This is a genomic window from Solirubrobacter ginsenosidimutans (assembly GCF_027587205.1).
Map to the genome: position 1 here is coordinate 1 of NZ_JAPDOD010000031.1, position 57671 is coordinate 57671.

Sequence of the window (57671 nt, forward strand, 5' to 3'; positions counted from 1 at the left end):
CGCGGCGTCCGGCGGCGGTGTCCTCGGCGGCGGTGCCGCCAACGGCGCGGGCTCTGCCGGCGGCGCTCTCAGCGGCGGCGCTGCCAGTGGCGCGGGATCGGCCGCGGGCGGCGCTCTCGGCGGCGGCGCACCCGGCGCCGGTGTTCTCGGCGGTGGCGCGGGCTCCTCTGGCGCCGGTGTTCTCGGCGGCGCCGCCAGTGGCACGGGCTCGGCCGGCGGCGCGGGTTCGGCCGGCGGCGCCTTTGGCGCAGGCGCAGGTTCTGCCGGTGGCGCGCTCGGCGGCGGTGCCGTGAGCGGCGCGGGCTCGGCGGTTGCCGGTGGTGGAGTGGCGGTCGGCGGTGGCGGGTCGGCGCTGCTGGTCAAGATCGCGGTCGGGATCGCGCTCGTCGGCGGCGGCGCGGCCGGTGGGGTTGCGGCGTCCGGCGGCGTCGCGGAGCCCGCCGGCGTCGAGGCCGCGGCGACGTTCGTCGCCGAGACCCCCACACCCACTCCGAGCGAGACGCCCACCCCAACGCCCACCGAGACGCCGACCGCGACTCCCACACCCACCGCGACCGCGACCGCCTCACCCACCCCGCACGGCGAGACGCATCACTCGCCGACGGCCACACCCACGGCGACCTCGACGCCCGCCGCTACACCCCCACCCGCCTCGACCCCCGCCCCCACCCACACGGCCCAGCCCACCGCCACCGCGGCGGCCACGAAACCGAAGTCCAAGCCCAAGCCGAAGCCGAAGCCGGAGAACGCGGTCCACGGCACGGTGAACGAGACGGTGCCGGCCGTCACCGGCGTCGTCGACGAGCCCGAGCCCACCGCGACAGCGGCCGCGCCCGCCACGACCGCCCCCGCGCAGAATCGCCAGCGCGGCAAGCGCCGGAATCGCGCGCCGGCGCAACCCGCCGCGCCCGCCCCGACCCCCTAGGCGGTGGCGGGGCGGCGAACCTGGCGTGTCGTGCGGAGCACGAGGAACGCCGCCAGGCAGACGACGGACAGCGCGAGGTAGGCGACCTCGTCGCCCGCGGCCTGGCCGAGCCGCGCCCCACCGATGTCGCCGAGGCTCTGGCCCGTCGCCCACGTGAGGTTCATCAGCCCGAAGGCGAGGCCCTGCTCGAGCCCGACCGCGTCGGCACCGTCGCTCAACATCGACATCGACGGCGCCCAGAGCAGGCCGATCACCGGAGAGCCGATGACGATCAGGATGCCCAGCGTCACCGCGTCGGTCGGCCAGGGCAGCAGAGCGAACGTCACCGCGCCGCCGATCAGCCCGCCCAGGAGCGGAGCAAGCGGCCCGCGCCGGTCGCTGAAGCGGCCCGCCAGCGGCGAGACGATCGCCTCGAACGCCGCGCTCATCAGCCAGATCCCGCCGATCGCGGCCGTCGTGGCGCCGAGCTCGTCCAGGCGCAGCGGCCCGAGCACGCTCAAGGTCCCGAACAGCAGCCCGGGAACCGTGATCAGCAGCAGGCCGGTCTTGACCTGGCCGTTGCGCAGCGCGCCGCGCAGCCCGCGCAGGGACCCGTCGCCCAGCGGAGCGGCGGCCGGCGTGCGCAGCGTCCACAGCATCAGCCCGACGCCGACCAGCGCGATCGAGCAGAACACGAGCTCGAAGCCGAAGAGATCCGCCGCGACGCCGATCACCGGACCGAGCAGCGCGCCCGCGATCGCCGCGCCCATCGCGGAGCCGATCATCTCGCCGCGCTTCTCGCGCGGCGCGGCGCCGGCCAGCCAGGCCATCGCCCCCGCCCACGACGCGGCGCCGCCGACGCCCTGGATGAAGCGGGCGAGGTCGAGCAGCACGATGTTGTCCACGAACGCGACGGCGATGCTCGAGAGCACCATCAGCGCCAGCCCGAGCAGGACGGTCGGGCGCACGCCGACGCGCGCCGCCAGGATCCCGCCCGGCAGACCACCCACGAACGTGCCGATCGGATACGCCGCCGCGAGGATGCCCGCGCCCGTCTTGGACAGACCGAACTCCTCCGTCAGATCGGGCAACAGTGGGGTGATCGCCGCGTAGAACGACGTGTCGACGAGGACGACCGCGGAGACGAGGAGCAGGAGCTTGCGCATTTGGACCCAGCCGATGCTAGGTGCAGCCCATTCGGGCCACGAGGCGGCTAACCCCACAGACCAGGGTTCGATTCCGCGCCCGTAAGCTTCGGGCGTGGCCGTCGAGTTCAACGCGCGTCAGACCAATCGCCTGCGCGTGATCCAGGCGCTCTACCGGCACCCGCGCAGCAGCAGAAGCGCCGTCGCCGAGCTCACCGGACTCTCACGTCCGACCGTCTCGGCCTTCATGGAGGAGCTCGAGCGCGCGGGCATCGTGGAGGAGTTCGAGGACCCGACGCCCCGCCAGAGCGGCCGCCCGCCGGTGCTGATGGCGCTGGTGCCGCGCGCCGCGTTCGCGGTCGGCGTCGACATGGGCCACGAGCACCTCCGCGTGGCGACCTGCGATCTCTCCGGCGAGATCCTCAGCGACGAGTACACGGCGATCGACGTCGATCACGCGCCCCAGGCGAGCATGGACCTGGCGGCCGAGCTCGTGCAGCGGACGCTCGACGAAGCAGGCGTCGCCAAGGAGCATCTGATCGGCGTCGCGATGGCGCTGGCGGCGCCGGTGGACGGAGAGACCGGGCACGTCTTCGCCGAGGGCATCCTGCCGTCGTGGGGCGGCGTCGAGCCCGCCGCGGAGATGTCGAGGCGGCTCGATCTGCCCGTGCACATCGAGAACGACGCGAACCTCGGCGCGCTCGGCGAGCATCGCTTCGGCGCCGGCAAGGGCGCCGACCAGATGGCGTACGTCCGGCTGTCGGCGGGCATCGGGCTCGGCCTCGTCCTCTGCGGCAAGGCCTTCGGGGGCAACAACGGGATCGCGGGCGAGCTCGGCCACGTGCGCGTGTCGCGGGACGGGCCGATCTGCCGCTGCGGCAACCGCGGGTGCCTGGAGATGGTCGCCAGCCCCAGCGCGGTCGCGCGCCTGCTCGGCCCCGACGTCTCCGTCGCGCGCCTGCTGGAGCGGGCGACGAGCGGCGAGCGGGGCGCGATCCGCGCCGTCGCCGACGCGGGCGAGCTGATCGGCGAGGCGCTGGCCACGCTCGTCACGCTGCTGAACCCGAAGCTGATCGTGGTCGGCGGCGATCTCGCCACCACCGGCGACGTCGTGCTCGACCCGATCCGCGCCGCGATCGCCCGCTATGGCATCCCGCCCGCCGCGGAAGCGGTGCGCGTCGTCCCGGGCAAGCTCAAGGGCCGCGCCGAGGTGCTCGGCGCGGCCGCCCTGGTGCTGGACCAGTCCCCGGAGGCCCTGGCCCAGCGCCTCGACTGATCATCTGCCCGTCGCCGCCGCCCTCCGGCGCGAGATGGCATCGACGCTCGCCGCGAGCAGGAGCACGAGCCCGTTGACGATGAACTGCACGCCCGACTTCTCGGTCACGAGCGGCAGCCCGTTGGCGATGATCGCCACGACCAGACCGCCGGTCACCGCGTCCGAGATCCGGCCGCGCCCACCGAACAGCGACGTGCCGCCGATCACCGCCGCGCCCACCGCGTACAGCAGCGTCTGCGCACCACCCGTGGTGGGCGAGACGGAGTTGTCACGCGAGGCCAGCAGGATGCCCGCCACGACCGCCAGCGTCGATCCGAGGATGAAGCAGTAGGTCTTGACCCCGGCGACGTTGATGCCCGCTCGCCGCGCCGCCTCCGCGTTACCGCCGACCGCGAACACGTGCCGCCCGAACCCGGTGCGGGTCAGCAGGAACGTCAGCGCCACGAACAGGACCGTGACGAGCGGGACCACCCACGGCACGCCCTGGATGACGATCGGCGCGTTGGCCCGCTGGCGCTCCTGGTTGAGCAGGAAGACGGCCACGATCATCACGACCGCGAGCCCGATGACCTTCGCAGCCCACACCGATAGCGCCGCCGTCGGCAGGCCGGCGCGCCGCCGGCGCTGGATGGCCATGAATGTCGCGGCGGCGAACCCGCCGATGACGAGCGCAGCGAACAACCAGCCAATGCCGACCGGCATGTTCTTGTTCATGACATCGAGCACGGCGTTCGAGCGGATCGGGATCGTCCCGCCCTCGCCGATGATCAACAACATCGCGCCCTGCAATCCCAGGAAGTAGGCCAAGGAGACGACGAACGACGGGATGCCCAGGCGCGCGACGAGCAACGCGATCGTCCAGCCGATCGCCACGCCCGCGGCCAGCGCGGCGAGGATCGCGAGCGGCCACGCCCAGCCGTGCTCGGTCAGGGTGACACCGAGGATCGCGGCGCCGGTGCCGGCGGTGAAGCCGGCGGAGAGGTCGATCTCCCCCAGCAGCAAGACGAAGACCACGCCCATCGCGAGCACGGTGATCGCCGCGCCCTGGTTGATCAGGTTGGCGAAGTTGGTCTCGGTCAGGAACGAATCCGGTTGCAGGATGCCGAAGACGATGACCAGGACGATCGCCCCGATGACCGCGGGCAATGCGCCCAGATCGCCGCCCTTGACGCGTTCCCAGTAGCCGCCCGCGGCCTCGCGCAGGCCACTTTGGCCCGCGGCCTCCTCGAGCTCGAACTCCGAGACCGGGGGTTCGGCGAGGTGCGCGCTCATGCGGCCGCCGCCGCTTCCGGATGCAGCCCGAGATCGTCCGAGCGACCGGTGGTGATCAGCTCGACCACCTGCCGGTTGGTGACGTCCTTGGTCTGCACCTGCGCCACCATCCGCCCCAGGAACAGGCAGGCGATGTCATCGGCGACCTGGAAGACGTCGTTCATGTTGTGGGTGATCAGGACGACGCCGATGCCATTGTCCGCGAGGCGCCGGACCAGGTTCAGGACCTGCTCGGTCTGCGCCACGCCCAGCGCGGCGGTCGGCTCGTCGAGGATCACCAGCTTGGAGTTCCACAGCACCGCGCGGGCGATCGCCACGGTCTGGCGCTGACCGCCCGAGAGGCTCGAGACGCTCTGGCGCAGCGAGTGCAACGTCCGCACGGAGAGCGTCTTGAGCGTCGCGCCCGCCTGCTTCTCCATCTCGGTCTCGTTGAGCGTCCAGCCCGACTTCAGCTCGCGCCCGAGGAACATGTTGTTGACGACGTCGAGGTTGTCCGACAGCGCGAGGTCCTGATAGACGATCTCGATGCCGAGGGCGTTGGCGTCCTTCGGGCCGTGCACGGTGACCGGCTTGCCCTCGAAGGACATCTCGCCGTCGTCGAACGCGTTGATCCCGGCGACCCCCTTGATCAGCGTGCTCTTGCCGGCGCCGTTGTCGCCCACCAGCGCGGTCACGCGACCGGGTGCGACGTCGAAGTCGACGTCATGGAGGACATGGACGGCGCCGAAGCTCTTGTTGACGCCCCGGAGCGAGAGGAGCGCGCTCATCAACTGATGCCGTTGGCGGTGCAGGCGGCCTTGAGCGCGGCCGTGGTGCAGATCTTGGCGGAGGTCGTGAAGCCATCGTTGATGACGTCCTTCACGCTGTCCTTGAAGATCGCCTGCGGCTGCAGCAGCACGCTCTTGACCTGCTTGTGGGTCACGGTGTCCTCCACCGAGCCCGTGGCCTGCGCGGCCGCGCCGGCCTTGTCGCCCTTCACGAGCGCGATCGCGAGACTCGACGCCGCGTCGGCCTCCTTCTTGACGGCCTTGTAGACCGTCATGCACTGGGTACCGAGCAGCACGCGCTGCAGGCCCTCGTCGGTGGCGTCCTGACCAGTGGTCGGGATCGTCTTGGAGTCGCCGTTGCGGGCCAGCACCGCTGCCACCGCGCCGCCGAGGCCGTCGTTGGCGGAGTCCACGCCGACGAACTTGCCGTTGGCCTTCGTGAACATCTGCTCGAAGATCGTGCCGGCCTTGGTGTTGTCCCAGTCCGGCACGGACTGGTCAGCCGCGATCGTGTAACCCGCGGCCTTGATCGCCTTCTCGTAGCCCTGCTTGAACAGCGTGGCGTTGTTGTCGGTCGGCGAGCCGTTGAGCAGCGCCACCGGGCCCGAGTTGTTGCCGTTGGCCTGCATGCACTTCACGAGGCCTTCGCCCTGCGCGGTCCCCACCGCCACGTTGTCGAAGGAGACGTAGTAGTCGGCGCCGCCGCCGAGCGTCAGGCGGTCGTAGTCGATGACCGGCACGCCCTGCGCGTGCGCCTTGGTGATCACCGCGGCCGCCGAAGGGCTGTCGAGGTTGACGATCAGGAGCGCGTTGACGCCCTCGTTGAGCATCTGGTCGGCGATCGTGGCGAACTTCGCCTTGTCGCCGTTGGCGTTCTGGATGTCCGCCTGGACCCCCGCCGCCTTGAACGCGTCGCCCAGGAACGGGCGGTCCGCGCCCTCCCAGCGGGCCGACGACTGGGTGTCGGGCAGGATGACGCCGACTTTCAGCTTGGCCGCGGGCGTGGCCGTGCCGGCCGCGCCCCCGCTGCTGGACGAGGAGTCGCTGCCACAGGCCGCGACTCCGAGCATGAGGGCGCCTGCCGCGCCGATGGCCATCACTCGCTTCAACATTTCTGGTGAGTCCTTCCGATGATCCGGGGTGCCGCGCGCCGCCGTCAGCGCACGCCGAGCAGCACGTCGACCAGCAACTGGTCGAGGCGCTCGTTGAAATAGCCGCGCTCAGCGAGCGCGTCGAGAGCCCAGGCCTCGTCCTTGAGTGCCTCGGCCTCGTCGCCGTCGACGGTGTTGAGCGCGAGCTCGGCCACCGACGCGGCCTCCATCGCTTCCTGGACCTCGGGCAGCGCGTCGAAGTGCGCCGCCCGGTCGGCCAGGGCGCTGTAGGTGGACATGCAACCGCGGACGAAGTCCCAGACGCCGTCTGCGTTCTCGTTGCGGTAGGAGTGCGCGTCGAAGGCGAGCGGGCCGGAGTAGCCGGCGCGCTCGAGCAGGCGCACGAGCAAGAAGGTTTCCTTGAGGTCCTCCGCGCCGAAGCGGAAGTCCTGGTCGTAGCGGCCGATCCGCTGCGCGTTGAGGTCGATGTGGAAGAGCTTGTCCGCCCACAGCGCCTGGCCGACGGCGTGGTGGAAGCTCAGCCCGGCCATGGTCTCGTGGGCGACTTCGGGGTTGACGCCGACCAGCTCCGGGCGCTTGAGGGTGGAGACGAAGTGCAGGGCGTGGCCGACGGTCGGCAGGAAGATGTCCCCGCGCGGCTCGTTGGGCTTGGGCTCGATCGCGAACTTGAGGTCGTAGCCGTTGTCGACGACGTAGTCGCCGAGCACGTCGATCGCCTCGCGGTAGCGCTCCAGCGCGTCGCGCGGATCCTTCGCGACACCCGCCTCGGTGCCCTCGCGCCCGCCCCAGAAGACGTAGACCTCGGCGCCCAGCTCGGCGGCCGTGTCGATGAAGTTCATCGCCTTGCCGATCGCCGCGCGACGGACCTTCCGGTCATTCGACGTGAAGGCGCCGTCCTTGAACGCGGCGTGGCCGAAGAGGTTGGTCGTCGCCATGCCGACGCCGAGGCCGGTCTCGTCGAGTGCGCCTTTGAAGCGCTTGACGATGCGATCTCGCTCGGCGAGCGGGATGCCCCACGGGAGCAGATCGTCGTCGTGCAGGCTCACGCCCCACGCGCCGAGCTCGGCGAGCTTGTGGACTGAGTCGACGGGGTCGACCACCTCGCGGGTGGGACCACCGAACGGGTCGCGGCCCGGATTGCCGACCGTCCAGAGGCCGAACGTGAAGCGATGTCGCGGCGCGCTGCCGTCTCGCTGGTCGAGGGCTGCAGCCGGTGCCGTTCGCGTCATCAACGTCTCCTCATGAACATGAAAGTCGTCGAGTGACGCTACCGCCGTTTCCCGAAACTTCAATGAGAATTTCGCAAATTTCTCACGATCGCCGGAACCTTATGGTTCTGCTGACGCGGCGTTAAGCAGGTTCTTAACTAACGGCGCTTGAGCGGAGCGTAATCGGCCATCAGCTTGCGCTCGCTGCCGTCGCCCGCGAAGCGCACGACGACGATGCCGCCCGGCTCCAGGCCCGTGACGACGCCCTCGCCGAGCTTGGAGTGCACCACGTCCTCGCCGATGCGGAAGACCGAGCCGTCGGTGTCCCCCGCGACTTCCGCCGATGCCTGCGCCGCCCCGGCCCACGACGCGACGCGCCCGGGCGCGGGGAAGCCCGCGGACAGGCGCTGGCGCTGGTCGGTGAGGTCGCGCGGGATCTCGTCGAGGAAGCGGCTGCGGATCGTCGGCCCGCCCATGCTGCCCCCGAACGCGCCGCGCCGGCGGGCGTAGGTCAGCGTGAGGTCGCGCATCGCGCGGGTCAGGCCGACGTAGGCGAGCCGGCGCTCCTCGTCGATGTTGCCCTCCTCGATCGAGCGCGAGTGCGGGAACGTCCCGTCCTCCATCCCGATGATGAAGACGATCGGGAACTCCAGGCCCTTGGCGTTGTGCAGCGTCATCAGCGTCACGAGGCCCTCGTCGTCGCGGATCGTGTCCGCGTCCGCCAGCAGCGCGATCTGCTGCAGGAACTCGCCGATGTTGCCCTCGGGGTTGTTGGCGTCGTACTCCTGCGTGACCCGGACGAGCTCCTCGAGGTTCTCCAGCCGGCCCTGGGCCTCGATCGTGCGCTCGGCCTCCAGCGCTTCCTTGTAGCCGGTCTCCTCGAGCAGCTCCTGCAGCAGCTGGGCGACGGGCGCGCCGCCCTCGACGCGCTCTTTGAGGCGGGTCATGGTCGACATGAAGCGCTCGAGCGACTTGCGGGCGGCCGTCGCCAGGCCCGGGATGTCGTCGATCGCCGCGTCCCACACCGTCATCCCCATCGACGCCGCATGCGCGAGCACGCGCGACATCGACGTCTGCCCAAGGCCCCGCCGCGGCGAGTTGGCGATCCGCGTGAACGCCGTCCCGTCCTGCGGATTGACCAGGAACGTGAGGTAGTTGACCGCGTCCTTGATCTCGGCGCGCTCGTAGAACTTCGTGCCGCCGATGATCTGGTAGCCGACCCCGGCCCGGACGAGCATGTCCTCGAGCACCCGCGACTGCGCGTTGGTGCGGTAGAAGATCGCGATCTCAGCCCTCGACACGCCCTCGTCGACGAGCCGGTTGACCTCGGCCGTGACGAACCGCGACTCGGCGTGCTCGTCGGCCATCTCGCGCACGCGAACCGGATCGCCCTCCCCCACGTCCGTCCACAGATGCTTGGTCATCTGCCCGCGGTTGTTGGAGATCACCGCGTTCGCGGCATCCAGGATCGTCTGCGTCGAGCGGTAATTCTGCTCGAGCTTGACCACGTGGGCGTCGGGATAGTCGTCCTCGAAGTTGAGGATGTTCTTGATGTCCGCTCCGCGGAAACCGTAGATCGACTGCGCGTCGTCGCCAACCACGGCCAGGTTGCGGTGGTCGCCCGTGAGGAGCTGGAGCCAGCGGTACTGGACGTGGTTGGTGTCCTGGTACTCGTCGACCATGATCCAGCGGAAGGCGGCCGAGTAGCGGTCGCGGACCTCCTGGAACATCTCGAGCAGGTTCACCGAGCGGACGAGCAGGTCGTCGAAGTCCATCGCGTTGGAGCGGTGCAGCTCGCGCTCGTAGAGGTCGTAGACGTCGGCGACCGTCTGCTCGAAGAAGGAGCCGACGAGCTGGCGGTAGTCCTCCGGCGAGCGAAGCTTGTTCTTCGCGTCGGAGATCTGGGACTGCATCGCGCGGGGCGTGAAGCGCTTGACGTCGACGTCCAGATCGTCAAGGCATTTCTTGATGAGGCGGCGCTGGTCGGCGGAGTCGTAGATCGTGAACTGGCGGGTGTAGCCGAGCCGGTGGGCGTCGGCGCGCAGCATCCGGGCGCAGGCGGCGTGGAACGTCATCACCCACATCGCGCGCGTGGCGCGGCCGACGAGCAGCTCGACGCGCTCGCGCATCTCCGACGCGGCCTTGTTGGTGAACGTGATCGCGAGGATCTCGCTCGGCTTGGCCTGGCCGGTGCGCAACAGGTACGCGATCCGGTGGGTGAGCACGCGGGTCTTGCCCGAGCCGGCGCCCGCGAGGATCAGCAGCGGGCCTTCACCGTGCACGACCGCATCGCGCTGGGGCGGATTGAGCCCTTCGAGGAGGGCGTCGATGGCGGCGTCGGCGGGCACTTCGAACCACGCTAGCGCGCGGTCAGGACGCGTCCGCGCTCGGTAAGGTCGCCGCCCGCATGGGATCGCTCACCGACGACATCCGCGCCGCGGCCGCGCGCGTCGCGCGAGAGGCGAGGAGCGTGCGGATCGCCGACGCGCGGATCGAGTCCTACGCGCGCGAGCTCCCGCCCGAGGCCCCGCCCACGCCGGACCTGCCGGACGCCGACGACGAGACCCGCGCCGCGTTCAGCCTCCAGCTCAACGCGATCAACTTCGGCAGCGGCTGGTTCCCCACGCTGAACAAGCCGCCCGGCCTCTCGGGGTTCAGGACGATCGAGCGCGGGCTGCGCACCCGCGGCCCATGGACCGCGAAGCAGCTCCGGGCCCTCACCCGCGAGGACGTCGCGCGTACCTTCGGCCAGGACCCCGAACACGAGCTGATGGGCCTCTTCGCCCTCCACCTCAACGCGCTGGGCACGAAGATCGACGGGTCCTTCCAGGCCTTCGCCGCAGCCCACGACGGCGTCGAGCACCTCGCGACGACCCTCGCGCAGTGGGAGACCTGGCGGGACGTGAGCCCGTACCCGAGCGGCGACGTCCCACTCTTCAAGCGCGCGCAGATCGCCGCCGCCGACCTCGCCCTCGCGGGCTTGATCGCCCCAACGGGCCTGGAGCGGCTCACGCTCTTCGCCGACAACCTCGTGCCCCACGTTCTGCGGCTCGACGGCGTCCTCGAGTTCGACGACGACCTCAGGGCACGGATCGACGCCGGGGCCCTCCTCGCGCACGGCTCACCGGAGGAGGTCGAGATCCGCGCCACCGCGCTGCACGCGGTCGAGCTTCTCGTCCACGCGCACCCACGCGCGACCACCGCGTCGGCGCTCGACTGGGTGCTCTGGACGCGCGGCGGCGAGCCGCGCTACAAGGCGCACCCGAGACACCGCTCCCGGACCACGGCCTACTAGAAACCCGCACACCGGACGCGCGGCCTGTTGAGAGAGGTCAACGGCGAAATCCTCTCGCCGAGCCCCAGATCCGACATTATCTATTCGTTGGTACATGGGTGCGCGGAGTAGGAACCCGCGCAGCGATCCCGAGGGGGGCTTAACGCTTTGAGGTATGGGTTGCTACCCGCGCTCGTCAGCGCGGGCGTTCTGTGCTGTGCACAGGGCGCGTATGCAGCGACACTCACCGTGGACGACGATAAGGCCGATTGCCCGGCCGCGTCGTACACCTCGGTGCAGGCCGCGGTCGACGCGGCGCACGCTGGCGACACCGTCGTCATCTGCCAGGGCGAGTACGTCGAGGGAGACGGCTCACCCGGATCGAACGCGGTGACGATCACCAAGAACATCACTTTGAAGGGCGCGGGGGCGGATCTCGTGAAGATCACGCCCAAGGCCGACCCGCTCGTGCGCGGGCGCATCCTGGAGGACGCGCCGGACCTTCGTAATGGCGTCGGCGACATCGTCGCCATCGTCGGCACGCCGACCCAGCCGCTCACGGTCAACATCTCCGGCGTCACGGTCGACGGCTATGACCCGCAGGGCCGCGAGGTCGCGGTCGAGGCCGGCATCCTGTTCCTCGACGCCAAGGGCTCGATCGTCCGCAGCCGCGTGACGAACATCGTGACCTCCGAGGGCGACAACGCCTACACCCGCGTGGGCGGCTGGCGTGGCCCGCAACCGGGCATCGGCATCGTCCAGACCTCCAACGCGCTGCTCTCGCCGGTCGACGGCGCGCGCAAGCTCGTGATCGACCGCACTCGCGTCGACAAGTACAACCAGATCGGCATCCTGATCGACGGCGCGCAGAACGACGCGGCGCCGTTCATCGCCTCCGGCGCGATCAACTGGGGCGTCATCACCGCCAGCCAGGTGATCGGCCGCACCGAGTGCGTCAACTTCGCCGGCACGGGCAGCTGCCCGACCGTCGGCCTGCTGACGACCGGGCCGCTGTTCGGCCAGGACGGCGTGCGCGTCACGAGTGGCAGCTACGCCACCATCGACAGCTCGCTGATCTCGCAGAACCTCGTCAACGGCACCGGCGCGCCGACGCGCAACTCCGACGCGAACAACGCCAACCTCACGCTGGGCGCCGGCGTGCGCTACATCGCGGCGAAGATCGCGCTGTACGCGAGCGCGACCGGCCAGGTCGTCTACTCGCGGATCGGCACGAGCAACGTCGTCGACAACGCGTACGGCGTGCTCAACGTCGCGGCCGACGGCACGACCGCCGTCACCGGCAACCCGAACGCGACGGATCTGCAGTCGCAGGGCAACCTGCTCAAGGCCGAGAACAACTGGTGGGGCCTGCGTTACAACTCCACCACCAACCCCGGCCCGGCGATCTCGCCGACGACCAACCCGCAGGTCCCGGAGAACCCGGTCAACGGCACCGCCACGGTCGAGACGGCCAGCGGCGCCACGACGTCGAACTCCGTCGACTTCTACCCGTACCGGAGCGGCCCGCAGTCGGATCCGACGAACGGCGAGTACCCGGTGCTGACCGCGCCGATCCCGGTCGACGACGCGGCCCCGACGGTCACGCTCGCCGCTCCGGCGAGCGCCAACCGCGGTACGACGATCACGCTCACCGCGACGCCGGCTGACGATTTCGGCATCAAGCGCGTGCGCTTCGCGGACGGGCTGACCACGATCGCCACGGTCACCGCGCCGCCGTACCGGGCCAGCTTCACGATCCCGGCGACCGCCGCCTGCAACAGCGTCCGCACGTTCAGCGCGGTTGCGATGGACTCGCTGGGTCAGACGCAGTCGGCCACCGCGCCGGTCACCGTGACCTGCGGTGCCGACCCGCAGCCGACTCCGACCGCCACGGTCACCGCGACCGCGACCGTCACGGTCGGTGGCACCGTCACCCCGGAGCCCAAGCCCGTCACCGACGGCGGCACGCCCAAGGCGGGCCTCCCGGCCGCGAGCTTCATCTCGTGGCCGCGCTCGATCGCGGGCAAGTCCCGCGTCGTGTTCGACGCCTCCGCTCCGGCCGGCCTGAAGTCGGCCGCCGTCATCCTCGGCACGCGCACGCTGTGCGTCGTCAGCGCCGCCCCGTTCGTCTGCGACTTCTCGCCGACCGGCGCCGATGTCGGTGGCCAGACGCTGCGGCTCGTCGTCACCGACCTGCTCGGGGAGACGACCGAGCAGTCGCGCAATGTCGTCGTCTCGCGCTTCGTCGCCACGCTCAAGCTCAACGTGTCCAAGAAGGCTACGAAGGCCGGCGTCAAGCGCACCCTGACGGGCACGGTCACGTTCCCGGCCGCCGCCGGCACGTCCCAGGCCTGCGCGGGCAAGGTCATGCTCACGATCAAGCGCGCCGGTCGCTCGATCCTCAACCAGGAGGTCCCGCTGTCGAAGCGCTGCACCTTCTCACGCTCGGTCACCGCCAAGCGTGGAAGCCAGTCCTTCTCGGCCAAGGTCACGTTCAGCGGTAACACCGTCCTGAACACGACCGACCAGAGCCGGAGGTTCTCGTGATGTCGTTCCGGAAGCTCGCCGTCGCGCTCGCCGCGGCCGCGCTCACGGTCGGCGCCGCTCCGTCGCTCGCGCAGGCTGACGTCGACCCGGTGGGCTGCACGCAGACCCTCGGGTACGACAACACGATCCCGAGCTGGGACACGTGGTTCATGACCCACCCGGACCCGGACGCCGTGCTCCCGCTCGGCGCCGGCCGGACCGGCCAGGGCGGCGGCCACCCGTCGTTCGACTTCGTCAGCGGCGCGCCGACCCCGTACGGGCGCAACCTGACGAAGGTCATCTACGAGTACTGGGACGGCGTGGTCGCGGCGACCGCGAACAACCCGCGCGTCCGCCTGATCAAGAAGTACCTCGGCAAGTCCGCCACCGGTGACCGCGACATCGCGTTCTACGTCGCGGGCTCGACCGCGAACATCGAGAAGCTCGACGGACCGAACGGCGACGCCGCCTTCTGGCGCGGCGTGCGCTCGGGCGAGATCTCGACGGACGTCGGCCTGGAGGGCGTCGGCAGCAGGCCCGCGTTCGCGTGGGTCACGGCGACCCCGCACGGCGGCGAGTCCGCCGCCGCGGAGTCGATCACGCGCTCGATGTACGAGATGCTCGCGCGCACCGACTGCGAGAACGCTCGCCGGCTGAAGAACGTCGAGACCTTCTACCAGCCGGTCCGCAACCCCGACGGTCGCGACGCCACGAACCGGACCACGGCCTACGGGTTTGACCCGAACCGTGACTTCGGGACGCAGAACCAGCAGGAGAACAAGATCATGGTTCCGGCCATGAACCAGTACCCGGGTGTGTTCTTCATCGACGCGCACCAGCAGTCCAGCGGGTACTTCTTCCCGCCCAACGAGGATCCGGTCCACCACGAGATCTCGACGTTCTCGCTGGACTTCATCCAGAACCAGATCGGTCCGGCGCTGCAGCGGGTCTTCAACGACCAGTCGGCGCAGTACCAGAACTACAACTCCTACGACCTGTTCACGCCGGAGTACGGCGACACGGTCCCGTCGCTGATCATGGGCGCGGCCGGCATGACGTACGAGAAGGGCAACAGCGAGGTCTACGGCAAGCAGGTCTACGACCACTACCTCGCGATCGACACGACGCTGAACCTGACGTCGGACGACAAGAACAACATCCTCTCCAACTGGGTCCGCCAGTGGGGCGAGGCGATCGCGCAGGGCCAGGCCTGCCAGCTGCAGCCGAACAAGCTGGTCAGCCCGCTGCACGACACGATCAAGCAGCAGCCCAAGGGCACGGTGTGCGGCTACTTCTTCCGGCCGGACCAGCACACGGGCGACCTGCAGGCGATGCTCGACCTGCTGATGAAGACGGGCGTCCGGGTGTACACGCTCAACACGCCGGTCGCCGTCAACGGCTACCACCAGTACGGCAACAGCACGGCAGGCGGCACGCCCAACTCGGTCGACGGGCAGACCCTGCCCGCGGGCACGCTGTGGATCCCGATGAACCAGGGCATGAAGCACTGGATCCAGGCGCTCCTGGGCGAGAACCCGTTCATCCCGTACGACTACTACTACGACGTCGTCACCTGGAGCTACCCGCTCCAGCGCGGCCTCGCCGGCTCCGGCTTCCTGACGACCCCGATGTCCCCGGGCGTCCAGATGACCGAGCTCACCTCGGCTCCGCAGCTCGGTGGCGCGCCGTCCGGCGTCTCCGCCGTGTACGCGTTCAACACCGACTCGGCGCGCGGCCTCGGCCTCGCGATCGACCTGCTCGACAAGGGCGTCAACGTGTACCGCTCGACCGCGGGCTTCACCGCCTCGGGCAAGACGTTCTACACGGGCTCCGCGCTCGTCGACGGCGCCTCGCTGGCCGGCCGCGGCGTGGACCTCAACGCGCTGGCCGTCAAGCGCCAGACCCCGGTGATCGGCCTCAACAGCTACCCGGCCCCGCGCCGGCAGCTGGCCAAGCCGAAGATCGGCCTCTTCACCGGTGGGACGACGATCCCGTCGAACCCGCTGTTCAAGTCGGGCCCGAACATCACCGGCACGCACGGCTACTGCCCGGAGGCGGGCTTCGGCGGCTCGTTCTGCGAGGCGCTGCACTCGCTGGCGGTCAAGCTCGAGATCCCGCTGAGCGCGCTGATCCCGGTCACCTCGACCGACCTGGCCAACAACCGCCTGGTGACGGAGGGCTTCACCGCCTTCATCAACCCGAACATGTCGATCGCCACCACGTCGGGCACCCCGGCGACGATCACGCCGACGGGCACCAACCTGCTGGCGTTCATGAACGGCGGTGGCAACTACATCGGCATCAACGCCACCGGTGTGACCGCGGCCCGCTCGATCGGGGCCACGACGCTGAACACGACCTCGATCTCGGGTCTGCTGACGCCGGGCTCGACGTTCGACGGCAGCTACGACACGACCAACCCGGTCGCCTGGGGCTTCGACCTCGGCGGCTGGATCTACCGCGACTCGACCAACAACCCGGTGTTCGACACCGGGACGCTGGACGGCTCCTCGGTCGTGACGTACGGCAACACGCCGGATGAGAAGTACGGCTACGAGTCCCGTGCCGACCAGCTGACCGCCCGTCCCGCGGTGGTCGACAAGCCGACCGGCTCGGGCCACGCGGTCCTGATCGGCTTCAACCCGTTCTACCGCTCCTGGAAGGAGCAGGACGAGCGGTTGGTGCTCAACAGCGCCCTCTACCCGAAGGGCGCCGTGATCGGTGCCCCGGCGCCGTCGGCGGCCACGGCCGAGCCGGCTCCGACGCTGGCCGAGATCGCCCCGGCGGCCGAGCCGATCGTCAAGGCCGAGCTGCCCAAGGCGGGCGAGACCAAGGCGCTCGCGCCGGTCAAGGCCGGCTCCAAGGTCGACCGCGACGTGCGCATCCAGGTCAAGCGCGCCGACGGCGCCAAGCTCAAGGCGGCCGTGAAGGCGGCCAAGCTGACCAAGGCGCTGACGAAGCAGATCAAGTACACGACGACCAAGACCACGGTGACGCTCGTGGTCAAGGGCGCCCGTACGTCCGACGAGCACGCCCGCAAGACGTGGGTGTCGCGCATCACGCAGCAGCTGGATCGCCGCAAGGTCGATCCGCTGTACGCGCTCGTCTAGCAGTCGCAGTTCGCGCCCCCCGGAACCGGCTCACGGTTCCGGGGGGCGTTGCCGTTCGTCGTCTCTTGGGTAGATCGGGTCTCAGGTCCCCCGGGAGGAGAGACGCAGATGTACAAGCAGGTGCTGGACCCCGTCGGCGATTCGCTGTTCCTGAGCGCGCTGGTCGCCATGATCCCGCTGGCCACGCTGTTCCTGTTGCTGGGCGGGCTGAAGCTGAAATCGCACTGGGCGGGGCTGCTCGCGCTGCTGGCGGCGATCCTCGTCGCCGTGATCGCCTACTCGATGCCGGTCGGTCAAGCACTGGACGCGGCCGTCGAAGGCGCGGCCTTCGGCCTGTTCCCGATCATGTGGATCGTCTGGAACGCGATCTGGATCTTCAACATGACCGAGGACAGCGGGCACTTCGCGGTGCTGCGGCGGTCGTTCGCGGCGATCTCCGACGATCAGCGCATCCAGGCGGTGATCATCGCCTTCTCCTTCGGCGCGCTGCTCGAGGCGCTGGCCGGGTTCGGCACGCCGGTCGCGATCACGTCGATAATGCTGCTCGGGCTGGGCTTCAAGCCGATGAAGGCCGCCTCCGTGGCCCTGGTGGCCAACACCGCGCCGGTGGCGTTCGGCGCGATCGCGATCCCGATCGTGACGCTCGCGGGTCTGACCGAGATCCCGAAGGAGGACCTGGGCGCGATGGTCGGCCGGCAGACCCCGCTGCTGGCGCTGTTCGTGCCGCTGATCCTGGTCGGCATGGTCGACGGCTGGCGCGGCATCCGCGCCGTCTGGCCGGCTGCGCTGACCGGCGGCGTGAGCTTCGCGATCGGCCAGTTCGTGTGCTCGAACTACCTCTCGGTCGAGCTGACCGACATCGTCGCGTCGCTGTTGTCGGTCGCGGCGATGGTCGCCTTCCTGCGCGTGTGGCAGCCGGGCACGCCGCTGGTGGCGGAGAGCGTGCTCCGGCGCGGCGGCCCGCTGATCGCTGGCGCGGCCACCGCGGACGCGACCCACGAGGCGGCGATCCGGAGGCGCGAGGGCGACGGGAAGGACTCGCGCGCCGACGTCATCGGCGCCTACGCGCCGTACGTGATCATCATCATCGTCTTCGGCCTGGCCCAGTGGGGCCCGATCAAGGACCTCGTCGCCAAGGGCACGGCGGAGTTCAGCTGGCCGGGCCTGAACATCCTCAACGCCAAGGGCGAAGCGCCGTCGGCGGTCACCTACAAGCTCAACTGGGCGCCCGCGGCCGGCTCGCTGCTGCTGCTCTGCGGCCTGCTGACGATGGCGTACCTGCGGATCGCGCCGCGCGCGGCCGCGCACGCGTACGGGCGCATGGTCAACCAGCTCAAGTGGGCGACGGTCACCGTCGCCGCGGTGCTCGCCCTGGCCTACGTGATGAACCTGAGCGCGCAGACGCTCACGATCGGCACCTGGATCGCGGGCGCAGGCGGGATCTTCGCCCTGCTGTCGCCGATCATCGGCTGGCTCGGCACCGCCGTGACCGGCTCGGACACGTCGTCGAACTCGCTGTTCGGCGTGCTGCAGGTCTCCGCGGCGAAGGAGGCGGGGCTCGACCAGACGCTGATGGCGGCGGCGAACTCCAGCGGCGGCGTGCTGGGCAAGATGGTCTCGCCCCAGAACCTGGCGATCGGGGCGGCCGCCGTCGGCCTCGGGGGTCAGGAGGGCGAGGTGTTCAGGAAGGTGATCGGCTGGAGCCTGCTGCTGCTTGCGATCATGTGCGTCCTGGTGTACCTGCAATCGACGGCGGTGTTGTCTTGGATGGTCGTCTAGTCGCGGAGCTGACGCGGATCGTCGGCGAAGAGTGGATCTATACGGCTGAGCATCAGCTGCGCACGTACGAGTCCGACGGGCTGCTGCAGTACCACGCGTCGCCGGCCGCGGCGGTGCTGCCGAACTCGACCGAGCAGGTGCGGGCGGTCGTGGCGGCCTGCTCGGCCGCGGGGGTCCCGTGGGTGGCGCGCGGCGCCGGGTCCGGGTTGTCCGGAGGCGCGCTGCCGGTCGAGGACGGCGTGCTGGTGGTGCTCTCGCGGATGAAGCGGATCCTCGAGATCGACCTCGACAACGGGCGGGTGTGCGTCGAGCCGGGTGTGACCAACGCGAACGTGAGCGCCGCGGTCGGGCCGGCGTTCTTCTACCCGCCCGACCCGTCGTCGCAGATCGTCTGCTCGATCGGCGGCAACGTCGCCGAGAACTCCGGCGGCGCGCACTGCTTCAAATATGGCTTCACGACCAACTACGTCACCGGGCTGGAGATCGTGCTCGGCGACGGCGAGCTGATCACGGTCGGCGGCTACGAGCTGGACTCCCCCGGTTACGACCTGCTGGGCGCGTTCGTGGGCTCTGAGGGCACGCTGGGGGTGGCGACCAAGATCTGGCTGCGGGTGGTCCCCTCGCCCGAGACGGTGAAGACGCTGGTCGCGTTCTTCGACTCCACGCAGGCGGCCGGCGAGGCGGTGTCGGAGATCGTCCAGGGCGGCGTCGTGCCGGGCGCGATCGAGATGATGGACGCGCGCGCCATCGAGGCGTCCGAGCAGATGGGTCATGCGGGCTGGAGCACCCGCGCCGCCGCCCTGCTGGTGGAGCTCGACGGATCGCAGCACGAGTGCGAGGCGCGCTTCGACGAGGTGGTCGCCATCTGCGAGCGCTGCGGTTCCGACGACGTCCGCATCGCTCGCGATGAGCCGGAACGGCAGGTCTTCTGGAAGATGCGCAAGGCCGCGTTCCCCGCCATGGGCCGGATCTCGCCCAACTACTTCGTCCAGGACGGCGTGATCCCGCGCACCAAGCTCCCGGAGGTGCTCGAGCGCATCGAGACGCTGGCGAAGGAGTACGACATGATCGTGGCCAACGTGTTCCACGCCGGGGACGGGAACCTGCACCCGCTTGTCTGTTACGACGGCCGCAAGCCGGGCGACGCCGAGAAGGCCGAGGAGCTGTCCGGGCTGATCATCGACGCGTGCCTGGACGCCGGCGGGTCGATCACCGGCGAGCACGGCGTCGGGATCGACAAGAAGAAGCACATGCCGAAGATGTTCGCCGAGGAGGATCTGGACGCGTTCCAGCGCCTGCGCTGCTCGTTCGATCCCGCCGGGCTGGCCAATCCGGGCAAGCTGATGCCGACGCCGCGGCTGTGCGGCGAGGTGCCCGGGCACTACCGGGAGCACCCGCTCGAAGCGGCAGGGCTGGCGGAGCGGTTTTGAGGCCGGAGAGCGTCGCGGAGGCGGCGAAGCTGCTCAAGGGGCTGGACCGGCCGATCCGGCCGGTCGGCGGCGGGACCAAGCCGTGGATGGCGTCCGGCGACGAGGAGCCGCTGGAGACCGGCGGGCTGGATCGCATCCTCGAGCACAACGTCGGGGACTTCACGGCGGTGCTCGAGGCGGGTGTGCCGTTCGCGGAGGCGCAGGCGACGTTCGCCGCGCACGGGCAGCGGCTCGCCTGGGACCCACCAATGGGATCCCCGCCCCACGCGACGATCGGCGGGATCATGGCGACCGGGGACTCCGGGCCGCTGCGCCACCGCTACGGCGGCGTGCGCGATCTCGTGGTCGGCGCTTCGGTGGTGCTGAGCGACGGGACGGTCGCCAAGTCCGGTGGCAAGGTGATCAAGAACGTCGCGGGCTATGACCTGGCGAAGCTGTTCGCCGGCTCCTATGGGACGCTCGGGCTGATCGCGACCGTGAGCGTGCGCCTGCACCCGCTGCCGTCGAAGACCGCGACCATCCGGGTCGCGTCCGACGACCCCGACGAGTTGCTGGTCAGGACGCTGGAGCTCGCGCGGAGACCGCTCGAGGCCGACTGCTTCGACGTCGTCTGGCGCGACGGCGCGGGCGAGCTTTTGGTGCAGTTCTCCGGCGCCGCCGCGGAGGAGGCGGCGCGGCGGGCGGGTGAGCTGGTCGACCAGGACTGGGAGGCGGTGCGCTCGCTCCAGCGCTCGCCCGACGGCGCGGTCTTGAAGGTCTCCGGGCGGCCCACCGATCTGCCGGCCGTGATCCGCGCGGCGGGCGACGCCACGGTCGTCTCGCGCGCCGCGCTCGGACTCTCGTGGATCGCGTTCGCCCCGGGCGAGGACCTGGCGGCGCGGGTGGCGGCGGCGCGCGCCGCGCTCTCCCCCCGCGCGTGCACGGTCCAGGACGGCGCGCCGCGGATCGGCGACGTCTGGCCCGACGCCGGCGGGGCGCTCGTCGTCATGGAACGCCTGAAGGCCCGCTTCGACCCGGCCCGGATCTTCCGCCCGGGCGCTTTCGTAGGAGGAATATGAGCGCCGCCTGGGACACCACCCATCCGCCCGACCCCGACCTGATCAAGGACTGCGTGCACTGCGGCTTCTGCCTGCCCACGTGCCCGTCCTACGCGGTCTTCGAGGACGAGATGGACTCGCCGCGCGGGCGGATCGTGCTGATGAAGGTGGGGCACGAGGAGGGCTCGACGATCTCGCCCGAGATGGTCACCCACTTCGACCGCTGCCTCGGCTGCATGGCGTGCGTGACGGCCTGCCCGTCGGGCGTGCAGTACGACAAGCTGATCGAGCGCACCCGGCCGCAGCTCGAGCGCTCGGAGGCGCGCACGTGGCAGGAGCGGGCCTACAAGAAGGCGATCTTCGCCGTCTTCACGCACCCGGCACGGCTGCGCGCGCTCGCCCCGGGCGCGAAGCTCGGCCCCAAGCTCGCGCCGCTGGTGCCCACGGCGCGGTTGAAGTCGATGCTCTCGCTCGCGCCCTCTAAGGCGACGTACCGGCCGCTGCCGAAGGTCAAGCGCTCCCCCGCCCCGGTGCAGCGCGGCCGCGTGGCGTTCATGCAGGGGTGCATCCAGCGGGTGTTCTTCGGCGACGTCAACGCGGCCACCGTGCGGGTGCTGACCGCCGAGGGGTTCGAGGTGCACTCGCCGCGGTCCCCGCGCTGCTGCGGCGCGCTGCAGATGCACTCCGGGGTCGAGGAGGAGGCGCTGCCGCTGGCCGAGGCGACGATCGCCGCCTACGAGGGCTTCGACCACATCGTCACCAACGTCGCCGGCTGCGGCTCGGTGATGAAGGACTACGGGCACCTGCTCGACACCGACCGCGCACGCGAGTTCTCCGCCAAGGTCGTCGACGTCCACGAGTTCCTGGCGGCGCACGAGCCACAGGCCGTGCGCAAGCCGATCGAGCTGCGCGCCGCCTACCACGACGCGTGCCACCTCGCCCACGCCCAGAAGGTCCGCCTGCAGCCGCGCGAGCTGCTGCGCGGCATCCCGGGCATCGAGCTGCTCGAGCCGGCCGAGTGGGAGCTCTGCTGCGGCTCGGCGGGCATCTACAACCTGCTGCAGCCCGAGGCGGCGGCCAAGCTCGGCGCGCGCAAGGCGGACAACCTGCGCGCGACCGGCGCGGAGGCGATCGCCGCGGCCAATCCCGGCTGCGCGCTGCAGATCGCCAAGCACCTCGATCTGCCCATCTATCACCCGATGACCCTGCTCGACATGTCTCTCAGAGGAGTGAAGCCGTGAAGGTCCAAGCCGCCGCGCCCCCGGACGAGTCGCTCGCAACGATCCTGTCCGACGAGGCCTTGGCCTTCGTGGGCGAGCTGCAGGAGCGCTTCGGAGCGCGCCGCGCCGAGCTGCTGCAGGCCCGGGCCGAGCGCGGCACCCCGACCGGGTTCCTCGCCGAGACCGAGGAGATCCGCCGCGGCGACTGGCAGGTGCCGCCGCCGCGCCCGGACTATGAGAACCGCCGCGCGGAGATCACCGGCCCGACCGACCGCAAGCTCGTCATCAATGCGCTCAACAGCGGCGCGAAGGGCTTCATGGCCGACTTCGAGGACGCCAACTCCCCCACCTGGCGCAACCAGGTCGAGGGTCACCGCAACCTGATGGACGCGATCGACGGCACGATCACCTACGACGGCGCCGACGGCCGCCACTACGAGCTGGTCGACGCTCCGGCGACGCTGCTGGTGCGCCCGCGCGGCTGGCACCTGCCCGAGAAGCACCTGACGATCGGCGGCGAGCCGGTCGCGGGCGCGTTCATGGACTTCGGCCTGTACGCCTTCCACAGCGGCCCGCTGCTCGCCGCGCGCGACAAGGGCCTCTACCTCTACCTGCCGAAGCTGGAGCACTGGCAGGAAGCCGCGCTCTGGAACGACGTCTTCCGCTTCACCCGCGAAGCGCTGGGTCTGCCCCCGGGCCTGATCCGCGCGACCGTGCTGATCGAGACCCTGCCCGCCGCGTTCCAGATGGCCGAGATCATCCACGCGCTCGGCGAGCATTCCTACGGGCTCAACGCCGGCCGCTGGGACTACATCTTCTCGATGATCAAGGTCTTCCGCGACGATCCGAGCTTCGTCCTGCCCGACCGCAACGACGTCAAGATGACCGTCCCGTTCATGCGGGCGTACTCGGAGCTTCTGGTCAAGACCTGCCACGAGCACGGGGCGTTCGCGATGGGCGGCATGGCGGCGCTGATCCCCTCGCGCAAGGATGAGGAGGCCAACCAGCGCGCGCTGGACGCCGTCAAGGCCGACAAGGAGCGCGAGGCCAAGGCGGGCTTCGACGGCACCTGGGTCGCGCACCCCGACGTGGTCGACGTCGCGCTGGCGGCGTTCGAGGAGGTCCTCGGCGACCGCCCGAACCAGATCGACAAGCAGCGCTACGACGTCAACGTGTCCCCCGAGCAACTGCTCGATGCCGCCTCCACCCCCGGCGAGATCACCGAGGAGGGCCTGCGCGCGGACGTCAACGTCGGCTTCCAGTACATCTCGTTCTGGCTCGGCGGCCGCGGCGCCGCCGGCATCAACAACCTGATGGAGGACGCCGCGACCGCGGAGATCTCCCGCTCGCAGATCTGGCAGTGGGTGCGCCACGGCAAGTTCGACCGCGAGCACGTCCGCCAGGTCCTGCAGGAGGAGATGGACAAGATCCACGCCGAGGTCGGCGACGAGACCTGGGAGAAGGGCCGCCCGGAGGAGACCCGCGCGATCTTCGAGCGGGTCGCGCTCTCGGACGAGTTCCCGGAGTTCCTGACCCTGCCCGCGTACGAGTACATCGACTAGGTCGACACGACCGTGGCGTGACTACCCTCGCGCCCATGCTTCGCGCCACGGTCGTCTTCATCGCGCTGGTCGCCGCCCTGATCGGCGGCGCGCCGGCCGCGTTCGCGCAGGCGCCCGAGCCGTCGGTGTCGACGACCTACGGCAGCGCCACGCCGGCGTATCTCTCCGGCACCGAGTCTCCGCGATCGGGCGCCGGGCCGACCGTGATCAAGGACGGGTTCGGCCTCAACCCGCCGACGCTGATGGCGGACCCCGGGTCGGTCGTGACGATCACGCTCGCTGACGACGCCGACGCGGTGGTCGCCTTCCTGGGCGCGGAGACGCTCCCCGTGGCCCCGGCGGGCGAGCATGCGTACGCCGTCACGGTGCCGGCCGGCGCCGTGCTCCCGCAGAGCTTCGCGTTCCGGGTCGAATCCTCGGGCGAGCGGACCCTGCTCACCGACTCGTGGGTGCTCCAGCTCGGCCCCGAACCCGCCCAGGCCGCAGCGCCCGAGCCCACGCCGGCGGCAGTGACACCCGCACCCGTGCAGGGACCCGCGGTCCCGACCTCGCTCCGCCTGCGCGGCGCGCGCCTGGCGGTCGTCATGCGTTGCCCCGTCGCCTCGACCGGCGGCTGCGAGGGCGGCTCGCTGACGTTGAAGTGGGGATCGCGGCGCGTCGCGCGGATCGCCGTCGGCCGGCTGCCGGCGGGTGCGAGCACCACGGCCCGGACCCACCTCGCCGCTCGGCTCCTCCGCCAGCTCCGGCGACACCGCGTGCGCACGCTGCGCGGGACGTTCACGCCGGTGAGCGGCGCCCCGGTCGTCGTCGGGCGGCTGGCGCTTCGCTAGCGGCGGCCCGCGAGCCGCTCGCGGGCCGAGGCGATCGCCGCGAGGCCCTCGTCCAGCGCCTCGTCGACGGCGGCGGTGGCGCCCTTGGCGTTGTAGTCGTTCGCGCGGCCATAGGCCTCGACCGCGCGGTCGTAGTCGGCCTTGGCGGCGGGGCTGGGATCGCCGAGGGTGACGTCGAGCTCGAGTGCTCGGATGCTGTCGCCGAGGCGCACGAACTCGTCGTTCTGCTCGATGTGGCCCACCTCGGAGACGCCATCGGCCCCGCCTTCGCGGCGCGCGCGTCGACGGCCGAGGACCAGGAACGCCCCGCCCACGACCACGACGATCAGCACGACGATGGCGATCAACGCGCCCGCGCTGCTGCCGCCCGCGCCGGCGTCGTCCTGCGCCTTGCCGGCGGTGTCGATGAACGTCTCGAGCGTCGCCTCGAGGTCGTCGGGGTGCGCCTTGCGGGCCGCGTCCCCCGCCGCGGCGGCGTCGAATCCGTCGCTGAGCGTGCGGAACTCGTTGCCGACGGCGAGCGCGTAGGTGCCCTTGCGGCCGACCGCCTCGCGCAGCGCGATCAGCGTCCGTCCGGCGCTGTCGACCTGCGCGCTCTGCGGGAGCACCGCGATGAACAGCGGTGCCGCGCCGGCGGAGTCGATCCGCGCCTGCAGCGCCTGGGCATCGACCTGCGAGGCCAGCTCCGCGTCCGGCGCGACGTAGACCGGATCGCCCTTGAGGGCGTTCGCGGCGGCGTCGACGCTCTGCGCCCCGGCAGGCGCCGCGAGCGCCAAGAAGAGCAGCATCGCCAGCACCGCGATCATTCTCATGAGCCGGACAGTACCTCGCGCAGCCGCTCGAGGTCCGCAGTCAGCTTCTTCTCCAGGCGCCCCTGGACGACTGGAATCAGCATCCGCCCGGTCAGCCCGCCCGCCTTGGCCTCGAGCGTCTGCGTCAGCGTCGTGCCGCCGCCGTTCGGGGTCAGGCTGTACTCGCTGACGACCTTCACGCCGTTGGTCTCGAAGCGGGTCTCCGCCGCGCGCGGCGGGTCGTAGGCCACGATCTCCATGTTGAGCTTGATGCCGCCGGCGACTTCGAGCGTCTGGCGCACGGTCGCGCCCTGGGCGAGCGGCCCTTCGACCGAGTAGCTCTGCAGATCGCTCGTCCACTGCGGGACCTTGTCCTCTTCGAGCAACCAGGGGAAGACGGCTTCAGGTGGCTGAGTGAGCTCAACGGAATGAGAGAAGGAGGGCACGAGGCCCAGGCTACCCGCCCGCGGGGCTCGGACCGCGCGCGGGGCGCAGCGGAACTACCTCAGCAGGCGCGCCGGGCTCCTCACCGCGCAGCATCGCGACCTCGCGCTCGAGCATCGCCACCCGCGTCGCCATCTGCTTGAGCGCGTCGGCGATCGGGTCCGGCAGGTGCACCCAGTCGGCGTCCGGTCCTTCGGGCTTGCGGCCTTCGATCCGCACCGGGTGCCCGGGGTTGCCGACCACGGTGGAGTTCGGCGGCACCTCGTGGATGACGACCGTGTTCGCGCCGATCTTCGCCCCGTGGCCGATCGTGATCGGCCCGAGCAGCTTCGCGCCGGAGCCGATCGTCACGTTGTCCTGCACCGTCGGGTGGCGCTTGCCGGTCTCGAACCCGGTGCCGCCGAGCGTGACGCCCTGATACATCGTCACGTTGTGGCCGACCTCGGCGGTCTCGCCGATCACGACGCCCATCCCGTGATCGATGAACAGCCCGTCGCCGATCTTCGCCCGCGGGTGGATCTCGATCCCGGTCAGCGCGCGCGAGAAGTACGACAGCGCGCGCGGGAGGTACGACACGCCCGCGGCGTCCAGCGCATGGGCGACGCGGTAGGTCAACAGCGCGTGAAGGCCGGGCCAGCCGGTGACGATCCCCAGCGTGGAGACGCCCTCGGCGGCGGGGTCGCGCTCACGCACCGCGGCCACGTCGAGCCGCAGCTTGCGCATCGTGCTCGCGCCCACCATCGACGCTACTCGTCCCCGCAGTCGGCGCAGTTGGGGTCGCGCCGCACGGCGACGCGGGTGGTCTCCATCGTCGCGAGGTCGACGTTGAGGAACGCGTCGACGAGCGGCGGCTGCGCTCCCGTGAGGAACTTCAGCGCCTCCAGCGCCTGCAGCGAGCCGATCACGCCCGCGACCGGCCCGGCGATCCCCGCCTGGGCGCAGGTGAGCGAGCCGATCGGCGCCGTCGGGAACGCGCAGCGGTAACAGGCGGTGCGCTTGGGCACGATCGTCATCACCAGGCCGGCCCACCCCACCGCGCCGCCCTCGACGAGGTCGATGCCGGCGTCACAGCAGGCCTTGTTGACGGTGTAGCGGGTGGCGAAGCTGTCGCTGCAGTCGATCACGAGGTCCTGGCCCGCGACCAGCCCGTCGACGTTGTCCTCGTCCACCCACACGCGGTAGGCCTCGACCACGATGTCGGGGTTCAGGAAGCGCAGCTTGGCCGCGGCCGACTCGGCCTTCGGCTCCCCGATGTCCGGCGTGAAGTGCAGCGGCTGGCGGTGCAGGTTGGAGATCTCGACGTTGTCGTCGTCGACGATCCCGAGCCGGCCCACGCCCGCCCCGGCCAGGTACATCGCCACGGGCGAGGCGAGTGCGCCCGCGCCGATCACCAGCACGCTGGCGTCGCGCAGCGCGATCTGGCTCATCTCCGTCCACTCGGGCAGGATCAGCTGGCGGCTGTAGCGCTCCAGCTCGCCCTCGTTGAGCAGCGGCGGCTTGGCCTTGGGCTTGGCCGGCTCGTCCGGTAGCGCGGCCCGCGCCGCGGCGGCGGCGAGCTCGCGGAACAGCCCACGGCGGGAGGAACCCTCGCTCATGCGCGCACGATCCTGACCAGGTCGCCGTCGACGGCAACGGTGTGGCCGGCCTCGCGCGCGGAGCGCGGGACGTTCTCGAGCGCTTCGCCGGCGGGCACGCGGACCTCCAGGGTCTGACCGGGCTCGAGACGCTCGAGCGCGAGCTTCGTCCGCACCCACGTCATCGGGCAGCGGAGGGCGCTGACGTCGAGTGAGTGGACCATCTGGGGTACGGTAGCGGCCGGCATGAGGCGCCCTTGTTACTTGATCTTGCACGGCTGGCAGGGCTCCGGGCCCGGCCATTGGCAGACATGGCTGGCCGGGAGGCTCCGGGCCGCCGACGCGGCGGTCCACTTCCCCGATCTGCCCGACGCCGACCACCCCCACCTGAGCGCGTGGCTGGAAGCGCTCGAACGCGAGCTGGACGCGATCGGCGAACCGCCGGTCGTGCTCTGCCACTCGCTCGCCTGCCTGCTGTGGCTGCACCACGCGGGCAGCGGCGGAAGCCCCGCCGAGCGCGTCCTGCTGGTCGCGCCGCCCTCGCGCGCGGGCGTGCCGGACGAGCTGGACTCGTTCTTCGGCGCGCCGGACATCGAGGCGGGCCGGCTGGTGCATTCCGACGACGATCCGTACTGCCCGGAGGGCGCTGGGACGCTCTACCGCGGCCCCGCCGATCTGCTCCCGGGCCAGGGCCACATCAACCCGGACGCGGGCTACGGCGCGTGGCCCGCGGCCGAGGCATGGGCCCGCGACGGCACGATCCCGCTCACGGCGCGATAGCGAGCACCAGCTCCCGGATCGCGCCCGGGTAGCGGTACGTGAGGCGTGCGTGCGTGCCCTCGAAGAGCTCGAGGGTGTGCGCGACGCCGAGCTTGTCGAGCTCCTGGGCGAAGGCCTGCGCGCCGAGGTCGAGGAAGTACTCGTCGCCGCGGCCGGCGTCGAGGTAGATGCGGCGCATCGAGCGCAGCGCGTCGGCGTGGGCGGGCGCCATCCGCACCGGGTCCCAGGCCAGCCACTGCGCCCACACGTCCTCGATAAGGCGCCCGTGGGCGTCGAACGGCAGCAGCGCGCGGCCCGGGTTGATCGGATCCGGCGAATAGCAGGCGGCGTAGCCGTAGGCCTCGAGCAGGTCCATCCACTCCGACCTCGGCGGGTCGGAAGCGCGGGCGGCGGCGAAGAACACGTCCCAGGAGCCGTCGAAGTGATCTCTTAGGGTCCGGGCCACCCGCGGCCACTCCGGCAGGTAGCAGGCCTCGAACAGCGCATCGCCGGCGTGTGAGGCGAGCGCGCCGAAGACGTCGGGGCGCAGCATCGGCACGACCATCGCGCCGTAGCCGCCGCTGGACTTGCCCGACAGGCCGCGGTGGTCGCGGTCGGCGCTCGTCGGATAGCGCTCGTCGATGAACGTGACGACCTCGTCGGTGAGGTAGTCCATGTAGCGGCCGGTGCTCGTCGAGTTGATGAACTGCGAGCCGCCGTAGGAGGTCCAGGCGTCGACGAAGACGACGATCGCGTCGGGGCAGCCGCCGCCGGCGAACATCGCGTCCAGGCGCTCGATCATCGTCGGCTCGAACGCCTGGCGGGTGAACCACATGTCGAGCTGGCCGGTGAAGCCCTGGATGACGTAGACGCTGGGGAGCGGCTTAGGGTGGTCGCGCTCGACCCCGGGTGGGCGGTAGACGTAGAGCGGACGGCGGCTCGGGTCGCCGAGCGGGTTGCCCGCGAGCGCCTCCGACTCGACCACCAGGCGATCGAGGCTGCCGTGCAGCGGCCGCTCCCACGGCGCGCCGGCGGGTCCTTCGACCTCGCGGATCATGCGCTGGTGAGCGGCGTTGGCTCGGGCGCGAAGAACGGCGTGGAGACGTAGCGCTCGCCGGAGTCGGGCAGGATGACCGCGATCCGTTTGCCCTTGGCCTCGGGCCGCGCGGCGATCTCCAGCGCCGCCCACAGCGCGGCGCCACAGCTGATGCCGCACAGCACGCCCTCTTTGCGGGCCGCCAGGCGCGCGGTCTCGATCGCGTCCTCGTCGTCGACGGCGATGATCTCGTCGAGCAGTTCGCGCTCGAGCACGGGCGGGACGAACCCCGCGCCGATGCCCTGGATCTTGTGCGGGCCCGGGCGACCGCCGGAGAGCACCGGGGACGTCGCGGGCTCCACGGCGACGATCCGGATGTCCTTGTTTCGCTCCTTCAGGAACGATCCGGCGCCGGTGATCGTGCCGCCGGTGCCGACGCCCGCGACGAGGTAGTCGACGTCGCCGTCGAGCGCCTCCCACAGCTCCGGGCCCGTGGTGCGGCGGTGGACGTCCGGGTTGGCCGGATTGGAGAACTGGTCGGGCAGGAAGACGTCGCTGTCGCGCGCCATCGCGCGGGCCGCGGCGACCGCCTCGTTCATGCCGCCCATCGACTCGGTGATGTGCACCTGCGCGCCGTACAGGCGCAGCAGGCCCTCGCGCTCGCGGCTCATGCCCTGCGGGAGCGTCAGGATCAGCTCGTAGCCCTTGGCCGCGCAGACGAAGGCCAGCGCGATGCCGGTGTTGCCGCTCGTGGCCTCGACGACGGTCGTGCGGCCCGGCTCGATCCGCCCTTCCTTCTCCGCCGCCTCGATCATCGCGACGCCGATCCGGTCCTTGACCGATCCGCCCGGGTTGAACATCTCGAGCTTGCCGAAGACCGCGCCACCGTCCTCCGGCGCGAGGCGGGCGAACTGGACCATCGGCGTGCGGCCGACGTGGTCGGCAATGTTGATCGGGATGGAGCCCATTGGACGCCCTAGTTTGGCAGCGCCTTCTGGTAGTCGTCGACCCGCCAGGCGGCTTGCATGCCGACGCGCTCGTAGAGCCGGACCGCGTACGGGTTGTCGGAGGCGACGTTGAGCGTGACCCGGCGGCCCCGGGCGGCCGCGAAGACGGAGCGCAGCAGGCGGGCGCCGAGGCCCTGGCCCTGGTGGTCGGGGTGGACGGCGAGCAGCGGGATGTAGAGCGTGTCCTCGTCCCAGCGGCGGACGAGGGCGTAGCCGATGCCGTCAGCGGTTCGCGAGAGCGTGTGGTCGACGCCGTGGCCATTGAACTCGCGGCGAGTCCACTCGTCCAGCGGCTTGATCTCGTAGCCGGTGTCGTGGGCGAAGGCGCGGATGGTGACGTCGTAGAGCGTGGGTGCGTCGGTCGGGTCGACGGGGCGCAGGCCGGTCTCGTCCGCGGGCGCTTCATCGGTGGTGGCGGGGCGTTCCATGCGCCAGAAGCTGCGCGTCTTCGCGTAGCCGTGGGCTTGGAGCAGCGCGCGGGCGGACTGGCCCCGGTCCCCCACGCCCTGGCGGACCTTCGTCGCGCCGCGCTGGCTCGCGCGCTTCTCAGACCAGGTGAGCAGCGCGGTCCCGAACCCCTCCCCCTCGCGGTTCGGGTCGACCTGGGCGAGCACGTCGCTCCCGCGGAAATGCGCGCAGCCGACGATCGCTCCCTCGTCGTCCTCGACCAGTCGGGTGTCCGCGTCGAGATCGAGCTCGCGCCACTCGTCCTCGAGGTCGCCGAGGCTGTAGTCGGCGACCCCGACGTCCGCGATGTCGCCGGCGATCACGAGGTCGGCCGCTCGTTGCGCGTCGGCGGGCGTGGCCGGCCGCAGACGCATCTCAGGCGGTGACGTCGCGGCGTTCGATGACGAGGATTCCCGCGACCACGAAGATCCCCGCGTAGGCGGCGAACAGCAATCCTGCGGGCAGCTGCCCGAGCAGGTCGCTGGAGTCGTCGGCGCCGAACAGCCCACTGCTCACGCCGCCGAAGCCGTACTTGCGGATGATGTCGTCGAGCCCGGGAATGATCTGGAGCAGGTTCTCGAGCACGAACAGGTAGACGAGCGAGCCGACGATCGCGCCCACCTGGTTGCGCAGGACCGAGCCGACACCGAGGCCGAGCGCGGCCCACAACGCGGTGTCGATCGTGCCGCCGATGATCAGCGTGCCCGCGTCCCCGCTCGTGTCGAGGTCGCGCAGCCCGCCGATGCCCTTCACGATCAGGAAGACGAGAACCGTCGTCACCAGGCCCAGCGCGAACCCGATCGCCACCGACGCGCCGAGCTTGGCCAGGACGAGCCGCGGGCGGTGCGGAGCGACGAGCAGGCTCGGCGTGATCGTGCCGTGCCGGAACTCGCTCGTGATCGCCAGGATGCCGAGCACGAGCGCGAACGGCTGCACGAATGCCGCGAAGTTCATGATGTCCGTCAGCGGGTGATCGGACGGAGTGAAGTTCACCAGCGCGGTGACCAGGATCACGATCACCAGCACGAGCCCGAGCGAGCCGCCCACGATGCCGTAGAACGTCCGCGTGCTGCGGAGCTTGAAGAGCTCTGAACCGAGCAGGCGGGTCATGACGGGCCTCCGGTCGATTCAGTGAGTTCGAGATAGATCTCCTCGAGGCTCGATCCAGTCGGCGCGAGCTCGGAGATCACGAGCTGGTGCTCCGCGATCACCCGCCCGATCTGCTCGCCGCTGCGGTCCTTGACGAGGATCTCCGCGGCGTCGCCGGTGACGTTCGCGCCGGCCGCGTGGAGGATGTCGCCGAGCCTGCGGACGTCCGGGCCGGCGACCTTCATCCCACCACCGCTGCGGGCCATGATCTCCGTCAGCGGCGCCTGGGCGACGCTGCGGCCCTTGTTGATGACGACCACGTCGTCGGCCGTCTGGGCGACCTCGGCCAGCACGTGACTGGACACGAGGACCGCACGGCCTTCGTTCGCGAGCGTCCGGAGGAAGTCGCGGAGCCAGCGGATGCCCTGCGGGTCGAGTCCGTTCGCCGGCTCGTCGAGTACCAGGACCTTGGGGTCGCCGAGCAGCGCCGCGGCGAGGCCGAGCCGCTGGCGCATGCCGAGCGAGTAGCCGCCCGCGCGCCGGTTGGCCGCGTCGCTGAGGGCGACGAGCTGCAGCAGCTCGTCCACGCGGGCGTCACTGATCCCCGCCGCCTTCGCGAGCGCCCGCAGGTGGTTGCGGCCGCTGCGGCCCGGGTGGAACATCCCGCCGTCCAGCACCGAGCCGACGGTGTGGACCGGATCGCCGAGCTCCACGTACCGCGTCCCCTGGACGACCGCGCGTCCGGACGTCGGGTTCACCAGCCCGAGCAACATTCGCAGAGTCGTGGTCTTGCCCGCACCATTGGGCCCGAGAAAGCCGACCACGCGGCCCTCGTCGGCAGTGAAGGACAAGTCGTCGACAGCCAGCACCGGCCCGAATCGCTTCGTCAGACCGGCGACCTCAATCGCGTGCGCCATTGCGTTGATGTGTAGCGGATTGATGCACCAATCCGCCCCCGCCTATACGGTCCCCCCGTACCCGAGTGGAGGGAAGCACATGCAGGTCAAGGGGTTGAAGACGGGCGTGAGCATCGCCCTGGTCGGCATTCTCGCGGGAGGCGGAGGGGCCTACGCCGCGGGACAGATCACCAGCGCGCAGATCAAGGACGGCACGATCACCACGAAGGACATCAAGAAAGGGACGATCACCGCCGCCAACCTTTCGACCGCGACGCAGAAGGGCCTGGTCGGCCCGGCCGGTCCCGCCGGACCCGCGGGTCCCGCCGGCTCGGCCGCTGCGCCGGCCTCGAGCGTCTTCGGCTCCGCCGGCGCGGCGGGTGCGAAGGGCGACACGGGCGCTCAGGGTCCGCAGGGGCTCCAGGGTCTGAAGGGCGACACGGGCGCCGCGGGTGCCAAGGGTGACGCGGGCGCGGCCGGACCCGCCGGCGCGAAGGGCGACACCGGCGCGGCCGGACCCGCCGGCGCCAAGGGCGACACCGGCGCCGCCGGACCCGCCGGCGCGAAGGGCGACACCGGCGCCGCCGGACCCGCGGGCGCCAAGGGCGACACCGGCGCAGCCGGACCCGCCGGCGCGAAGGGCGACACGGGCGTGGCCGGTCCCAAGGGCGACACGGGCGTGGCCGGTCCCAAGGGCGACACCGGCGCCGCCGGTCCCAAGGGCGATCCCGGCCCTCCCGGCACCGGAGGCGCGACCAAGGTGACTCGCATCGTCAGCGACGCCGTGCCCAACGGCACGTCGGATGAGGAGTGGCTCGCCGAAGCCGTCGCCGTCTGCCCCGACGGCCAGACCATCGTCTCGGGCGGGTTCTTCCAGAACATCCCCTCCCTGGGCGAGGTCTACTACAACGCCCCCGACCAGGACGACACCGCCTGGATCATCGACGCTGTCAACTGGGGCGACCCGGACAACCCGGACCTCGACGCGGGCGACCTGACCTCGATCGCCTACTGCATCCCGTCCACCACCGCCAGCAAGGTCCCCTACGCCCAGCGCCGCGCCGCCGCCGTCAAGCAGGCCGCCGCGATCCGCGCGCAGATCAACAAGCGCCGCTAAGCGCTCGCCATCGACCGCGTCGCCGGGGAGACCCGGCGACGCCGTAGCCATCCGCGTCGATCCCTTCCGGAAGCTCGTCAGCCTGGCCTAAATAGATCGCCGCGTCAGCTACACCTCAGCTCGGCTCCGAGGTTCCGACGACCGTTGCCCTCCCCGCTCTGAGGTTCGATCCGGTGCCCAGGAGATGCACGATGAGCGCTAGCGGGGAGGGATCACACGATGGTCGACGGCGGGGAGATCGTCGAAGGCGTGCGCGTCGGTCGTGATCAGCACGCGGCCCGTCGCGCGCGCCGTCGCTGCGATCTGGAGGTCGTGCGCTCCACGCGGGCGGCCCGCGCGACGTGCGTGAGCCAACAGAGCGGCGTGATGGCGAGCGATATCGATGTCGAAGGCGATAACGTCGAACGTGGCAAGGATCGCGTCGACGGTGGCCGAGCGCGCTGGTCGGCGCTGGGCGTCGGCCAGTTTGACGCCGGCCATCAACTCCGACGCGGTGATCGCGGCGATCGCGATGTCGGCATCGTCAGACAGCAGCGTCGTGTCGATACGCCGGCCACGCTCGATCGCGACGAGCACGCCGGTGTCGACGATCAGTCGTTCCACGGATCGGTGTCGGTGGCCTCGCCGGCGAATCGCCGCAGGTCGTGCAGATCATCGGCCCAGCGATCGTCAGGCGGAAGATCGGTGAGGATGCGGCGCAGGTCGGCGCCGGTTCCGCGGCGAGCCGGAGCGATCGTGGCAACGACGCGACCGCGACGCACGACGGTGAAGGTCTCACCGCGGTGCTCGACCGCGTCGAGCAGGTCCGCGAAGCGCTTGGACGCCTCGGTTGCGCTGATCTCACTCACGAATCTGATTATCCGATTCACGAGCCCGAACTTCAAGTGCACACGCGATCGGGACGCGGGCTTCACGCTGATCGTCGCCCTGCGCGAGCGGCCGGCCGGGCAGAATCCCCGCGCACCCGCCGGCGCTATCCAGCCCGTCCCGCCGACGCGGCGTCTTGGTGGGGGATCGGACCGAGCAGAGACACCCTCACCAGTCTTTTGTGGGTCTGCTTGGTCCGATCCCCCGCCTACCCACGCGGCCCGTCAACAGGGCTAAACAGAGACCTAGATGTAATACATCGTCGCGCCCGCGGCCTGGTTCTCGCGATCGACGACGTCGAGGATCGTCGTCTTGGCCAGGACGGCGCGGGCCGCGGCGGCGGCTTCGGCGAAGATGCCCTCGGCTTCGGCGCCCAGGCGGCCGTCCAACAGCTCGACGACTTCCAGCACCGTCACCTCGCCCGGTTCGCGGGCGAAGGCGTAGCCGCCCTTGACGCCGCGCTGGGAGCGGAGGATGCCGGCGCGGCGGAGGACGGCGAAAAGTTGCTCGAGGAACTGGACCGGGACGTCGCGGCGGCGGGCGAGCTCGCCGATCGGAACCGGGCCCGCGCCGCCGCAGCGGGCGAGCTCAGCGAGCGCGCGGATCGCGTACGGCGATTTCGTCGTGATCGAGAGCACGTGTCAATGCTGACATGCGCGACGGCGCAACCGGGGGTGTTCGACGTTTCTCCCCATATGTGGGGAGAAACGTAAGCCTCCCTCAGTCCTAGAGCCAGCCGCGTTCGGTGGCGTGCAGGACGGCCTGCGCGCGGTCGACGGCGCCGAGCTTGCCGTAGATGTTGTGCAGGTGGGTGCGGACCGTCGAGGTCGAGAGGGAGAGCTCGAGCGCGATCTGCTTGTAGACCATGCCCTGGGCGAGGCGCTTGAGCACGTCCAGCTCGCGCACCGACAGCGGGCACGGCTCGACCGCGCGCGGGCGGTCGTTGGACGGGTAGGGCAGGTCATAGAGCACGGAGCGCAGCTCGGAAGGCCCGAAGCCGACGGTGCGGGCGGCGCGCAGGAGCTCGGTCGAGGAGACCGGGGAGCCCTGCGAGTAGTGCGCGAGCATGTCGGCGAGGCGGACGAAGGCCGCGTCACCCTGGGCGTCGTCGGAGTGATGGCGCTCGATCGCGCTCGCTACGGCGTTCGGGAGGTTCCAGCGGCGGGCAAGAACACCGCCGACCAGCGCGTGGTCGACGCCGAGCTCGCGGCGCTCGTAGTGCAGGCGCTCCTCGGGCGTGCGGGCGGGTCCGTGGACCTGCTTCGGGTAGCCCGGGTAGGCGTGCATGAGCACGAGCTTGCCGACGTCGTGCAACAAGGCGGTGACGAGCAGACGGTCGCGGTGCGCGTAGCCGGCGGCGGCGGCGAGGCGGTCCGCGGCGCGCTGGACGGCGACGGCGTGCAGGCGGAAGCGCTCGGGAGCGGCGTCCCAGGTCTTGCCGCGCTCGAAGAACTCGAAGGTCTCGGCGTTGGCCGCGAGGCGCTGGACGGCCTCGGGCGAGAGCACCTCGACGGAGCCGACGACCGACTCGACCTGGCCGCGGCGCGGAGAGTCGAGGCCGTTGGCCAGACGCATCACGGAGATGACGAGCGCGACGTCGGACTCGATGGCGCGCACGACGTCGCCCGTGGAGGGGCGATCCTCGGCGATGAGCGCCAGCAGGCGGTTGCGCGACTCGGCGAGTGCCGGGAAGACCTCCAGGGCCTCGAACGCGGCGGTGAGCCGCTTGCCATGACCTTCGTTGCGCGGCCGCCCGACGACGGCATACGGCGCGTCGCCGCGTGGGCGGGGCCGAACTGCGGCGGATGTCGTTGCGGTGCTCATGAGTGAGTCATCGGCCGCAGAGAGCGGTTCTGGAGTTTGGCCAGGGGTCACTGAAAGGTCACCTTGACCAGGTATCGGCACCGGTGGACCGATGGTTGAGACCCCCGCCATGTACCCCTCCTATCCCGCCAACTACGCCTCAAGCGCGTGTCCCACCCTTGCCAGCGTCTCATCGCGCCCCAGCAGCGCGACCGTCTCGAAGATACCGGGTGAAACGGTCGTCCCGGTCAAAGCGACCCGCAAAGGTTGGAAGATCGCCTTCGCTTTGCGCTGCGTGCGCTCGGAGACGCCGCGCAGAACCTCCTCGACGTTCTCAGGAGTCCACGGTTCCGGCAGCTCGGCGAGCGCCGCCTGCGCGTCGGCGAGCGCCTCGCGCGATTCGCGCGGCTCGAGGAACTTCTCGCGCGCCTTCGGGTCGTCGAACGGACCATCGAAGAACGAGCCGGCCAGCGGCCAGAACTCCTCGAGCGTCGAGATCTTCTCCTGCGTGATCGCGACCGCCGGACCGAGCCCGGTGCGGCCCGTGAACTCCTCCAGGCGCGCCGTCAGATCAACGTTTGAGAGCTCGCGCACGTAGCGGCCGTTGATCCAGCGCAGCTTCTGCTCGTCGAAGACCGCCGGGTTCTTGGACACCCGCTCGAGCGAGAACAGCTCCTGAAGCTCCGGAATCGTGAAGAAGGTGGTCTTCTCGTCGTAGCCCCAGCCCAGAAGCGCGAGGTAGTTGATCACTGCCTCTCGTAGATACCCCGAATTCCGGAGATCTTGAACCGAAGCGGCGCCGTGGCGCTTTGAAAGCTTCTTCCCGTCCGGACCATGCAGGAGCGGAAGGTGCGCGTAGGTCGGAGGTTCCGCACCCATCGCTGCGTAGATCCGCATGTGCTTCGGCGTGTTGGAGTAATGGTCCGCGCCGCGGACGACGTGCGTGATGCCCGCGTCGTGATCGTCGACCACGACCGCGAGGTGGTAGATCGGCGTCCCGTCGGCCCGCGCGATCACGAGATCGTCCTGCAGGACGTTCTCGAAGGCGCTCTCGCCGCGGATGATGTCGCGCACGACCGTCGCGCCCTCGTCGGGCATCCGCAGGCGCACGGCGCCCTCGCCCTCGTCCTCGCCCCGGAAGCCGCGGTTGCCGTTGGCCTCCTTGAAGGCCTTGACCTGCTCAGGCCCCGCGGTCGAGCGATACGCCTGCCCCGACTCGAGCAATTGCGCGACGACCTCCGCGTGCCGGCCGGCGTTCGCGGATTGGTAGGTCACGTCCCCGTCCCAGTCGATCCCGAGCCAGGCGAGGCTGTCGAAGATCAGCTCGACGTTCTCGGGCGTCGAGCGCTCGCGGTCGGTGTCCTCGATTCTCAGGACGAGCTGGCCGCCCGAGCCCCGGGCGAGAAGCCAGTTGTACAGTGCCGTCCTCGCGTTGCCGATGTGCAACGCGCCGGTTGGCGATGGAGGAAAACGCACGCGCATGATTCACATCATCCTATGTTGATCGGCGCCCACGTCTCGCCCTCCGGCGGCCCAGCGATGGCCGTCGGACGCGGAGAGGAGCGGGGTTGCCGCTCAATCCAGATCTTCAATCAGAACCCACGACAGTGGAAGGCGCGCGTCTATTCCGACGAGGAAGTCGCCGCCTACCACGAGGCGATGAAGGGCTCGAACGTCGAGCAGCTGGTGATCCACGCGGTCTACCTGCTCAACTGCGCGTCTGAGGACCCGGAGATTCGTGACAAGTCACTGGCATCGCTCATCGTCGCACTCAACGCTGGAGCGCAGCTAAAGGCCAAGGGCGTCGTCCTGCACCCGGGTTCCGCGCTCAAGAACGGCGGCTCGGTCGAGGAGGCGCTCAAGCGCGCCGGCCAGGTCATCAAGGAGGCGCTGGCCGAGTCGGAGGAGTGCCCCCTGCTGCTCGAGGACACCGCCGGTGCCGGCGGGACGCTCGGGCGCTCGTTCGAAGAGCTCGCGACGATGATCGAGGTGGCCGGCGGCGGGAAGCGACTCGGCGCCTGCCTGGACTCGTGCCATCTCTTCGCCTCCGGCTACGACGTCCGCACCCGCGAGTCGCTGACCGCGGTGGTCGACGAGTTCGACAAGGTCGTCGGCCTCGACCGCCTCGGCGCGCTGCACGTCAACGACTCGATGACCGGGCTCGGTTCGAACCGGGACCGCCACGTCAACCTCGGCGACGGCGAGATCGGCCGCGAGGGAATGATCGCGTTCCTCAGCGAGCCGCGATTCGAGGGCCTGCCGGTGATCTTCGAAGGACCGGGCCGCTCCGGCAAGGAGATCGACCCGGTCGACATGGCGTGGGCGTTCGACCTGCGCTCCCGCGGGCTGGCGGAGCGCCTGGCCGCCGCCTAGGCACAGCGTTTGTAGATGAGCTTCTGGGAGGCGCTGCGGCCGTCCGGGAGCGTGACCGTGACCGTCACGTGGGTGGAGCGCTGCTTGAGGGCCAGGCGCGCCTTCCTGCCCGCAGTGGCGGTGGCGTGGCGCTTGCCCGCGGTCACGCGGACGGACGTCACGCCGCGCTTGGCCGTCACCGTCAGTGCGCCGCGGAGGCAGCGGCCCGTCGCGGGGCGCGAGACGAAGTCGCGGACGCGAACCGCGGGAAGGTTGACGAACGGCGACTGGGCTACCGGAGCGGGCGTCGTGGGCGCGGGCGCCGCGAGCGCCGTTACGACGGTCGTGCCGGGCTGGTACTCGATGAAGACCTTGTCGCCGAGCGACGCGAACAGCGCCTCGGTCTCAGCCCTGATCTCCGGTGTGGCCTCCGGGACGAGTCCGCGCGTGACGATCACGCGCCACGCGCCCGACCCGAAGCAGCCGACGGAGGAGGTCATGTCGAGGCCGCTGGCGACGATCGTCGCACCGACCTGCTGCCAGGCCGCGTTGAGCTCCGCCTCGCTGAACTCGTCCTGCAGGAGGTTGAGCTTGGGCTCCACGAACGCGATCTGATCGGGTGTGAAGTCGGCGGCAAGCTCCCGCACGATCGCGGCACGCGCCGTGGTCGCGTCCAGTGGACCGGGCGCGAACGCGACGCTCAAGCCTTGGCGGGCCGTGTCGAACCAGAAGCCCGTGTACTGGGCGCCGAGGGCCCGTTTGGCCGCGCCCGTCACGCCCCCGGCGGGGTTGTGCGCCTCTTGGCCCGTCCACCAGGTTCCCGCGTACAGCGACAACCCGGCCTGATACTCGTACGGCCCGTCGGCCAGCGGGCAGATCGGCTGCGCCTGCGCGGCGGCCGTCGACGGCGCGATGAGACCGGCGACCAGGCCGGCAAAGATGAGAGCTCGGCGCACGCGTCGAACGTAACCAATTCCCGCCCCGACCGGACGGGAATTCGTCAGTGTTTGGCGCGACTGTTCGTCAGCGGACCATCCGTCACGCGGCGGCCGTGACCGCCACCGGGGGCAGGAGGCCGTTGAGCTCGGCTTTGAAGCCCGCGTCGCCCGCCTTGACCTTGTACGCGTCCCCGAACTTCAGGCGCCGCTCGCCGGTGCGGGTCTGCATGATCAGCACGAACTCCATGTCGCCCGGGTAGCGCTCGAAGAGCTCGCGCAGGTCGTCGATGACCGTGGCGGGCAGCTGAGCGGCGTCCACGCGGCGCTTGAAGGCGCTCGGGCGGGTCGCGGCGACCTTCGCGGCGTGCGCCTTGGCCTTCTCGATCTCGGAGTCGGACGGATCGAACTTGTCGACGTCCTGGACGATCACGCAGACCTTGCCCGCCTCCTTGTGATCGACCTTGCCGCGGATCAGCACGATCGCGTCGTCGGCGATCACGCCCTCGGCGGCGTTGAGCGCCTTCTCGAAGACCACGATCTCGACGGAGCCCTCGAGATCGGACAGCGTCGCGAACATCATGTTCGTGCCCGACCGCGTCTTGATCTTCTTGGACTCGGTGATCATGCCGCCGACCTTGATCCACTCGTCGTTGCGGCGGTTCATCACCTCGGCGGTCGAGCAGTCGGACTTCATCGCCAGCGCCTCGCGCACCCGCTTGAGCGGATGCTCGGAGATGAAGATGCCGATCGACTCCTTCTCCATCGCGAGCAGCTCGTTGCGGTCGAACTCCTCGATCGGGATCGGGGGATGCGTGGGGCCGTTGAACGGCGAGGGCGCGTCGTTGGACGGCGCGTCGAAGAGGTCGAAGATCGAGCCCTGGCCCATCTGCGCGTCCTGCTGGGCGCGCTGGCCGGAGGACTGCGCGGCGTCCAGCACCTCGAGCATGCCCTTGCGGGTCGCGCCGGTGGAGCCGAACGCGCCGCACTTGATCAGCGCTTCGATCGAGCGCTTGTTGACGGTGCGGCCGTCCACCCGCTCGCAGAACTCCCACAGCGACGTGAAGTCGCCGTCTTCCGCGCGCGCCTGCTTGATCGCCTCCACGGCCGCGTAGCCGACGCCCTTCACGGCGTCCAGGCCGAAGCGGATGTTGCCCTCGACGACCATGAACTCGTGGTCGGAGAGGTTCACGTCCGGCGGCAGGATCTCGATCCCCATCGCCTCGGCCTGGTTGACGAAGAACGGGACCTTGTCCTTCGTGTCCATGACCGAGGAGATCAGCGCGGCCATGTACTCGGCCGGGTAGTTGGCCTTCAGCCAGCCCGTCCGGTAGGAGATCAGCGCGTAACAGGCCGCATGGGACTTGTTGAACGAGTAGTCGGCGGACTTCTCGTTGGTCGCCCACAACGACTCGATCACGTCGGGCGCGACGCCGTTGGCGCGGCAGCCCTCGACGAACTTGGGCTGCAGCGTCGCCATCGCGGCGCGGTTCTTCTTGCCGATCGCCTTGCGGAGGTCGTCGGCCTGCGGACCGGTGAAGTTCGCCAGGGACTTGGCGATCTGCATCGCCTGCTCCTGGTAGAGGATCACGCCCTTGGTCGACTCGGTGATCGGACGCAGCCGATCGTCGATGAAGGTGATGTTCTCCGGGTTGCGCTTGCCTCGCGCGTACGCGGGAATCTGATCCATGGCGCCCGGGCGGTACAGCGCCACGAGCGCGACAAGGTCCTCGAACTCGGTCGGGTTGACCTTGCGCAGCGCCTCGCGCATGCCTTCAGATTCAAACTGGAACACGCCGACCGAGTCGCCCCGGGCCATCATGTCGTAGGTCTTCTGGTCGTCGAGCGGCAGCGTCGCCATGTCCGGCCGCACGCCGGTGGAGCGCTCGATGATGTCCAGCGCGTCCTCGATCACGTCGAGGTTGCGCAGGCCCAGGAAATCCATCTTGAGCAGGCCGATCTCTTCGATCGGCTTCATCGAGAACTGCGTGACCGTGCGGTAGACCTTCGCCCCGTCCTCGCCGGTGCCGGCGTCGGCCAGCTGCAGCGGGACGATGTCGGTCAGATTGCGGTCGGAGATCACGACCGCCGCGGCGTGGATCGACGCGTTGCGGACGATGCCTTCAAGGCCCTGCGCGACGTCCACGATCTGCTTGGCGATCGGATCGCGCGCGACCTCGTTCGCGAGGTCCTCCCCGGGCTTCAGGCAATCCTCGAAGCTCGGCGAGCGGCCCATGATCGGGTCCGGGATCAGCTTGGCCAGCTTGTCGCCGGCGCCGTAGTCGTGCCCGAGGACGCGCGCGGCGTCGCGGGTGGCGGCGCGCGGGAACATCTTGCCGAAGGTGATGATCTGCGCCACGCGCTCCGTGCCGTACTTCTCGGTCACGTAGCGGATCACACGCTCCCGGCCGCGCACGGAGAAGTCGATGTCGATATCCGGCATCGACACGCGCTCGGCGTTGAGGAAGCGCTCGAAGAGCAGGTCGTAGCGCAGCGGGTCCACGTCGGTGATCCGCAGCGAGTAGGCGATGATCGAGCCGGCCGCCGAGCCACGGCCCGGACCGACGGCGATGCCGTTGCTCTTGGACCAGTGGACGAAGTCCCAGACGATCAGGAAGTAGGCGTTGAAGCCCATGGAGTCGATGACGCCGAGCTCCATCTCCATGCGCTCGATGGCCTCGGCGGGCAGCGGGTCGCCGTAGCGCTCCGCCATCCCCGCGAGCACCAGGCTGCGCAGGTACTCCTTCTCCGACAGGCCGTCCGGGCACTCAAAGCTCGGGATCAGCTGGCCGCCGAGCGCGATCTCCACGTCGCAGCGCTCGGCGATCTCCAGCGTCGACTCGATCGCGCCCGGGAACTCCGCGAAGGACTCCACCATCTCGTCTGTGGACTTCAGGTAGAACTCGTTCGTGCTGAAGGACATCTTCGGCGCGGCCAGCGTGGACTTGGTCTGCACGCACAGCAGCGCCGCGTGGTGGTGGAAGTCCTCCTTGCGCAGGTAGTGCACGTCCGCCGTGCCCACGAGCGACTGGCCGGTCTCGGTCGCGAAGCGCTTCATCGCGTCGTTGACCGCGTCCTGCTCGGCGATGCCGTTCTTCTGGACCTCGAGATAGACGTCCTCAGGGCCGAAGATCTGGATCAGCTCGTCCAGGTGCTCGCGCGCCTCGTCGATGCGGCCGTCCATGATCCGCTGGCTCGTGCGGCTCGCGAGGCAGCCGGAGAGCGCGATCACGCCTTCGGAGTGCATCGAGAGCAGTTCGAGGTCGATGCCCGGCTTGCCGCGGTGCAGGCCTTCCAGGAAGCCCTTCGACGACAGCGTCGTGAGGTTCTTGAAGCCCTCGTTGTTGGCGGCGAGCAGCGTCAGGTGGTTGCGCTCGACCTTGCGGTCGCGCACGTGACGGTCGTCGACGAAGTACGCCTCGAGCCCGAGCAGGGGCTTGACGTTGTGCTTCTTGGCGGCCTTGTAGAGCTCGACCGCGCCGTTCATGACGCCGTGGTCGGTCAGGCCGATGGCCGGTTGATCAAAGGCGGCCGCGCGCTCGGCGAGCTTGCCGATGTTGCACGCGCCGTCGAGCAGCGAGTACTCGGAATGGACGTGCAGATGCGCGACTGTCGGGGAGCTCATCGGGGTGGAAACCATAGGCGTCGCGGCGGACGCCACCCGGGGATCCGGCCCTCCGCTGACCGACATCGCCCGCATTCTGCGGCGTTCAGAATGTCATCGCGTGTACGAGGCACTGGGTGTGCGACGCGTCGTGAACGCGTGCGGGATCTACACGGACCTCGGCGGGTCCGTGCTGTCGCCGGCCGTCTGGGCCGCCGCGGCGTCGGCGAACTCGACCTGGGCGGACATGGGCGAGCTGCTCGCCGCGACGGGCGCGCGGGTGGCGGCGCTGTGCGGGTGTGAGGCGGCGCGGGTGGTGCCGGGGGCGTCCGCCGGGATCGCCCTGTCGGTGGGCGCGTGCATCGCGCGCGGCGACGGACCGCTCTCGGAGGCCCTCCCGCGGGTTGAGGCGGTCGTGTGGATGCAGCGGAGCCATGCCTACAAGTACGCGCGGTGCGTGAGCCTGGCCGGCGCGCGGGTGGAGTGGGTGGACGACATCGCGGGCGCGCTCGCGGCGCTGCCGCCCGTGGGCGGCTCTCCCGGCGGCGGTGGCCCGAGCGCCCGCTCGCGGCCCGTCGCGATCCTGCATCCCGCTCATCTCGACGACGCCGTGCCCGCGCTCCCGCTCGCCGAGGTCGTGCCGCTCGCGCGGGCGGCGGGCGTGCCGGTGGTCGTCGACGCCGCGTTCCTCAGCTTCCCGATGTCCGAGCTGGAACGCTGGGCGAGCGCGGCCGACCTGGCGTGCTTCTCCGCCAAGTACTTCGGCGGGCCCAACGGGGGCGGGTTCGTCGCGGGGCGGGCGGGTCCGGTCGCGGACGTCGCCGCGCTGGACTTCACCGGCTACGAGAGCGGCGAGTGGCGGACGTTCGGGCGCGCCTTCAAGCTCGATCGCGCGATGGCCGTGGCCACCGTCGCCGCCTTGGAGGAGTGGGCGATGCTCGATCACGACGAGCGGCTGGCAGGCTACGCTGGCCTCGCCGCGCGGCTCGCAGAGCGGTGCGCGGCGCTGCCGAAGGCCCGTGTGGAGCAAAAACAGTTCACACTTGACGAACGTTTGGTGGACGGTCCGATCAACGCGGTACTGGTTCGAGGTGGGGATGCGAAGGCGCTGGAGGCGGGGCTCGCCGCCGGCAATCCGAGCGTGCGCGCGATGGTCGAGGGCGACGCGCTCGTGTTCTGCACCGAGACCGTGAGCGCCGGCGAGGTCGACGAGATCGCCGTCGCGCTGACTTCCGTCTGGCCAGGCCTGGACGATGGTTGAGCGATTGGCCGCAATGGCCCGTTCGGAACCTAGCCCGTTGACACTGTGTTACTTGACAGTTCCGCGCGATCCTCAGAGCATCGTGGTTGTGTCGGTCCAAGTCGCCCCCAGGGCGCACCGTTTGGCAGTGGGGCAGGCTAGGTGCGCTTCTCGAGTCCGCAGCGCACAGCGCACCCGCTGGGTCCGCGCGCGGACCTGGCAGGCGTACGCCGTGTCCGCGCTACGACTCACCGCTTCCGGGAGTGGCATGTGACGCTGCTTCCGCTGACCCGGACCGGCCCCGCCGACGACGTCGCCGAGGCGTTGCGCAACGAGGTCCTAGGCGGGTTCTACCCACCCGGGACGCCGCTCGACGACGCCGAGGTGATCGCTCGCCTGGGCGTCCCCCGGGATATCGCGCGTGGCGCGTTGGCGTCGCTGGAGCGTGAGGGACTGCTCGTCCACTCGCTGCACCGCGGCCTCGAGGTCGTGCGCCTCTCGGTCGACGACGTCCGCGACCTGTTCGCCACGCGGCGGACGCTCGAGCTCGCCGGCCTGGAGGCGATGGTCCGCAACCGTCCGGCCGACGACGTGTGGCTCCAGGCCGCCGTCGTGAGCATGACCGAGGCGGCTAAGGCCGCCGACGGCCGCGCTGCCGTCGCGGCCGACGCGGCGTTCCACCTCGCGATCGTCGCCTCGACCTCCTCACGGCGCCTGCGTACGGCCGCCGAGGCGGCGTTGCGCGAGCTGCGGATCATCCTCGCCGTGGCCGACCGCGTGGCGGGCGATCTCGACGACCTCGCGGCCGATCACGCGGGTCTGCTCGACGCGCTGGTCCACGCACCGCCGCCCTCCGCACGCGCAGCGCTGCTCGATCACCTGCGCCGCGGCGAGTCCCGCGCGCTCGCGGTCACGCACGGCGCCTGAACGCGCCGCGAAGGTCGACTTCGTCGTGCTCTACGCGGCTAAGTCGACGCTCGTTGCGCGCGTCAGGTGGTCCCGCGGGCGAGGTCCGTCCAGCGCTTGAGCGACGCGACGGCGTCGCGATCGCCGCGGATCGTGGGGCGATCCCCGAACACCGGCGCCTCGTCGCGCAGCATCCGCTCGAACGCGGCCTGGGACATCGTCACCGTGGCGTCGGCGCGCGTTCCCGCGTTGCGTTGCTCGACCCGCAGCGGACGGCCGTCGCGGGCGGTGATGTGCCATGCGTTCGGGGCGAACTCGACGATCTGCTGCGCGACCGTGAACGAGTGACCGCGGGTCCATTCCGGGTCGACGGCCAGTGGCAGCGCCCGGTAGACGAGCGCCGGCTCGAGCCGCGCACCCGCCTTCACCGCGTCCGCGAGTGAGAGCCGGGACTGCGCGAGGAGCAGCAGCTCGCGAGCTCGCTTGCGCTTGCCGGACACCTTCGCCTTGCGGTGGAAGCGCCCGATCTTCTCGCGCTCGCCGGCGAGGAGCTCGGCCAGCACGACCGGGTCGGCCGAGAGGTGAAACAGTGCCTGGCTGCGCGGACGCCGGCGTGACAGGCGCACGATCCGCGCCGACCCGTCCGCGGCGAACACCGCGAACGTCCCGACGCCGCGCACCGTCAAGTCGTACGTCAAGGAACCTTCGATCACTGCGCCTTGGGCGGGCAGCAGGCCGACGAGCAGCGCTCCGGCCGCGACGCTGTCCTCGCGGGCGAGCGCGAGAAGGGTGCGCCGCAGGCGAAGATCGTCGCCGGGCCCGACGAGCGCCTTGGAGGAGGTCGCGTCGGGCGAGTCCGCGCCGGTGGTCGGCCCGGGCGCGTCCGCGGTCGGGGCCTGCGAGTCGTCGGGCGGCGTCGTGTGGGCGGCGGCGCGCGTGGCAGTCTCGCCGGCGGTAGGCGCCCCGGCGGGATGCGCGGCCCGCAGTCCGGCGTCCGTGTCGTCGCGGGCGGTGGGCGCCCCGGCGGGATTCGCCGCCGAGGGGCCGGCGGCGGCCGCGTCGTCGCGGCCGGTCGTCTCGCCGGAGCCGGGATTCGCGGCCCGGAGTCCGGCGGCCGCGTCGTCGCCGGGGGCGGGATTCGCGGCGCGGAGCGCGGCGGCCGCGTCGTCGCGGCCGGTCGTCTCGCCGGGGGCGGGATTCGCGGCGCGGAGCGCGGCAGCGGCCGCGTCGAGGTTGGCGAGCAGCTGCGGGGACGTCTTCGGGGAGCGGCGGGCGGCGGCCTCCGCCTGTTCGGCGGCGAGGCGGCCGAGATCGATGCGACCGGGGGTCGGCCGCGGTGCGTCCAGCGCCTCGCGCAATGCCGCCGTCTCGGAGCGGGCTTGCGCGACCTCGCTGCGGACCTGCGCGAGCTCCGCCGCGCCCGTCGCCCTAGCGGCGACGAGCTCCGCGCGGGCGACCTCGAGCTCCGCCTGCGTGGCCTCCGCCCGGGTCTTGGCCGCCGCGAGTTCCGCGCGGGCGGTCGAGAGGGCGTCGGCGAGCGAGCCGACGCTCCCGCGGGTGACGGCGTGGGCGGCACGCTCCGCGCCGAGCTCGCCGGTGACGGCGGCGAGGGCAGAAGCGTCAGCCGCGCGAGCGGCGCGGGAAGCGCGAACGTCCGCGCGCGCGGCGGCCAGAGCCGTAAGGACCGCGTCGCGCGCGGAGCGCTCGCCGTCGCGGGCGCGGGCGATCGCGTCCGCGGCCTCGGCGAGCTCGCGCCGGAGGTCGTCGCGACGCTCCCGCCAGGCCGCCTCGGCCTCGCGTGTGGAATCGGCGTGCTGCGGCGGCGTCGTCCACGAGCCGGCGGTCGCCTGATCGGGGCTCGAGGCACCGCTTCGTGGTTCGCCCGGCCCCGTCGTGTCGGCGGGCGGGGACGCCGCTGCTGGATCGCCGGCTTCGGCGGGCGCGGTCGCGGTGCCCGCGGCCAGCGCCGCAGAGTCGCCGGGTCCGCCCGGCACCGTCGCGATGCCCGCGGCCAGCGCCGCAGAGTCGCCGGGTCCGCCCGGCACCGTCGCGATGCCCGCGGCCAGCGCCGCAGAGTCGCCGGGTCCGCCCGGCACCGTCGCGATGCCCGCGGCCAGCGCCGCAGAGTCGCCGGGTCCGCCCGGCACCGTCGCGATGCCCGCGGCCAGCGCCGCAGAGTCGCCGGGTCCGCCCGGCGCGGTCGCGGTGCCCGCGGCCAGCGCCGCAGAGTCGCCGGGTCCGCCCTGCGCGGTCGCCGGTGGCTCGCCGGCCGTCGCCGCGGACTCGCCGGGTTCGCCCGGCGCGGTCGCGGCCAGATCGCCAGGCGCGCGCGCCGTGTCGAGGGCAGGTCCGGGCCCGGGTTCGCGTGGGCCAGTGGGCGCAGCCACGCCCGCCGGCGTCTGAGGGTCGCCGTGTCGGTTCGAGCCGACGGCCCGCGCGGCGCCGGCAGGATCGCCCGTGGAGGGCGCCGCGGTCGTGTCCGCTTCGCTCGGCGCCCGCGCGGCATCCCCTCGGCCTTCGAGCTCCTCGCGCACCCGCGGGGCGAGCTCGCCCCGCCAGCCGGTCTCAACCGGCGGCTCGCTGCGGGCGAAGCGCCGAGGCCGCAGCTCGATCACCTCGGCGTGTGGGCCGTGGGGCAAAGGCAAGGAGGCGCGGGTGCCGTCGGGCCACAGGAGCCAGGCGGCGCTCCAGTCGACGTCGGCCGGGATCGAGTACTCGGTCGAGGCCTGCGGGCGGGCGTCGATCCGCTGCTCTCCCCCGCCTGCCACGCGCAGGATCAGCGCGGGCGGAGCGGCGCTGGCCGGGTGGATGCGCAGGACCCGGGTGCCGCCGGGGCCCGGAAGCCATTCGACGTCGCCGGGCAATGCGGGTGAGGACGGCTCGGCCATATTTGGCCCGCCATCCTCGCAGGCGGGTCGGATACGACGCTTACGCCTCGTCGGAACGAGCGCGCAAAACCGCGACGCCGACGGCCACGCCGACCGCGACCGTCGCGCCCGCGAGCAGCGACTTCTGCACCGAGGTCGAGCCGTACTTCTTGCGCAGGAAGAGCTTCAACCCGAACCACACCGTACGGCCGAGCAGCGAATAGAACATGCCCGAACCCTACCCGCAGCGACGCGACTTCAGTAACGGTGACGAGGTTGGCGCGCGACGGCGCGCTCGTAGCGGAAGCCCTCGCCGTCGTCGGCCTCTTCGTAGCCGACGTCCTCGGGGCTGTCCTCGGCGTCGCGGACGTCGCGGAGCCAGTGGGCGCCGGAGAGGTCGGTTCGCCCGGCCGCCTCGTCGAACAGCCGTGGCGTGTCCAGGTCCAGGATCTCGGCGGAGCGGCGGTGCAGCGCGGGAACCGCGAGCGCCTCGCGCGGGTCTCCCTCCTGCGCCAGCGACGCGGCGATCAGGCCTTGCACGATCGGTTGCGCGCTCTCCATCCGGACGGCCAGCGCGGCCATGCGCTCGCTGAAGACGAGCAGCAGTCCGGCGCGGACGCCGTCGACCGCCTCGCGGAAGACGGCCTGGCGGCCCGGGGACGACTCGCTGAAGGCACGGACGACGCGCGCGACGCGTTCGTCGTCCGGGCACGGAATCCGGCTGCGGTAGTAGCCCTCGCCCGGCGGCATGTCCAACATTCCCAGGAGCTCGCGGAGATCCATTCGAGGTGATCAGTCTATGCACGCCGGGAAACGGCGTGCGCAACCGGGTGTGCGGAACAATCCACAGGTGCAGATCAGCGTGTGCGACGTGGGGCCGCGCGACGGCCTCCAGAACGACAAGGTGACCCTCGAGCCGGGGGTGCGAGCGGAGCTGTGTACCCGCCTCGCCGCGGCCGGCCTCAAGCGCATCGAGGCCGCGAGCTTCGTCCATCCCAAGCTCGTGCCGCAGATGGCGGGAGCGGAGGAGGTGTTCGCCGCGTTGCCCTCAGACGACGGCGTCGCCTACGCGAGCCTCGTCCTGAACCGGAAGGGGCTCGACCGGGCCGCGGCGACCTCCACGACCGAGATCCACCTCGCCTACCCGGTCACGGACACGTTCGCGCAGCGCAACCAGAACACGACGGTCGAGGAGGCCGCGCGCACCGCCGAGGAGATCATCGGCGCGACCGACCTGAAGGTCACGGCGACGATCAGCGTCGCGTTCGGCTGCCCGTTCGAGGGCCACGTCGATCCGGGAATCGTGATCGAGCACGCCCACCGGATGGCCGCGGCCGGAGCCGACGAGGTGATCCTCGCGGACACGATCGGCGTCGGCGTCCCGCGCCAGGTGCGCGAGCTCGTGCCGCGCGCGCTCGAGGGCGGCAAGCCGGTCGGCCTGCACATGCACAACACGCGCAACACGGGCTACGCGAACGCGATCGCCGGGCTCGAGCACGGCGCGACGATCTTCGACGCGTCCGTCGGCGGCCTCGGCGGCTGTCCGTTCGCCCCACGCGCGACGGGCAACATCGCCACCGAGGACCTGATCTACCTGTTCGAGAACGAGGGCGTCACGACGGGGATCGACCTCGACGCGCTGATCGCGGTCGCGGAGTGGCTGGGCGGCGTGATGGGCCGCTCACTCCCTGGGCTGGTCCAGCGGGCGGGAAACTTCGCGCTTTAGCGCCGACGGCGTGAGGCCGAGCAGGGCGCGCATCTCGCGGGTGAGGTGGGCGTGGTCGGCGAAGCCCGCGTCGGCGGCGAGGCGGGCGAGGTCCTGCTCGCCGCCGGACAGGCGCTCGAGTGCGGCGCGGACGCGCAGCAGGCGCCGGTGCGATCGCGACGCTCGGGTCGCTCTACGTGGCGAGCGGGCTGACCGCCACGGCGATCGGGATCGCCGCGGTCTGTACGTGCGCGGCGATGGCGGCCGCTCCACTGCGCCGGACGGCGCCGCTCGTGCGGCCGGCCGAAGCGCCGCGATGACGACGATCGGGGAGACGCGGTACGTGCGTGCGGCCGGCCCGGGGTGCGCGTGGCGCGAGCGTCGAGTTTCTCGCGTACAACTCGAGAAAGTCGACGCTCGTCACGGCTCGAGGGCGGCGATCACCTCCTCGACGCCGAGCACGTCCCCGTAGCGGCCGTCGATGTCCGACAGCGCCTGCTCGTGCGCCCGCCCCGAGCGGTCGCCGACGCACTCGCGCGGCACGATCGGCGACAGGCCGTGCTGCATCGCGTCGACCACCGTCGCCCGCACGCAGCCCGAGGTGGACGCCCCGCAGACGATCAGCGTGTCGCGGCCCGCGAGCAGCGCCGCGAACGGCACGCCGAAGAAGGCCGACGCGTGCGCCTTGGCGATGATCGGCTCGTCGCGGCGGCGGCCGAGCCGCTCGTCGATCTCCACCCACCGCGTCCCGGGGCGCAGGACCTTCAGCGCCGGCACCTTGCGCAGGAAGACCGCGGCCGCCGCCTCACCCACCTCGTCGTAGACGACCGTGGTGAAGAACACCGGCACACCCACCCGCCGCGCCACGCGCAACAACCCCGCGGTGCGAAGCAAGACGTCGTCGAGGTCGCACGCGAGCGGCGACGACGGGTCGGTGAACCCGAGCGACAGATCGACGGCGACGACCGCGGGGCGTTCCCCGAACCCCGCGGCGCCGCCGAAGCGCTCAGCCACCGCGGGCGCGCTCCAGCGCGGACTCGCGGCTCTCCAATGGCGACCAGCGCAGTGGTTTGGCCTGCACCGGGGCCGGGAGGCCGGTCTCCTCCTCGCAACGCGCGAGGACCTCCTCCAGCGGCGGCCCGAAGTCGAACGCCGGAGCGTCTCCACGCGCGGCCCTCTGCCGCGCCCGCTCGGCGTCCGTGGCCGCAGGGTCACCGAGAACGACGCCGTACGCGGACAACGCCTTCTCCGCCGACACGAGCCCGAACGCCACATCGCGCTCGACCGCCGCAACGGGCCGGTCGAGCCGGTCCTTCCACCCACCGCCGCCCGCGGTGCGGTAGATCAGCATGTCCCCGGGCGAGACCGCGACCTCGTCGCACTTCGCCGGCAGCACGACCTCCGTGCCGTCCACCCGCCGCAGGATCTTCGTGGAGCGCTCTCCCGGCTGGCCGCCCAGCACGCCCCACGGGCGCGTCAGCCAGCGGTCGTCGTGGATCGAGACGTGCCCCGGCTCCAGGTACACGTAGCGCTTCTCGACGCCGTTGCCACCGCGATGCAAGCCCGCGCCGCCGGAATCGGTGACCGTCGTGTACCCGTCGACCCGCAAGGGGTAATACGCCTCCAGGTACTCGGTCGGGATGTTCTCGAACAGCGGCCACCACGAGTGGCCGTCCATCCCGTCGCCGATCGGCCGGCCGGGAATCCCGCCGTAGAGGATCTCCATGGCGTAGAAGAACTCGCCCGACTCCTTCCAGCCCGAATAGAGCATGTAGGGCGAGGTGCCGTAGCCCGCCGCGGTGTTCAGCTCCGGCGCCTGCTTGGTCAAGGCGCCCCCGAGCACGTCGAACAGCCGCGCGAGCCCGTGCGTGCGGCAACCGAGCGCCGCCGGATGGCGCGGCGACAACAGGCAGCCCTCCGGCATCACGACGTGCAGCAGCGGATAGAAGCCGTCGTTGAACAGGATGTCGGGGTCGTTGACCATGATCAGGTAGACCCCGATGAACATCTTGAACATGCCCTCGGAGAGGTAGAAGTTGATCGGCCCGAGCGACTGCGGGTCGGTGCCGGACCAGTCGAACCAGGCCTCCTCCCCCTCGCGCCAGATCGTCAGCTGCATCTTGTACGGGCCGTTGCCGAGCCCGTCGTCGTCGATCCAGTCCTCGAAGGTCTGCGGCTCCTCCGGGATCGCGAGCTGGATCAGCTTGCGCATGGCTTCGTGGGTGCGATCGAGCAACGCCTGGAGCGTCGCCAGATAGACGTCCTTGCCGAAGCGCTCGCAGAGCCCCATCACCCGCCGCTCGCCCGCGTGACAGGCGGCGATGATCGCGAACAGGTCCGCCCGGTTCATCTCGGGCAGGCGGACGTTGTTGAGGATCAGCCGCAGGACGTCCTCCTGCACCTCCCCGCGCTCGACGATCTTCAGCGGCGGGATGATGATCCCCTCCTCGAAGATGGTCGTGGCGCCGGTCGGCAAGGAACCCGGGAGCCGCCCACCCGCGTCCATCTGATGGCCGAACTGCGACGACCACCCCACCAGTTCGTCCTCGAAGAAGATCGGGACGAGCACGAGCCAGTCGTTGGTGTGCGAGATCGACGCGCTGCACTTGTAGGGATCGGACGTGAGGATCACGTCGCCGGGATAGATGCCGCGATCCCAGTCGGCCATCATCTCGCTGATGTACGCCCCGAACTGGCCGACGACCATGCGGCCTTGGGGATCGGTGAGCATCGGGAACTCGTCGTGCTGCTCGCGGATGACGGGCGACATCGCGCTCCGGAACAGCACCGCGTCCATCTCGAAGCGCGCGTGGCGCAGCGCGTTCTCGATGATGTCCAGCGTGATCGGATCGACCTCGAGGTCGGGGATCTCGGCGATCTTGGGCAGCGCGGCCATCACGAAGCCTCCGGGCGGATCAGCAGGTTGAAGAAGCGGTCGATCTCGGCGGTGTAGCCCTCCAGCACGACCGTGGTCGAGTCGAACTCGGTGACGATCGAGGGACCCACGATCCGCGCGCCGGGGTGCAGCTCGGCGCGGGCGTAGGTGCCGGGCGGCAGCGGATCGCCGGAGCGCGGCTCCTCCTCGGGCAGCTCGGGCTCCGGCCGGTCACCGGTGCCGACCGCGCGCAGGTTGACGATCTCCGACGCCGTGTTCGGCATCCGGAAGCCGTAGAGCTGCTCGTGCAGCGCGTTGAAGCGCTCCTCCAGGCCCTCCGCCCACGGCACCGGGATCTCGTAGCCCTGGCCGTGGTAGCGCATGTCGGCCACGAACTCGACGTTCTGGGCTTCGGACGGGATCCCCTGCGCCACCATCCACTCGCGCGCCCGCGCCTCCAGGCCGCCGAGGATCTCGCGCAGCTCGTCGTCGGAGGTCTCCGCGGTCAGCCGGATCAGCGTCTGCGCGAACTCGTTGCGGAACCCGGCGACGAGATCCCCTAGAGCACACAGCAGCCCCGGCGAGGGCGGGACGATGACCGGGAACGAGCCCATCAACTCGGCCACGGCGTTGGCGTGCAGCGGCCCGGCGCCGCCGAAGGCGACCAGCGCGAACTCGCGCGGGTCGTGCCCGCGCTGGACGCTGATGACCCGCAGCGCACCTGCCATGTTCTCGTTGACGATCCGCAGGATGCCGTCTGCCGCGGCTTCCAGCGAGAGCCCCATCGCGTCGGCCACCGTCTGGACCGCCGCCCGCGCCGCCTCGACGTCGAGCGACATCTCGCCGCCGATCAGGTCGGCCGGCAGGTGGCCAAGCACCACGTTGGCGTCGGTCACGGTCGGCTCCACGCCACCCTGGCCGTAGGCCGCCGGTCCCGGCTCCGCACCCGCCGACTGCGGACCCACCCGCAGCGCCCCGGTCAACTGGGGCACGTGGGCGATCGAGCCGCCGCCCGCGCCGACGGTGTGCACGTCGACGCTGGGGACCTTGATCCGGAACTGCCCGATCGTGGTCTCGCGCCCGATCGTCGGCTCACCCGCCTGACACAGCGACACGTCGGTCGACGTGCCGCCCATGTCGAAGGTCAGGACGTTCGGGAACCCGGCCCGCGAGGCGATGTACAGCGCGCCCGCGACCCCGCCGGACGGCCCGCTCAACACGCCATAGACCGGGTTGCGGGCCGCCTCGGCAGGCGTCATCACCCCCGCGTCCGAGCGCAGGATGTCGACCTCGGTCCTGACGCCCAGGTCCGACAAAGCCCCCTGCAAACGGTCGACATACGACGCGACCTGCGGGCGCACGTAGGAGTTCATGCACGCGGTCAGCGTGCGCTCATACTCGCGGAACTCCGGCAGCACGGCGGACGAGATCGTGACCGGGAAGCCGGGATGCAGGCGCTCGACGATGTCGGCGATCTGCTGCTCGTGGCGACCGTCGACGTAGGAGTTGATCAGCGAGATCGTCAGCGACTCGACGCCGGAGGCGACCAGATCCCCGATGATCCCCTCGACCTGCGCGACGTCGACCGCCACCAGCGTGTTCCCGCGCGCGTCCATCCGCTCGACGGCCTCGCGCGTGTCCGCCAACGACGCCGGCGGGTCCGGCTTGACCATGATGATCCAGCCCGCCAGCGGGCCGGGCGTCTGCGAGCGCGCGAGGTGGAGGATCTGCCCGAAGCCCTGGGTCGTGATCAGCCCCACCCGGGCGCCCTTGGACTCGAGCACGGCGTTGGTCGCGACCGTCGTCCCGTGCACCACGTTGGCGAGGTCGGCGGGAGCGATCCCGGCCGCCTCGCAGATCCGCGCGACCCCCGTCAACACGCCCTGCGACGGATCGGACGGCGTCGACGGCGTCTTCACGCGCCACTGCCGTTGATCGCCCTCATCCACAAGGAACAGGTCGGTGAACGTTCCTCCGACGTCCACCCCCAGCCGATACGCCATGCGGTTCCCTTTCTTAGATCACGCCTGCATCCGCGAGGCGCTTGCGCTCCGCCGCGTCCACTCCGAGCTCCTCCAGCACTGCGTCCGTGTCCGCGCCCACGGTCCAGCGGGCGGGCTGACGGATCGAGCCGGGCGTCCGGCTCAACTTCGGCACGATCCCGGGAACGGTCACGTGCCCATGGACCTCGTCCTCGTGCTCCACGAGCAGCTCGCGCTCGCGGAAGTACGGGTCCTCGAAGACGTCCTTCGCCGTGTAGACGGGCGAGCACACGACGCCGCCCGCGTTGACGATCTCGTCGAGCTCCTCCGCGGTGTGCTGCGCCGCGAACGCGCCGATGATCTCGTCGAGCAGGTCCTCGTGCTCGCCGCGGGCGTGGTGATCGGCGAAGCGCGCGTCCTCGCCCAGCTCCGGTTGGCCCATGATCTTCGCCAGCCGCCGCCACAGCGTGTCGTGGTTGGCGGCGATCACGACCCACTTCTTGTCGCTGCTCAGGTACACGTTCGACGGGGCGATCCGCGGCAGCCGCGGCCCGGTCGGCTCGCGGATGAAGCCGGTCTTCTCGTACTCGAGCGTGCTCGACTCACTCATCGCAAAGCACGCGTCGACGATGCCCGCGTCCACGACCTGGCCCTCCTCGCCGCGCTCGCGGGCATACAACGCGAGCAGGATGCCCTGAAACGCCGACTGGGCGGCGAGCGTGTCGCCGAAGGAGATGCCCGCACGCGGCGGGGCCTGGCCGGGGTAGCCGTTGATGTAGCGCAGGCCCGAGAGCGCCTCGCCGGCGGAGGCGAACCCCGGCCGATGGGCGTAGCGACCGGTCTGCCCGTATCCCGACACGCGCGCGTAGATCGCGCGCGGGTTGCGCGCGTGGACGTCCTCCGGCCCCAGGCCCCACTTCTCCATCGTCCCGGGGCGGAAGTTCTCGAGCACGATGTCGGCGCTCGCGGCGAGCTCCAGCGCGATCCTCTGGCCCTCGGGCTCACGCAGGTTCAACGAGACCGAGCGCTTGTTGCGGGCGAGGATCGACCACCAGAGCGAGCGGTCGTTGTGGCGCAGGCGACCCCAGTCGCGCATCGCGTCGCCGACGCCCGGCGCCTCGATCTTGATCACGTCCGCGCCGAAGTCCCCGAGCAGCGTGCCGGTGAACGGGCCGGCCAGCAGCTGCCCGAACTCGATCGCGCGTAGTCCACTCAGCGGTTCGGCCATGTCTCCTCCAGGAACGCGACGGCGCCGAGGATGTGCATCCGCATGACGGCCTCGGCCAGCTGTGAGTCGCCGGCTCGGAACGCGCTGACGATCCGGCGGTGGCAGAGCATCGACTCCGCGCGCTGGCGGTCGTCATGCCAGAAGACGCTGCGGAAGGCGCGGGGGATCCCGGACGCCGCGCGCATGGCGACCTCCAGCCGCGGGCTGCCCGCGGCCTCGAGGATGATCCGGTGAAACGCCTCGTTGTTGACGATCTGCTCCTCGACGGACGCGTCTGCGCAGAGCTCGTCGAGTCGTTCGATGTCCGCCGCCGAGATGCGTTGCGCGGCCCGCGCGGCCGCAGCCGGTTCCAGCAGGGCGCGGACCTCGTAGAGGTCGAGCACGTCGTCGCGGTCGAAGGTCCGCACGACCGCGCCGCGGTTGGGCTCGACCTCGACCAGGCCCTGGCCTTCGAGCTGCAGGAGCGCTTCGCGGATCGGCGTCCGCGACGTGCCGAACCGCTGCGCGAGCGCCTCCGCCCGGAGCCGTTCGCCGGGCTTCAGCTCCCCGCCGAGGATCGCCTCCTCGAGCAGGTCCCGCACTCGCGGTTGCTGCGCCATCTTGCATACGAAATCACGTCATTCGCGCTCGCGCAACTCCTGAGCGACGCACTTTGCATGCAATCGGCTAGGGGCGGCGAGTGGGCGCGCGCCTCGTGGGCGGCGTCCATTCCTCCTGCGGCTCGGGCTCGGGAGCCGGCTTGCCGGCGGGTGACCACTCGCCCGGATGGTCGGTCGGCGGGCGGGGGTCGTTCCAGCCCGGCCCGCGCATGCTCGAGCGGTGCCACGGGACCCAACGCGTGCGCGGCGGCTCGCCTTCGTCCGGCGCGGCGTTGTCGGCGCGACGCGCGAGCAGGAGCTCGGCGGCTTCGGGATCGCCGCGCAGAGAACGCATGAGGACGAGCGCCGGGGCGTCGCGACGCAGCCGGTGAGCAACCGCGAGGCCGAGCCCGGTCAGGACCAGCAAGAGCAGCGGAATCGTCAGATCGAGGCCGCCCGGAGCCGCGGGGTTGGTGGCCGACGCGCCTGAGACGCCGCCGATCGGGGCCAGCTTGCTCGTGCCGGACCCGCCGGCGGGCTGCTTGCCGCGCGTCTTGAACGCGGTGCGCTTGCTGCCGCCGGCAGCGGGCGTCGTGCCGGCGGGGTTCGCGATCGTCGCCGCGGCCGCCGTGCCGGGGGCGACGTCAGCCGCGGCGACGGTCTCGCCGGCCGGCGGCGTGCACGCACCCGCCCGGTCGAGCGTGCGCAGGCGGCGGAGCCCCGTGCGTTCGAGCCTGGCCACGCGGCCCCGTGAGATGTGCAGTCGCTTGGCGACGCCCCCGCGCGACCGCGGCGGCCCCGCGCCGACGCCCGCACGCAGCACGAGCACGCGCCGTTGCGCGCTGGAGAGCGAGTCGAGGCAGCTCGACGTGTCGGCGACCGTCTCCCGCAGTTCGCAGTCGAGCCGCCGCGTGCCGGCCGGGCGCCCGGAGCAGCGTTGCGCGGGCGATCGCGTGGAGCGGGCGTGCGAGGTGGCGGGGGTGGAGCGTGCCGACGCGCCCTTCGTCCCTGCCGACGACCCGCCGGAGCCGGCGGACGGCGACGCCGCGCCGTCCGACGAGGAGGAGGACGAGTTCGTCCCGGTCGACGACGAAGAGGATGAACCGCCCGAGGACGA

The 57671-nt window shown here is 71.0% G+C and carries 50 protein-coding genes and 1 pseudogene (1 of these 51 running past the window's edge); 18 read left to right on the forward strand and 33 right to left on the reverse strand.

What is annotated here, in order from left to right; translation table 11 throughout:
- Positions 1-925 (forward strand): annotated as a pseudogene (locus OM076_RS27770) (hypothetical protein); the annotation flags it as partial.
- On the opposite strand, the gene OM076_RS27775 reads toward OM076_RS27770, so the two are convergent.
- Positions 922-2070, reverse strand: a complete 1149-nt coding sequence (locus tag OM076_RS27775; RefSeq protein WP_270043374.1) for an MFS transporter — start codon at positions 2068-2070, stop codon at positions 922-924. The pseudogene OM076_RS27770 and the gene OM076_RS27775 sit on opposite strands and share 4 nt — an antisense overlap.
- A 94-nt stretch (positions 2071-2164) precedes the next feature.
- On the opposite strand from OM076_RS27775, the gene OM076_RS27780 reads away from it, so the two are divergent.
- Positions 2165-3325 carry an ROK family transcriptional regulator gene (locus OM076_RS27780; RefSeq protein WP_270043375.1) on the forward strand — a complete coding sequence of 387 codons (1161 nt, stop codon included), beginning with the start codon at positions 2165-2167 and terminating at the stop codon, positions 3323-3325.
- Here OM076_RS27780 and OM076_RS27785 read toward each other — a convergent pair whose 3' ends face one another.
- The 5 genes from OM076_RS27785 to OM076_RS27805 form a co-directional block, all read right to left on the reverse strand.
- Positions 3326-4597 carry a sugar ABC transporter permease gene (locus tag OM076_RS27785; RefSeq protein ID WP_270043376.1) on the reverse strand — a complete coding sequence of 424 codons (1272 nt, stop codon included), beginning with the start codon at positions 4595-4597 and terminating at the stop codon, positions 3326-3328. It abuts the gene before it with no gap.
- Complete coding sequence (locus OM076_RS27790; RefSeq protein ID WP_270043377.1) at positions 4594-5364, reverse strand: ATP-binding cassette domain-containing protein; 771 nt, start codon at positions 5362-5364, stop codon at positions 4594-4596. The genes OM076_RS27785 and OM076_RS27790 overlap by 4 nt, the downstream gene beginning before the upstream one ends.
- Complete coding sequence (locus tag OM076_RS27795; protein WP_270043378.1) at positions 5364-6476, reverse strand: sugar ABC transporter substrate-binding protein; 1113 nt, start codon at positions 6474-6476, stop codon at positions 5364-5366. Before OM076_RS27795 ends, OM076_RS27790 begins: the two co-directional genes overlap by 1 nt.
- Positions 6477-6520: 44 nt before the next feature.
- Positions 6521-7705 (reverse strand): xylose isomerase, encoded by a 1185-nt coding sequence (gene xylA, locus OM076_RS27800; RefSeq protein ID WP_270043379.1) that lies wholly within the window; start codon positions 7703-7705, stop codon positions 6521-6523.
- A gap of 137 nt (positions 7706-7842) precedes the next feature.
- Entirely contained in the window at positions 7843-10032 is a 2190-nt protein-coding gene (locus tag OM076_RS27805) for an ATP-dependent helicase (RefSeq protein WP_270043380.1), read from the reverse strand.
- A 59-nt stretch (positions 10033-10091) separates the two neighbouring features.
- Between OM076_RS27805 and OM076_RS27810 the strand changes: the two genes are divergently transcribed.
- The 9 genes from OM076_RS27810 to OM076_RS27850 all read left to right on the forward strand — a co-directional run bounded on the left by OM076_RS27810 (position 10092) and on the right by OM076_RS27850 (position 24452).
- The gene (locus tag OM076_RS27810; RefSeq protein WP_270043381.1) at positions 10092-10979 is read left to right on the forward strand and encodes a queuosine salvage family protein; all 888 of its coding nucleotides are present in this window, start codon (positions 10092-10094) and stop codon (positions 10977-10979) included.
- Between the two features lie 228 nt (positions 10980-11207).
- Positions 11208-13505 (forward strand): Ig-like domain-containing protein, encoded by a 2298-nt coding sequence (locus OM076_RS27815; RefSeq protein WP_270043382.1) that lies wholly within the window; start codon positions 11208-11210, stop codon positions 13503-13505.
- Entirely contained in the window at positions 13505-16594 is a 3090-nt protein-coding gene (locus OM076_RS27820) for a M14 family zinc carboxypeptidase (RefSeq protein ID WP_270043383.1), read from the forward strand. Before OM076_RS27815 ends, OM076_RS27820 begins: the two co-directional genes overlap by 1 nt.
- Before the next feature lie 108 nt (positions 16595-16702).
- The gene (locus OM076_RS27825; RefSeq protein WP_270043384.1) at positions 16703-18373 is read left to right on the forward strand and encodes an L-lactate permease; all 1671 of its coding nucleotides are present in this window, start codon (positions 16703-16705) and stop codon (positions 18371-18373) included.
- Positions 18358-19803: an FAD-linked oxidase C-terminal domain-containing protein gene (locus tag OM076_RS27830; protein WP_270043385.1), complete on the forward strand. Its 1446-nt coding sequence runs from the start codon at positions 18358-18360 to the stop codon at positions 19801-19803. Before OM076_RS27825 ends, OM076_RS27830 begins: the two co-directional genes overlap by 16 nt.
- Positions 19800-20861, forward strand: a complete 1062-nt coding sequence (locus tag OM076_RS27835) for an FAD-binding oxidoreductase (RefSeq protein ID WP_270043386.1) — start codon at positions 19800-19802, stop codon at positions 20859-20861. Before OM076_RS27830 ends, OM076_RS27835 begins: the two co-directional genes overlap by 4 nt.
- Positions 20858-22081 carry a (Fe-S)-binding protein gene (locus OM076_RS27840; RefSeq protein WP_270043387.1) on the forward strand — a complete coding sequence of 408 codons (1224 nt, stop codon included), beginning with the start codon at positions 20858-20860 and terminating at the stop codon, positions 22079-22081. The genes OM076_RS27835 and OM076_RS27840 overlap by 4 nt, the downstream gene beginning before the upstream one ends.
- Positions 22078-23622, forward strand: coding sequence for a malate synthase A (gene aceB, locus OM076_RS27845; RefSeq protein ID WP_270043388.1), 1545 nt, complete (start codon positions 22078-22080; stop codon positions 23620-23622). Before OM076_RS27840 ends, aceB begins: the two co-directional genes overlap by 4 nt.
- Positions 23623-23657: 35 nt before the next feature.
- Positions 23658-24452 carry a hypothetical protein gene (locus OM076_RS27850; protein WP_270043389.1) on the forward strand — a complete coding sequence of 265 codons (795 nt, stop codon included), beginning with the start codon at positions 23658-23660 and terminating at the stop codon, positions 24450-24452.
- Here the strand turns inward: OM076_RS27850 and OM076_RS27855 are convergent.
- The 5 genes from OM076_RS27855 to OM076_RS27875 are packed head-to-tail and all read right to left on the reverse strand — an operon-like array spanning position 24449 to position 27485.
- Positions 24449-25264 (reverse strand): hypothetical protein, encoded by an 816-nt coding sequence (locus OM076_RS27855; protein WP_270043390.1) that lies wholly within the window; start codon positions 25262-25264, stop codon positions 24449-24451. The genes OM076_RS27850 and OM076_RS27855 overlap by 4 nt on opposite strands.
- Positions 25261-25689 (reverse strand): SRPBCC family protein, encoded by a 429-nt coding sequence (locus OM076_RS27860; RefSeq protein ID WP_270043391.1) that lies wholly within the window; start codon positions 25687-25689, stop codon positions 25261-25263. The genes OM076_RS27855 and OM076_RS27860 overlap by 4 nt, the downstream gene beginning before the upstream one ends.
- Positions 25690-25699: 10 nt before the next feature.
- Positions 25700-26428 (reverse strand): serine O-acetyltransferase, encoded by a 729-nt coding sequence (gene cysE, locus OM076_RS27865; RefSeq protein WP_270043392.1) that lies wholly within the window; start codon positions 26426-26428, stop codon positions 25700-25702.
- A gap of 5 nt (positions 26429-26433) precedes the next feature.
- Positions 26434-27282 (reverse strand): HesA/MoeB/ThiF family protein, encoded by an 849-nt coding sequence (locus OM076_RS27870; RefSeq protein WP_270043393.1) that lies wholly within the window; start codon positions 27280-27282, stop codon positions 26434-26436.
- Positions 27279-27485, reverse strand: coding sequence for a sulfurtransferase TusA family protein (locus OM076_RS27875; protein ID WP_270043394.1), 207 nt, complete (start codon positions 27483-27485; stop codon positions 27279-27281). Before OM076_RS27875 ends, OM076_RS27870 begins: the two co-directional genes overlap by 4 nt.
- Positions 27486-27507: 22 nt before the next feature.
- Between OM076_RS27875 and OM076_RS27880 the strand changes: the two genes are divergently transcribed.
- On the forward strand, positions 27508-28041 hold the full coding sequence (locus OM076_RS27880; protein WP_270043395.1) for an RBBP9/YdeN family alpha/beta hydrolase: 534 nt from the start codon (positions 27508-27510) through the stop codon (positions 28039-28041).
- On the opposite strand, the gene OM076_RS27885 is transcribed toward OM076_RS27880, so the two are convergent.
- From OM076_RS27885 to OM076_RS27905, 5 genes are read right to left on the reverse strand one after another with little or no spacing between them, the layout of a single operon-like run.
- On the reverse strand, positions 28028-29077 hold the full coding sequence (locus OM076_RS27885; protein ID WP_270043396.1) for an alpha/beta hydrolase: 1050 nt from the start codon (positions 29075-29077) through the stop codon (positions 28028-28030). The genes OM076_RS27880 and OM076_RS27885 overlap by 14 nt on opposite strands.
- A complete protein-coding gene (gene cysK, locus OM076_RS27890; protein WP_270043397.1) occupies positions 29074-30024 on the reverse strand; it encodes a cysteine synthase A in 951 nt (316 codons plus the stop codon). The genes OM076_RS27885 and cysK overlap by 4 nt, the downstream gene beginning before the upstream one ends.
- Positions 30025-30032: 8 nt before the next feature.
- Positions 30033-30884 carry a GNAT family N-acetyltransferase gene (locus OM076_RS27895; protein ID WP_270043398.1) on the reverse strand — a complete coding sequence of 284 codons (852 nt, stop codon included), beginning with the start codon at positions 30882-30884 and terminating at the stop codon, positions 30033-30035.
- 1 nt (position 30885) lies between these two features.
- Positions 30886-31620 (reverse strand): ABC transporter permease, encoded by a 735-nt coding sequence (locus tag OM076_RS27900; RefSeq protein ID WP_270043399.1) that lies wholly within the window; start codon positions 31618-31620, stop codon positions 30886-30888.
- The gene (locus OM076_RS27905; protein WP_270043400.1) at positions 31617-32516 is read right to left on the reverse strand and encodes an ABC transporter ATP-binding protein; all 900 of its coding nucleotides are present in this window, start codon (positions 32514-32516) and stop codon (positions 31617-31619) included. Before OM076_RS27905 ends, OM076_RS27900 begins: the two co-directional genes overlap by 4 nt.
- A 79-nt stretch (positions 32517-32595) precedes the next feature.
- Here OM076_RS27905 and OM076_RS27910 point away from each other — a divergent pair, with 79 nt between their 5' ends.
- A complete protein-coding gene (locus OM076_RS27910) occupies positions 32596-33612 on the forward strand; it encodes a hypothetical protein (RefSeq protein ID WP_270043401.1) in 1017 nt (338 codons plus the stop codon).
- Between the two features lie 198 nt (positions 33613-33810).
- On the opposite strand, the gene OM076_RS27915 is transcribed toward OM076_RS27910, so the two are convergent.
- The 5 genes from OM076_RS27915 to gltX all read right to left on the reverse strand — a co-directional run bounded on the left by OM076_RS27915 (position 33811) and on the right by gltX (position 37764).
- Positions 33811-34215, reverse strand: coding sequence for a PIN domain-containing protein (locus tag OM076_RS27915; protein WP_270043402.1), 405 nt, complete (start codon positions 34213-34215; stop codon positions 33811-33813).
- Positions 34203-34460 carry a type II toxin-antitoxin system Phd/YefM family antitoxin gene (locus OM076_RS27920; RefSeq protein ID WP_270043403.1) on the reverse strand — a complete coding sequence of 86 codons (258 nt, stop codon included), beginning with the start codon at positions 34458-34460 and terminating at the stop codon, positions 34203-34205. Before OM076_RS27920 ends, OM076_RS27915 begins: the two co-directional genes overlap by 13 nt.
- Positions 34461-34724: 264 nt before the next feature.
- A complete protein-coding gene (locus tag OM076_RS27925; protein ID WP_270043404.1) occupies positions 34725-35117 on the reverse strand; it encodes an RrF2 family transcriptional regulator in 393 nt (130 codons plus the stop codon).
- A gap of 88 nt (positions 35118-35205) precedes the next feature.
- The gene (locus OM076_RS27930) at positions 35206-36303 is read right to left on the reverse strand and encodes an HDOD domain-containing protein (protein WP_270043405.1); all 1098 of its coding nucleotides are present in this window, start codon (positions 36301-36303) and stop codon (positions 35206-35208) included.
- 132 nt (positions 36304-36435) lie between these two features.
- Complete coding sequence (gene gltX, locus OM076_RS27935; RefSeq protein ID WP_270043406.1) at positions 36436-37764, reverse strand: glutamate--tRNA ligase; 1329 nt, start codon at positions 37762-37764, stop codon at positions 36436-36438.
- A gap of 15 nt (positions 37765-37779) precedes the next feature.
- Here gltX and OM076_RS27940 point away from each other — a divergent pair, with 15 nt between their 5' ends.
- On the forward strand, positions 37780-38655 hold the full coding sequence (locus OM076_RS27940) for a deoxyribonuclease IV (RefSeq protein ID WP_270043407.1): 876 nt from the start codon (positions 37780-37782) through the stop codon (positions 38653-38655).
- Here OM076_RS27940 and OM076_RS27945 read toward each other — a convergent pair.
- Both OM076_RS27945 and dnaE read right to left on the reverse strand, forming a co-directional pair.
- Complete coding sequence (locus OM076_RS27945) at positions 38652-39590, reverse strand: hypothetical protein (protein ID WP_270043408.1); 939 nt, start codon at positions 39588-39590, stop codon at positions 38652-38654. The two genes, OM076_RS27940 and OM076_RS27945, sit on opposite strands and share 4 nt — an antisense overlap.
- An 82-nt stretch (positions 39591-39672) precedes the next feature.
- Positions 39673-43194: a DNA polymerase III subunit alpha gene (gene dnaE / locus OM076_RS27950; protein ID WP_270043409.1), complete on the reverse strand. Its 3522-nt coding sequence runs from the start codon at positions 43192-43194 to the stop codon at positions 39673-39675.
- Positions 43195-43312: 118 nt separating this feature from the next.
- Between dnaE and OM076_RS27955 the strand changes: the two genes are divergently transcribed.
- Both OM076_RS27955 and OM076_RS27960 read left to right on the forward strand, forming a co-directional pair.
- Entirely contained in the window at positions 43313-44434 is a 1122-nt protein-coding gene (locus OM076_RS27955; RefSeq protein WP_270043410.1) for a hypothetical protein, read from the forward strand.
- A gap of 249 nt (positions 44435-44683) precedes the next feature.
- Positions 44684-45340 carry a GntR family transcriptional regulator gene (locus OM076_RS27960; RefSeq protein WP_270043411.1) on the forward strand — a complete coding sequence of 219 codons (657 nt, stop codon included), beginning with the start codon at positions 44684-44686 and terminating at the stop codon, positions 45338-45340.
- 62 nt (positions 45341-45402) lie between these two features.
- Here OM076_RS27960 and OM076_RS27965 read toward each other — a convergent pair whose 3' ends face one another.
- Genes OM076_RS27965 through OM076_RS27975 form a run of 3 tightly spaced genes read right to left on the reverse strand, consistent with a single transcriptional unit; the run spans position 45403 to position 48969 of the window.
- Entirely contained in the window at positions 45403-48207 is a 2805-nt protein-coding gene (locus OM076_RS27965) for a hypothetical protein (RefSeq protein WP_270043412.1), read from the reverse strand.
- A gap of 40 nt (positions 48208-48247) precedes the next feature.
- Positions 48248-48415 carry a hypothetical protein gene (locus OM076_RS27970; protein WP_270043413.1) on the reverse strand — a complete coding sequence of 56 codons (168 nt, stop codon included), beginning with the start codon at positions 48413-48415 and terminating at the stop codon, positions 48248-48250.
- A gap of 29 nt (positions 48416-48444) precedes the next feature.
- A complete protein-coding gene (locus OM076_RS27975) occupies positions 48445-48969 on the reverse strand; it encodes a hypothetical protein (RefSeq protein WP_270043414.1) in 525 nt (174 codons plus the stop codon).
- 67 nt (positions 48970-49036) lie between these two features.
- On the opposite strand from OM076_RS27975, the gene OM076_RS27980 reads away from it, so the two are divergent.
- The gene (locus OM076_RS27980; protein ID WP_270043415.1) at positions 49037-49912 is read left to right on the forward strand and encodes a hydroxymethylglutaryl-CoA lyase; all 876 of its coding nucleotides are present in this window, start codon (positions 49037-49039) and stop codon (positions 49910-49912) included.
- Here OM076_RS27980 and OM076_RS46935 read toward each other — a convergent pair.
- Positions 49868-50053, reverse strand: coding sequence for a helix-turn-helix domain-containing protein (locus OM076_RS46935; protein WP_372518087.1), 186 nt, complete (start codon positions 50051-50053; stop codon positions 49868-49870). The two genes, OM076_RS27980 and OM076_RS46935, sit on opposite strands and share 45 nt — an antisense overlap.
- On the opposite strand from OM076_RS46935, the gene OM076_RS27985 reads away from it, so the two are divergent.
- The gene (locus OM076_RS27985) at positions 50032-50211 is read left to right on the forward strand and encodes a hypothetical protein (protein ID WP_270043416.1); all 180 of its coding nucleotides are present in this window, start codon (positions 50032-50034) and stop codon (positions 50209-50211) included. The two genes, OM076_RS46935 and OM076_RS27985, sit on opposite strands and share 22 nt — an antisense overlap.
- A 100-nt stretch (positions 50212-50311) precedes the next feature.
- On the opposite strand, the gene OM076_RS27990 is transcribed toward OM076_RS27985, so the two are convergent.
- The 6 genes from OM076_RS27990 to OM076_RS28015 all read right to left on the reverse strand — a co-directional run.
- On the reverse strand, positions 50312-50905 hold the full coding sequence (locus OM076_RS27990) for an isochorismatase family protein (protein WP_270043417.1): 594 nt from the start codon (positions 50903-50905) through the stop codon (positions 50312-50314).
- Positions 50898-52787 carry a hydantoinase B/oxoprolinase family protein gene (locus tag OM076_RS27995; protein ID WP_270043418.1) on the reverse strand — a complete coding sequence of 630 codons (1890 nt, stop codon included), beginning with the start codon at positions 52785-52787 and terminating at the stop codon, positions 50898-50900. The genes OM076_RS27990 and OM076_RS27995 overlap by 8 nt, the downstream gene beginning before the upstream one ends.
- Complete coding sequence (locus OM076_RS28000) at positions 52787-54769, reverse strand: hydantoinase/oxoprolinase family protein (protein WP_270043419.1); 1983 nt, start codon at positions 54767-54769, stop codon at positions 52787-52789. Before OM076_RS28000 ends, OM076_RS27995 begins: the two co-directional genes overlap by 1 nt.
- A 13-nt stretch (positions 54770-54782) precedes the next feature.
- The gene (locus OM076_RS28005; protein ID WP_270043420.1) at positions 54783-55976 is read right to left on the reverse strand and encodes a CaiB/BaiF CoA transferase family protein; all 1194 of its coding nucleotides are present in this window, start codon (positions 55974-55976) and stop codon (positions 54783-54785) included.
- Positions 55961-56575, reverse strand: coding sequence for a GntR family transcriptional regulator (locus OM076_RS28010; RefSeq protein WP_270043421.1), 615 nt, complete (start codon positions 56573-56575; stop codon positions 55961-55963). Before OM076_RS28010 ends, OM076_RS28005 begins: the two co-directional genes overlap by 16 nt.
- A gap of 67 nt (positions 56576-56642) precedes the next feature.
- Positions 56643-57671: the 3' portion of a sigma factor-like helix-turn-helix DNA-binding protein gene (locus OM076_RS28015; RefSeq protein ID WP_270043422.1), read on the reverse strand. 411 nt of this gene lie beyond the right edge of the window; the window shows 1029 of its 1440 coding nt (coding positions 412-1440); its start codon lies off the right edge, out of view; its stop codon occupies positions 56643-56645.

Bases quoted from the DNA above. Each gene is read 5' to 3' on its own strand.
- OM076_RS27775 (WP_270043374.1), bottom strand. From the start codon at position 2,070: ATGCGCAAGCTCCTGCTCCTCGTCTCCGCGGTCGTCCTCGTCGACACG.
- OM076_RS27785 (WP_270043376.1), bottom strand. From the start codon at position 4,597: ATGAGCGCGCACCTCGCCGAACCCCCGGTCTCGGAGTTCGAGCTCGAG.
- OM076_RS27790 (WP_270043377.1), bottom strand. From the start codon at position 5,364: ATGAGCGCGCTCCTCTCGCTCCGGGGCGTCAACAAGAGCTTCGGCGCC.
- OM076_RS27795 (WP_270043378.1), bottom strand. From the start codon at position 6,476: ATGTTGAAGCGAGTGATGGCCATCGGCGCGGCAGGCGCCCTCATGCTC.
- xylA (WP_270043379.1), bottom strand. From the start codon at position 7,705: ATGACGCGAACGGCACCGGCTGCAGCCCTCGACCAGCGAGACGGCAGC.
- OM076_RS27810 (WP_270043381.1), top strand. From the start codon at position 10,092: ATGGGATCGCTCACCGACGACATCCGCGCCGCGGCCGCGCGCGTCGCG.
- OM076_RS27820 (WP_270043383.1), top strand. From the start codon at position 13,505: ATGTCGTTCCGGAAGCTCGCCGTCGCGCTCGCCGCGGCCGCGCTCACG.
- OM076_RS27825 (WP_270043384.1), top strand. From the start codon at position 16,703: ATGTACAAGCAGGTGCTGGACCCCGTCGGCGATTCGCTGTTCCTGAGC.
- OM076_RS27840 (WP_270043387.1), top strand. From the start codon at position 20,858: ATGAGCGCCGCCTGGGACACCACCCATCCGCCCGACCCCGACCTGATC.
- OM076_RS27850 (WP_270043389.1), top strand. From the start codon at position 23,658: ATGCTTCGCGCCACGGTCGTCTTCATCGCGCTGGTCGCCGCCCTGATC.
- OM076_RS27855 (WP_270043390.1), bottom strand. From the start codon at position 25,264: ATGAGAATGATCGCGGTGCTGGCGATGCTGCTCTTCTTGGCGCTCGCG.
- cysE (WP_270043392.1), bottom strand. From the start codon at position 26,428: ATGGTGGGCGCGAGCACGATGCGCAAGCTGCGGCTCGACGTGGCCGCG.
- OM076_RS27870 (WP_270043393.1), bottom strand. From the start codon at position 27,282: ATGAGCGAGGGTTCCTCCCGCCGTGGGCTGTTCCGCGAGCTCGCCGCC.
- OM076_RS27875 (WP_270043394.1), bottom strand. From the start codon at position 27,485: ATGGTCCACTCACTCGACGTCAGCGCCCTCCGCTGCCCGATGACGTGG.
- OM076_RS27880 (WP_270043395.1), top strand. From the start codon at position 27,508: ATGAGGCGCCCTTGTTACTTGATCTTGCACGGCTGGCAGGGCTCCGGG.
- OM076_RS27885 (WP_270043396.1), bottom strand. From the start codon at position 29,077: ATGATCCGCGAGGTCGAAGGACCCGCCGGCGCGCCGTGGGAGCGGCCG.
- cysK (WP_270043397.1), bottom strand. From the start codon at position 30,024: ATGGGCTCCATCCCGATCAACATTGCCGACCACGTCGGCCGCACGCCG.
- OM076_RS27895 (WP_270043398.1), bottom strand. From the start codon at position 30,884: ATGCGTCTGCGGCCGGCCACGCCCGCCGACGCGCAACGAGCGGCCGAC.
- OM076_RS27900 (WP_270043399.1), bottom strand. From the start codon at position 31,620: ATGACCCGCCTGCTCGGTTCAGAGCTCTTCAAGCTCCGCAGCACGCGG.
- OM076_RS27905 (WP_270043400.1), bottom strand. From the start codon at position 32,516: ATGGCGCACGCGATTGAGGTCGCCGGTCTGACGAAGCGATTCGGGCCG.
- OM076_RS27910 (WP_270043401.1), top strand. From the start codon at position 32,596: ATGCAGGTCAAGGGGTTGAAGACGGGCGTGAGCATCGCCCTGGTCGGC.
- OM076_RS27930 (WP_270043405.1), bottom strand. From the start codon at position 36,303: ATGAGCACCGCAACGACATCCGCCGCAGTTCGGCCCCGCCCACGCGGC.
- gltX (WP_270043406.1), bottom strand. From the start codon at position 37,764: ATGCGCGTGCGTTTTCCTCCATCGCCAACCGGCGCGTTGCACATCGGC.
- OM076_RS27940 (WP_270043407.1), top strand. From the start codon at position 37,780: ATGTTGATCGGCGCCCACGTCTCGCCCTCCGGCGGCCCAGCGATGGCC.
- dnaE (WP_270043409.1), bottom strand. From the start codon at position 43,194: ATGAGCTCCCCGACAGTCGCGCATCTGCACGTCCATTCCGAGTACTCG.
- OM076_RS27965 (WP_270043412.1), bottom strand. From the start codon at position 48,207: ATGGCCGAGCCGTCCTCACCCGCATTGCCCGGCGACGTCGAATGGCTT.
- OM076_RS27970 (WP_270043413.1), bottom strand. From the start codon at position 48,415: ATGTTCTATTCGCTGCTCGGCCGTACGGTGTGGTTCGGGTTGAAGCTC.
- OM076_RS27975 (WP_270043414.1), bottom strand. From the start codon at position 48,969: ATGGATCTCCGCGAGCTCCTGGGAATGTTGGACATGCCGCCGGGCGAG.
- OM076_RS27995 (WP_270043418.1), bottom strand. From the start codon at position 52,787: ATGGCCGCGCTGCCCAAGATCGCCGAGATCCCCGACCTCGAGGTCGAT.
- OM076_RS28000 (WP_270043419.1), bottom strand. From the start codon at position 54,769: ATGGCGTATCGGCTGGGGGTGGACGTCGGAGGAACGTTCACCGACCTG.
- OM076_RS28005 (WP_270043420.1), bottom strand. From the start codon at position 55,976: ATGGCCGAACCGCTGAGTGGACTACGCGCGATCGAGTTCGGGCAGCTG.
- OM076_RS28010 (WP_270043421.1), bottom strand. From the start codon at position 56,575: ATGGCGCAGCAACCGCGAGTGCGGGACCTGCTCGAGGAGGCGATCCTC.